57 protein-coding genes (2 of these 57 only partly in view) are annotated in these 57,671 nt (G+C 45.9%); 40 read left to right on the forward strand and 17 right to left on the reverse strand.

Translation table 11 applies throughout. The features are described 5' to 3' along the window. The 6 genes from ACDJ59_RS26790 to ACDJ59_RS26815 all read left to right on the forward strand — a co-directional run. Positions 1–775, forward strand: partial view of an aldo/keto reductase gene (locus ACDJ59_RS26790; RefSeq protein WP_076213731.1) — the 3' portion only. Its footprint begins 143 nt before the window's first position; the window shows 775 of its 918 coding nt (coding positions 144–918); its start codon lies beyond the left edge, outside the window; it ends in the stop codon at positions 773–775. Between the two features lie 272 nt (positions 776–1,047). Beyond that, positions 1,048–2,430, forward strand: a complete 1,383-nt coding sequence (locus ACDJ59_RS26795; protein WP_413406759.1) for a transcriptional regulator — start codon at positions 1,048–1,050, stop codon at positions 2,428–2,430. Between the two features lie 241 nt (positions 2,431–2,671). After that, a complete protein-coding gene (locus ACDJ59_RS26800; RefSeq protein WP_074092797.1) occupies positions 2,672–2,842 on the forward strand; it encodes an aspartyl-phosphate phosphatase Spo0E family protein in 171 nt (56 codons plus the stop codon). A gap of 99 nt (positions 2,843–2,941) precedes the next feature. After that, positions 2,942–3,322, forward strand: a complete 381-nt coding sequence (locus ACDJ59_RS26805; protein ID WP_036611682.1) for a GntR family transcriptional regulator — start codon at positions 2,942–2,944, stop codon at positions 3,320–3,322. After that, entirely contained in the window at positions 3,319–4,194 is an 876-nt protein-coding gene (locus ACDJ59_RS26810) for an ATP-binding cassette domain-containing protein (RefSeq protein ID WP_413406760.1), read from the forward strand. Before ACDJ59_RS26805 ends, ACDJ59_RS26810 begins: the two co-directional genes overlap by 4 nt. After that, a complete protein-coding gene (locus ACDJ59_RS26815; RefSeq protein WP_413406761.1) occupies positions 4,191–4,889 on the forward strand; it encodes a hypothetical protein in 699 nt (232 codons plus the stop codon). The genes ACDJ59_RS26810 and ACDJ59_RS26815 overlap by 4 nt, the downstream gene beginning before the upstream one ends. A 163-nt stretch (positions 4,890–5,052) precedes the next feature. Here ACDJ59_RS26815 and ACDJ59_RS26820 read toward each other — a convergent pair whose 3' ends face one another. From ACDJ59_RS26820 to ACDJ59_RS26830, 3 genes are all read right to left on the reverse strand, one after another. Continuing rightward, the gene (locus ACDJ59_RS26820; protein WP_413406762.1) at positions 5,053–5,571 is read right to left on the reverse strand and encodes a hypothetical protein; all 519 of its coding nucleotides are present in this window, start codon (positions 5,569–5,571) and stop codon (positions 5,053–5,055) included. Positions 5,572–5,621: 50 nt separating this feature from the next. Then, positions 5,622–6,395 (reverse strand): isocitrate lyase/PEP mutase family protein, encoded by a 774-nt coding sequence (locus tag ACDJ59_RS26825; protein WP_413406763.1) that lies wholly within the window; start codon positions 6,393–6,395, stop codon positions 5,622–5,624. Positions 6,396–6,472: 77 nt separating this feature from the next. Further along, positions 6,473–7,525: a bifunctional transcriptional activator/DNA repair enzyme AdaA gene (locus ACDJ59_RS26830; protein ID WP_413406764.1), complete on the reverse strand. Its 1,053-nt coding sequence runs from the start codon at positions 7,523–7,525 to the stop codon at positions 6,473–6,475. 304 nt (positions 7,526–7,829) lie between these two features. Between ACDJ59_RS26830 and ACDJ59_RS26835 the strand changes: the two genes are divergently transcribed. Both ACDJ59_RS26835 and ACDJ59_RS26840 read left to right on the forward strand, forming a co-directional pair. Continuing rightward, positions 7,830–8,207: a LysM peptidoglycan-binding domain-containing protein gene (locus ACDJ59_RS26835; RefSeq protein ID WP_413406765.1), complete on the forward strand. Its 378-nt coding sequence runs from the start codon at positions 7,830–7,832 to the stop codon at positions 8,205–8,207. Between the two features lie 403 nt (positions 8,208–8,610). Beyond that, positions 8,611–9,153, forward strand: a complete 543-nt coding sequence (locus ACDJ59_RS26840) for a hypothetical protein (protein WP_413406766.1) — start codon at positions 8,611–8,613, stop codon at positions 9,151–9,153. 107 nt (positions 9,154–9,260) lie between these two features. On the opposite strand, the gene ACDJ59_RS26845 is transcribed toward ACDJ59_RS26840, so the two are convergent. Continuing rightward, positions 9,261–10,178 (reverse strand): phosphatidate cytidylyltransferase, encoded by a 918-nt coding sequence (locus ACDJ59_RS26845; protein WP_076213755.1) that lies wholly within the window; start codon positions 10,176–10,178, stop codon positions 9,261–9,263. A 96-nt stretch (positions 10,179–10,274) separates the two neighbouring features. Between ACDJ59_RS26845 and ACDJ59_RS26850 the strand changes: the two genes are divergently transcribed. Then, complete coding sequence (locus ACDJ59_RS26850) at positions 10,275–10,829, forward strand: hypothetical protein (RefSeq protein ID WP_413406767.1); 555 nt, start codon at positions 10,275–10,277, stop codon at positions 10,827–10,829. 97 nt (positions 10,830–10,926) lie between these two features. Here the strand turns inward: ACDJ59_RS26850 and ACDJ59_RS26855 are convergent, their stop codons facing one another. After that, positions 10,927–11,394 (reverse strand): VOC family protein, encoded by a 468-nt coding sequence (locus ACDJ59_RS26855; protein ID WP_413406768.1) that lies wholly within the window; start codon positions 11,392–11,394, stop codon positions 10,927–10,929. 160 nt (positions 11,395–11,554) lie between these two features. Here ACDJ59_RS26855 and ACDJ59_RS26860 point away from each other — a divergent pair, with 160 nt between their 5' ends. The 4 genes from ACDJ59_RS26860 (at position 11,555) to ACDJ59_RS26875 (ending at position 20,317) form a co-directional block, all read left to right on the forward strand. Next, entirely contained in the window at positions 11,555–11,989 is a 435-nt protein-coding gene (locus ACDJ59_RS26860) for an Lrp/AsnC family transcriptional regulator (RefSeq protein ID WP_413406769.1), read from the forward strand. Positions 11,990–11,992: 3 nt separating this feature from the next. Next, a complete protein-coding gene (locus ACDJ59_RS26865; protein WP_413406770.1) occupies positions 11,993–13,150 on the forward strand; it encodes a glycerate kinase in 1,158 nt (385 codons plus the stop codon). 502 nt (positions 13,151–13,652) lie between these two features. Further along, a complete protein-coding gene (locus ACDJ59_RS26870) occupies positions 13,653–17,249 on the forward strand; it encodes an S-layer homology domain-containing protein (protein ID WP_413406771.1) in 3,597 nt (1,198 codons plus the stop codon). A gap of 386 nt (positions 17,250–17,635) precedes the next feature. Next, entirely contained in the window at positions 17,636–20,317 is a 2,682-nt protein-coding gene (locus ACDJ59_RS26875) for a DUF4073 domain-containing protein (RefSeq protein WP_413406772.1), read from the forward strand. Positions 20,318–20,606: 289 nt separating this feature from the next. Here the strand turns inward: ACDJ59_RS26875 and ACDJ59_RS26880 are convergent, their stop codons facing one another. Next, complete coding sequence (locus ACDJ59_RS26880; RefSeq protein ID WP_413406773.1) at positions 20,607–21,179, reverse strand: GbsR/MarR family transcriptional regulator; 573 nt, start codon at positions 21,177–21,179, stop codon at positions 20,607–20,609. Positions 21,180–21,377: 198 nt separating this feature from the next. On the opposite strand from ACDJ59_RS26880, the gene ACDJ59_RS26885 reads away from it, so the two are divergent. From ACDJ59_RS26885 to ACDJ59_RS26915, 7 genes are all read left to right on the forward strand, one after another. Continuing rightward, positions 21,378–22,253 carry a carbohydrate ABC transporter permease gene (locus ACDJ59_RS26885; protein ID WP_036671737.1) on the forward strand — a complete coding sequence of 292 codons (876 nt, stop codon included), beginning with the start codon at positions 21,378–21,380 and terminating at the stop codon, positions 22,251–22,253. A gap of 59 nt (positions 22,254–22,312) precedes the next feature. Then, complete coding sequence (locus ACDJ59_RS26890; protein ID WP_235599520.1) at positions 22,313–23,158, forward strand: carbohydrate ABC transporter permease; 846 nt, start codon at positions 22,313–22,315, stop codon at positions 23,156–23,158. 37 nt (positions 23,159–23,195) lie between these two features. Next, positions 23,196–24,569 carry an ABC transporter substrate-binding protein gene (locus ACDJ59_RS26895; RefSeq protein ID WP_413406774.1) on the forward strand — a complete coding sequence of 458 codons (1,374 nt, stop codon included), beginning with the start codon at positions 23,196–23,198 and terminating at the stop codon, positions 24,567–24,569. Positions 24,570–24,665: 96 nt separating this feature from the next. Then, a complete protein-coding gene (locus ACDJ59_RS26900) occupies positions 24,666–25,436 on the forward strand; it encodes an HAD family hydrolase (RefSeq protein ID WP_413406775.1) in 771 nt (256 codons plus the stop codon). Then, on the forward strand, positions 25,433–25,771 hold the full coding sequence (locus ACDJ59_RS26905; protein ID WP_051447260.1) for a DMT family transporter: 339 nt from the start codon (positions 25,433–25,435) through the stop codon (positions 25,769–25,771). Before ACDJ59_RS26900 ends, ACDJ59_RS26905 begins: the two co-directional genes overlap by 4 nt. Beyond that, on the forward strand, positions 25,771–26,865 hold the full coding sequence (locus tag ACDJ59_RS26910; protein WP_413406776.1) for a metallophosphoesterase family protein: 1,095 nt from the start codon (positions 25,771–25,773) through the stop codon (positions 26,863–26,865). Before ACDJ59_RS26905 ends, ACDJ59_RS26910 begins: the two co-directional genes overlap by 1 nt. 280 nt (positions 26,866–27,145) lie before the next feature. Next, entirely contained in the window at positions 27,146–28,603 is a 1,458-nt protein-coding gene (locus tag ACDJ59_RS26915) for a carboxylesterase/lipase family protein (protein WP_413406777.1), read from the forward strand. A gap of 162 nt (positions 28,604–28,765) precedes the next feature. Here the strand turns inward: ACDJ59_RS26915 and ACDJ59_RS26920 are convergent, their stop codons facing one another. Continuing rightward, the gene (locus tag ACDJ59_RS26920) at positions 28,766–29,917 is read right to left on the reverse strand and encodes a VanZ family protein (RefSeq protein ID WP_413406778.1); all 1,152 of its coding nucleotides are present in this window, start codon (positions 29,915–29,917) and stop codon (positions 28,766–28,768) included. 235 nt (positions 29,918–30,152) lie between these two features. Between ACDJ59_RS26920 and ACDJ59_RS26925 the strand changes: the two genes are divergently transcribed. The 5 genes from ACDJ59_RS26925 to ACDJ59_RS26945 all read left to right on the forward strand — a co-directional run bounded on the left by ACDJ59_RS26925 (position 30,153) and on the right by ACDJ59_RS26945 (position 33,201). Next, on the forward strand, positions 30,153–30,494 hold the full coding sequence (locus ACDJ59_RS26925; RefSeq protein WP_413406779.1) for a zinc ribbon domain-containing protein YjdM: 342 nt from the start codon (positions 30,153–30,155) through the stop codon (positions 30,492–30,494). 151 nt (positions 30,495–30,645) lie between these two features. Then, positions 30,646–31,458: a class I SAM-dependent methyltransferase gene (locus ACDJ59_RS26930; protein ID WP_413406780.1), complete on the forward strand. Its 813-nt coding sequence runs from the start codon at positions 30,646–30,648 to the stop codon at positions 31,456–31,458. 110 nt (positions 31,459–31,568) lie between these two features. Then, a complete protein-coding gene (locus ACDJ59_RS26935) occupies positions 31,569–31,826 on the forward strand; it encodes a hypothetical protein (protein WP_047840923.1) in 258 nt (85 codons plus the stop codon). Further along, positions 31,823–31,984 (forward strand): hypothetical protein, encoded by a 162-nt coding sequence (locus tag ACDJ59_RS26940; protein WP_413406781.1) that lies wholly within the window; start codon positions 31,823–31,825, stop codon positions 31,982–31,984. The genes ACDJ59_RS26935 and ACDJ59_RS26940 overlap by 4 nt, the downstream gene beginning before the upstream one ends. Before the next feature lie 155 nt (positions 31,985–32,139). Beyond that, positions 32,140–33,201, forward strand: a complete 1,062-nt coding sequence (locus ACDJ59_RS26945; protein WP_413406782.1) for an LLM class flavin-dependent oxidoreductase — start codon at positions 32,140–32,142, stop codon at positions 33,199–33,201. Positions 33,202–33,336: 135 nt separating this feature from the next. Here the strand turns inward: ACDJ59_RS26945 and ACDJ59_RS26950 are convergent, their stop codons facing one another. Further along, the gene (locus ACDJ59_RS26950) at positions 33,337–33,996 is read right to left on the reverse strand and encodes a TetR/AcrR family transcriptional regulator (RefSeq protein WP_413406783.1); all 660 of its coding nucleotides are present in this window, start codon (positions 33,994–33,996) and stop codon (positions 33,337–33,339) included. 248 nt (positions 33,997–34,244) lie between these two features. Between ACDJ59_RS26950 and ACDJ59_RS26955 the strand changes: the two genes are divergently transcribed. Then, positions 34,245–35,060, forward strand: coding sequence for an SDR family NAD(P)-dependent oxidoreductase (locus tag ACDJ59_RS26955; RefSeq protein WP_413406784.1), 816 nt, complete (start codon positions 34,245–34,247; stop codon positions 35,058–35,060). 22 nt (positions 35,061–35,082) lie between these two features. Here the strand turns inward: ACDJ59_RS26955 and ACDJ59_RS26960 are convergent, their stop codons facing one another. Continuing rightward, positions 35,083–36,390: a VWA domain-containing protein gene (locus ACDJ59_RS26960; protein WP_413406785.1), complete on the reverse strand. Its 1,308-nt coding sequence runs from the start codon at positions 36,388–36,390 to the stop codon at positions 35,083–35,085. A 105-nt stretch (positions 36,391–36,495) separates the two neighbouring features. After that, positions 36,496–36,960: a DUF4385 domain-containing protein gene (locus ACDJ59_RS26965; protein WP_413406786.1), complete on the reverse strand. Its 465-nt coding sequence runs from the start codon at positions 36,958–36,960 to the stop codon at positions 36,496–36,498. 96 nt (positions 36,961–37,056) lie between these two features. Here ACDJ59_RS26965 and ACDJ59_RS26970 point away from each other — a divergent pair, with 96 nt between their 5' ends. The 4 genes from ACDJ59_RS26970 to ACDJ59_RS26985 all read left to right on the forward strand — a co-directional run bounded on the left by ACDJ59_RS26970 (position 37,057) and on the right by ACDJ59_RS26985 (position 40,515). Then, entirely contained in the window at positions 37,057–37,524 is a 468-nt protein-coding gene (locus ACDJ59_RS26970) for a YfbM family protein (RefSeq protein WP_413406787.1), read from the forward strand. 136 nt (positions 37,525–37,660) lie between these two features. Then, positions 37,661–37,789, forward strand: a complete 129-nt coding sequence (locus ACDJ59_RS26975) for a hypothetical protein (RefSeq protein ID WP_017691584.1) — start codon at positions 37,661–37,663, stop codon at positions 37,787–37,789. A gap of 207 nt (positions 37,790–37,996) precedes the next feature. Next, positions 37,997–39,505 (forward strand): copper amine oxidase N-terminal domain-containing protein, encoded by a 1,509-nt coding sequence (locus ACDJ59_RS26980; protein WP_413406788.1) that lies wholly within the window; start codon positions 37,997–37,999, stop codon positions 39,503–39,505. Positions 39,506–39,729: 224 nt separating this feature from the next. Continuing rightward, entirely contained in the window at positions 39,730–40,515 is a 786-nt protein-coding gene (locus ACDJ59_RS26985) for a glucose 1-dehydrogenase (RefSeq protein ID WP_413406789.1), read from the forward strand. A gap of 132 nt (positions 40,516–40,647) precedes the next feature. Here ACDJ59_RS26985 and ACDJ59_RS26990 read toward each other — a convergent pair whose 3' ends face one another. From ACDJ59_RS26990 to ACDJ59_RS27000, 3 genes are read right to left on the reverse strand one after another with little or no spacing between them, the layout of a single operon-like run. Then, on the reverse strand, positions 40,648–41,106 hold the full coding sequence (locus ACDJ59_RS26990) for an N-acetyltransferase family protein (protein WP_413406790.1): 459 nt from the start codon (positions 41,104–41,106) through the stop codon (positions 40,648–40,650). Continuing rightward, positions 41,103–42,023 carry a D-alanine--D-alanine ligase gene (locus ACDJ59_RS26995; RefSeq protein WP_413406791.1) on the reverse strand — a complete coding sequence of 307 codons (921 nt, stop codon included), beginning with the start codon at positions 42,021–42,023 and terminating at the stop codon, positions 41,103–41,105. The genes ACDJ59_RS26990 and ACDJ59_RS26995 overlap by 4 nt, the downstream gene beginning before the upstream one ends. A 12-nt stretch (positions 42,024–42,035) precedes the next feature. After that, entirely contained in the window at positions 42,036–43,487 is a 1,452-nt protein-coding gene (locus ACDJ59_RS27000; RefSeq protein ID WP_413406792.1) for a PLP-dependent aminotransferase family protein, read from the reverse strand. 673 nt (positions 43,488–44,160) lie between these two features. Here ACDJ59_RS27000 and ACDJ59_RS27005 point away from each other — a divergent pair. Together ACDJ59_RS27005 and ACDJ59_RS27010 are read left to right on the forward strand one after the other, a co-directional pair. Beyond that, the gene (locus tag ACDJ59_RS27005; protein WP_036612270.1) at positions 44,161–44,517 is read left to right on the forward strand and encodes a nucleotide excision repair endonuclease; all 357 of its coding nucleotides are present in this window, start codon (positions 44,161–44,163) and stop codon (positions 44,515–44,517) included. Between the two features lie 207 nt (positions 44,518–44,724). Further along, on the forward strand, positions 44,725–45,471 hold the full coding sequence (locus ACDJ59_RS27010) for a Bax inhibitor-1/YccA family protein (RefSeq protein WP_340030225.1): 747 nt from the start codon (positions 44,725–44,727) through the stop codon (positions 45,469–45,471). Positions 45,472–45,643: 172 nt separating this feature from the next. On the opposite strand, the gene ACDJ59_RS27015 is transcribed toward ACDJ59_RS27010, so the two are convergent. Then, complete coding sequence (locus ACDJ59_RS27015) at positions 45,644–46,330, reverse strand: 4'-phosphopantetheinyl transferase family protein (RefSeq protein WP_413406793.1); 687 nt, start codon at positions 46,328–46,330, stop codon at positions 45,644–45,646. A gap of 160 nt (positions 46,331–46,490) precedes the next feature. Next, complete coding sequence (locus ACDJ59_RS27020) at positions 46,491–47,363, reverse strand: arylamine N-acetyltransferase family protein (RefSeq protein ID WP_413406794.1); 873 nt, start codon at positions 47,361–47,363, stop codon at positions 46,491–46,493. Between the two features lie 289 nt (positions 47,364–47,652). Here ACDJ59_RS27020 and greA point away from each other — a divergent pair, with 289 nt between their 5' ends. From greA to rlmN, 3 genes are all read left to right on the forward strand, one after another. Beyond that, on the forward strand, positions 47,653–48,129 hold the full coding sequence (gene greA, locus ACDJ59_RS27025; RefSeq protein ID WP_036612258.1) for a transcription elongation factor GreA: 477 nt from the start codon (positions 47,653–47,655) through the stop codon (positions 48,127–48,129). A gap of 283 nt (positions 48,130–48,412) precedes the next feature. Continuing rightward, positions 48,413–49,768, forward strand: coding sequence for a sodium-dependent transporter (locus ACDJ59_RS27030; RefSeq protein WP_076329216.1), 1,356 nt, complete (start codon positions 48,413–48,415; stop codon positions 49,766–49,768). Positions 49,769–49,947: 179 nt separating this feature from the next. Next, positions 49,948–51,042, forward strand: a complete 1,095-nt coding sequence (gene rlmN, locus ACDJ59_RS27035) for a 23S rRNA (adenine(2503)-C(2))-methyltransferase RlmN (protein ID WP_413406795.1) — start codon at positions 49,948–49,950, stop codon at positions 51,040–51,042. A 169-nt stretch (positions 51,043–51,211) separates the two neighbouring features. Here rlmN and ACDJ59_RS27040 read toward each other — a convergent pair whose 3' ends face one another. Continuing rightward, positions 51,212–51,652: a GNAT family N-acetyltransferase gene (locus tag ACDJ59_RS27040; protein WP_340907480.1), complete on the reverse strand. Its 441-nt coding sequence runs from the start codon at positions 51,650–51,652 to the stop codon at positions 51,212–51,214. Positions 51,653–51,771: 119 nt separating this feature from the next. Here ACDJ59_RS27040 and ACDJ59_RS27045 point away from each other — a divergent pair, with 119 nt between their 5' ends. The 5 genes from ACDJ59_RS27045 (at position 51,772) to ACDJ59_RS27065 (ending at position 56,826) form a co-directional block, all read left to right on the forward strand. Then, on the forward strand, positions 51,772–52,278 hold the full coding sequence (locus ACDJ59_RS27045) for a MarR family winged helix-turn-helix transcriptional regulator (RefSeq protein WP_413406796.1): 507 nt from the start codon (positions 51,772–51,774) through the stop codon (positions 52,276–52,278). Between the two features lie 101 nt (positions 52,279–52,379). Then, complete coding sequence (locus tag ACDJ59_RS27050) at positions 52,380–53,489, forward strand: glycosyl hydrolase family 8 (protein WP_413406797.1); 1,110 nt, start codon at positions 52,380–52,382, stop codon at positions 53,487–53,489. Between the two features lie 128 nt (positions 53,490–53,617). Continuing rightward, positions 53,618–54,493 (forward strand): diguanylate cyclase domain-containing protein, encoded by an 876-nt coding sequence (locus ACDJ59_RS27055; protein ID WP_413406798.1) that lies wholly within the window; start codon positions 53,618–53,620, stop codon positions 54,491–54,493. Between the two features lie 154 nt (positions 54,494–54,647). Next, complete coding sequence (locus tag ACDJ59_RS27060) at positions 54,648–55,943, forward strand: glycosyltransferase family 2 protein (protein WP_413406799.1); 1,296 nt, start codon at positions 54,648–54,650, stop codon at positions 55,941–55,943. Positions 55,944–56,097: 154 nt separating this feature from the next. Continuing rightward, positions 56,098–56,826, forward strand: a complete 729-nt coding sequence (locus tag ACDJ59_RS27065) for a class I SAM-dependent DNA methyltransferase (protein WP_413406800.1) — start codon at positions 56,098–56,100, stop codon at positions 56,824–56,826. Positions 56,827–57,017: 191 nt separating this feature from the next. Here the strand turns inward: ACDJ59_RS27065 and ACDJ59_RS27070 are convergent, their stop codons facing one another. Beyond that, positions 57,018–57,671, reverse strand: the 3' portion of a protein-coding gene (locus ACDJ59_RS27070) for an ABC transporter ATP-binding protein (protein WP_413406801.1). 129 nt of this gene lie beyond the right edge of the window; the window shows 654 of its 783 coding nt (coding positions 130–783); the start codon falls outside the window, past its right edge; the stop codon is at positions 57,018–57,020.

Consider the following 57,671-nt stretch of genomic DNA (forward strand, 5'->3'; position numbering starts at 1 on the left):
TGCCGACATTTATGGTACAGGAACATGTGAGGAGATCTTCGCCGAAGCGGTACAGATGAATCCCCAAGTTCGTGAAAATATGATTCTTCAATCCAAATGCGGTATCCGCAAAGGCATGTTTGATTTCTCCAAAGAGCACATCCTGAATTCGGTCGATGGCATCCTGCAACGTCTGAAAACGGAATATCTTGACGTGCTGCTTCTGCACCGTCCAGATGCATTGGTTGAGCCGGAGGAAGTGGCTGAAGCCTTTGATCAACTGGAGCGCGAAGGTAAAGTGCGTCACTTCGGGGTATCCAACCAGAATCCGAACCAGATCGAATTGTTGAAAAAATACGTGAAACAGCCACTGGTAGCCAACCAGTTGCAGATGAGTATTACCAATACGACGATGATCGACAGTGGCATCAACGTGAACATGGAGAACGACGCTGCGGTTAACCGTGACGGTAGCATTCTTGATTACTGTCGTCTGCATGATATCACCATTCAGCCGTGGTCCCCGTTCCAGTACGGGTTCTTCGAAGGTGTATTCCTGGGTAGCGACAAGTTCCCGGAATTGAATGCAAAGATCGACGAGATTGCTGCGAAGTATGACGTGAGCAATACAACGATTGCAATCGCATGGTTGCTACGTCACCCTGCGCAGATGCAACCTGTGACAGGCACGATGAACATTGAACGTCTGCAAGACTGTGTAAAAGCAGGAGATGTTCATCTCACTCGTCCAGAGTGGTATGAAATTTACCGTGCGGCAGGTAATATACTGCCTTAAATCCAAGTTACAGTGAGCATGATGACTGCTGAGTCAGTTGAGAACACGAGCCCGTAGATGGCTCGTGTTTTTTGTCTATTTTCAGGTTTGATGCCAGACGTGTTTCCGATATAAAATAAGGATAGGATTGTCTGTTTTATAAAAGGATTAAAATGGTTTTAATACAAATTAGTTGAAAATATTATATTGACCGATACTTTCTAATTACATATAATTACTTTTACATACCGATAATCCCGTTTATGTTTTTTATTTTGGAGGGTGGTGTTCGTTTGGAGTCGACAACCACGATACGCGATCACTTGGAAAGTTATCTGAAGCGTGAACAGATGTCCATTAGTCATTTTTCGGAAACGTCAGGGATTAATTCGGGTACGCTCAGCAATATTTTGAATAAAAATCGGCCTATTGCCATGCAGCAGTTGGATCGCATTACTTCCGCCATGAGACTGGAAGAAGGTTACTTCTATGAATTATACATAGATGAGTGTTTTGTACACGCGACCCCGGACTGGCGAAGACTGGGACCCTTCCTTCATCGCTGTGCCGAGTTGGACAAGTTGGACTGTATTGAAGAGGTTATTCGTCTGATGATGGATAATCTATCCTATATTCCTTTGTTATTTGATGTGGCTGAAGAATTCTACCAAGCAGGTAAATTCAAACCGGCCATTTTTCTATATGAAAACATTGCTGAAAGCGAGAAAATGCAACATTCCGAGCGGCTTGCGCTCTGTCAGTATCGACTGTTCCGGTTGGGACTGACCAATGATCAGCACCGGAATCTGATTATTGCATCTCGGTTCGAATATTATGTGGATCGGCTGGATGAACGCTACCAGTTGGATGCGCTTAACGAACTGATTAATGCTTTTGGAGCATTGCATAGATGGGACAAGGTTCAGGAGTTATCTGAAAAATTGAAAGTAAAAGCGTCCATCCATTATGAGATGAATGGCCGAAGGAAACAAGAAGAGACCAAAAGACCAATTGTTTTCTATATTCTATACTCCGATCTAGCTGCAGGAAGTGCCTGTTATCATTTGAAGGACTACAACGGTGCACTAAAATATGTTTCTTTATATTCGGATAATCGCTGGGTGAGGAACCCGGATAAAGATGAAACCGTTGTTATGAATCAGTTTCAGGAATGGGCTGAAGCGAATCGATATATATATCATTTAATGGGCGGTCATTTTGAGGTGTTACCTGATTATCTGGCGTATATCTCGACGAAGGAAAATGAGATATTCCCAGCGCTGTGTGATATTGTAACAGCGGCTAATCGTTATGATAAGGATATTGATCATGTTCTCAAACAGTATGAATCGTACTTCACGTATCAGGAACAGAGTAACCGAATTGGCAAAGTGAGCAGTCAGGTTACGGATGATCGATATTTAAGACTTTTAGCAGATTTGGGTGCATATTATTTAAAGAAGGACGAGTTTCATTTAGGGATAGAATTTGTTCTGGATAGTTTAAAATTTTCTATTGAAATTAGCAGTGGACGAGGTATGCTTAGAGGTGTCGGACTGTTCGAGCAATATCGGGAATTTGCATCTGAGACGGCGAAACAGCAATACAAAATGATAATTAGTGAGGTGCAGAAACTCAATGAAGAGAAAGTTGGCTTTGCTGATAGCTACCTGTAGTATCGTTGTATTCATCGTAGCCCCTGCTACGGAATCTGTCCCAGGCAAGGAAATCCCGAACCCCGAAATTATGAGACCCGCTGATCATGGATTTGGAACTTAATGAAAGTAAAGAACGCTTCTGATTTATTCAGAAGCGTTCTTTTTTTGGTGTATCAAAGTGGAAGAATAAGTATGTCGTATCTCACATGCGCTTATGATTGGCATAATACACTAAAATATGACAAAAAGGAGGGGTACTATGGATCGCCTGGATTTGATATCACGGATCGAAGATGCCAGACAATTGTTATATCGCATGCATATGGAATACGGCAGTCTGCTTCATCCGGAAGTGATCCAGCAATCCGTAGTCCTGGACGGGCTTATTAATCAATACAACAGAGTCAAGGTAGGAAAGGCGATGAATTAAGTTCGCCTATTTACATTTGCGTCTTTGTATACTATAGTTAGTTACATGAGTAACTAACCGACTAACTGACTAATGAATACGTATGAAAGTTGGAAGCACATGAAATCGACTTTGGATGAATCTCAGCCTATTTTTCATCAGATTGCTACGATGATTATGGACGATATTGTGGAAGGCAGATTGAAGGTGGAAGAACAGGTTCCCTCAACCAATGAACTGTCACGCTTCTACAATATCAATCCGGCTACAGCCCGCAAAGGACTGCAGGAGCTCGTGGACAAGGGAATTATATACAAACAGCGAGGTGTTGGAATGTTTGTTGCAAAGGGAGCAAGAGAAGCATTGCTCGTTGAACGGAAGCAAGATTTTTATGAAGAATACATCAAGCCTTTACTTGAAGAAGCCAGACGGATTCACATGAATGAAGACATGATCATTGATCTGATTCGCGGCAAGAAGGATAAGGAGAGTGAGTTATGATTCATATGGAGCAGGTCAACTACAGCTACCAGAAGACGCCCGTTCTGAACCAGGTTACGCTACATGAGAGTGAGCCAATCATTAGTGCAATCTGGGGAAGAAATGGAGCGGGTAAAACAACCATGATGAGTTTACTGGCAGGGCATAACCGCCCGGACAGTGGAACCGTTCAGATCATGGGTCAAGACCCCTATAATAATCTGGCTGCCCAAGGGCATCTGTGTTACATCCAGGAGAATCATCCCCTGGGGAAAAACTGGACGGTTAGTGACATGGTTCAAATGGGGCAATATTTTCATCCGCAGTGGAATCAGGAGTTGGCGGAACGTTTAATCGATGTGTTCGAACTACCGGAGAAGAAAAAGATCATTAAATTTTCGAAAGGCATGAAGACTGCCACCCAGATTATATTAGGTCTTGCCAGTAATGCAAATATAACCATTCTGGATGAACCCACCAATGGGCTTGATGCTGAGAAGCGTAAATTCTTCTATAATGCGCTATTGGAAAGTTATGAAGATAACCCGCGTCTAATCCTGATATCCAGCCATCATATTGAGGAGATTCAGCCTTTATGTGAGTCCCTTATCGTTTTGCAAGCTGGAGAAGTGTTATTGAATCAACCGATGGAAGATATGCGCGAAAAAGGAGTTCTTCTAACAGGGAGAATTGAAGATGTTAATCGGGTGACAGCAGATGTTAAAGTTATAGAGTCTTCCCAAATGGGATCGACTGTGAAAGTGATGATTGATGAGCCCTACTCGAAAATGTGGAAGGATATCGCTCATGCACAGGGGCTTTCCATTGAGAAAGCGACATTACAAGATTATTTGGTTAACAGGACCCGTAATCAAGAGGGGGTTAAACCATGAACGCAGTAAAAGGTACGAATCGACTGATTCGCGATGATATGCGTTTGTATCTGGGCATATTTTCATCCATCGCTCTGATGCTCGCCGTTGTATATCTGGCCATTGGCTTCATTTTTGATGTCTCGTATGCTACGCAACTGTTTGGTCCCATGTACGGAGGGATATGTACGTTTGCAATCGGGGGAATTATTACACTGTTTCCGGTTGCGATTGGTATGGGCAGTACACGAATTCAATTCATGAAATCCTTCTATATGAATTCGGTATGGATGGTTGCAGGTACCATGATCATTCTGCATGTGGCGTATTTCCTCTTACACCTGCTTCAGGAAAAAGGAGTTGTTGACGTAACCCTTTATCAACCGGGCATGTTGTATTCAAGCGAATATCATTTCTTATCCTACCTGTGGATCGATCTGATGTGCGGCTTTCTCGTGCTGGGAATCTCTGTCTTCCCAACGGTTTGTTGGATGCGCTTGGGGATGCGTAACTTCTTCATTATGTTCTTTGGGGTTGGCTTGGTTTTTACGCTGATAATTACATTGGGCGATCTTGGTGAGTTTATGTTGTGGATTGCTAGGATCAATCGCATGACATTGTTCACCGTTCTGGGATGCATTGGTGGTGCGCTACTTCTATCTACGTACCCGATGATGAAGAATGCGCCGCTTACCATGAAATCCAAAAAAGACTGACAGGAAACAGTTATAAAGGAACTGGGCAAGGAATCTAAGCGAAATCATTCCGAAATCAGAAAACACGAGTGCGAACACGCCTCGTGTTTTTTGTATCATATTAAATCACTGGATTTACCTATTCAACAATCTTTATACGTAATTCCAAATGAAGGTGCATCCCTTAAGCCTGAGCCTGCGGTTTGAATCCTTCGTCTTTGAGGTACTCGCCGGCTTCGCTACGCGACTCAAAAGCCATATCCAGATTATCACCGGAATACACATACCACATGTCATCTTCGTATTTTAAAGTCAGCGTATGTCCATCTTCATCGATCCACGTTCCGCCACCCGTGGAGGTTGTAGCCAATGTCGGAGCAGCAGCTTTTACTTGTTCTGGTTCTTTAAATTCAACTGCGTTGGGATTGTGAGACATCGCTTGGATCGTTTCATCTAACAATGTGCGCAGATCTGTTTCGGAGTAATCACGAATATTGACGAATCCTTTAGAATCGGTCTCATAGTTAGGCAGTAGCCCTGCATAAATATAACCGTTTCCGTTAGGGTGAATATGGAGAGCAACAATTTTTTTATCATACGCACTATCCTCGTAGTGGAAATTAACTCGACCGAGAGAAACATCTTTGCGTTGCAGTTGGGGATACGATTGTAGCACTTCTAGCTTTTGTTCCACGTTAAGCATAATTGCCTCCTGTAAATGTTCAATAGAGGTGATTATAACATGCCCTCCTGTTAATTTCCCGATAAAATGTTTCTCCCTAGTTCTTTTAGGTGTTCCATAACTTGCAGATAGGGATATGGCCCGTAGCTTACACGTGCTACACCCAGTGTGGCAAGCTGTTTTGGTGAAGGCTCAGGAGACGTAACCATGACGTTAATTGGCAGCGGTGAACGCTCACACAATTCCTGAATCAGTTGGTGATCCTGCAAACCGGGTACAAACAGACCACTGGCTCCTGCATCTGCATAATGGCTCGAACGTATAAGTGCTTCCTCCAGGAGAGAGTGGTTATGGTGTTCAGGTGCATGTTGCAGAAAAATATCTGTGCGGGCGTTAATGAACAACGGGATGCCTGCCTGCTGCGCAGCTTCCCGGGCGGCGGACAATCTCGGGCATTGCTCCTCCACAGTGTACAATCCCAAGCCAGCGGGAAGTTGATCTTCAATGTTGATCCCTACAGCACCATGATCGATGACTTGCAGGATATTTCGCTTCACTTCTGACACAGACCTCCCATACCCTCCCTCTATATCGATCGTTACAGGCAGATCCACGCTTGCTGTAATCCGTGCGAGATTGGCAAGCACTAGATGGAATGGCATGGCTTCACCATCGCGTTCACCGTGGGCCGCAGCAACGGACCAGCTTCCGGTAGCAATGGCCGTTGCCCCAGCGGATTGAATGGCTTGCGCACTTCCGGCGTCCCACACATTGATCAGAACAAGTGGTTTTCCTTTCACATGGTATTGTTGGAACAACGCTGCTTTTTCTTCTAAGGTACTCATATTATGTTGACTCTCCTTTGTTATATCATGCATTTCTTTGGACATTTGATGCGTACTTCATTACTTCATTCTGTTTTTCAGCTACCCTGTTTTTGTTTCTCGTGAGTCAAAAGCCAGTTTTTGCGAGTTAATCCCCCGCCATATCCACCCAGTTCGCCACTGGCATTAATTACACGGTGACATGGAATCACAATCGCAAGCTGATTGGCCCCATTCGCCTGTGCCACAGCTCGGCAAGCAGTCGGTTTTCCCAGTGCATTTGCAATCTCCTGATATGACCTCGTTTCACCAGCCGGAATGGCTATGAGCTCATCCCATACCTGCTTTTGGAATGGTGTTCCTAAACAGAACAACGGTGTGTCGAATGCTGTCCGAATACCTTGAAAGTACTCGTTTAGTTCACGCTCAATAGACTGGATGGGAGCTGTAGTACCGGGCACAATCGCTGATTTAGTTCGTTTGCGCAGACGCTCAACTTCGCGTTCCAGACCTCTGCGGTCCACAAATTCCAGTAAATATAGCGACTCCTCATCAGCAATAGCCATCATCGGGCCGAGCCGGGTGTCAATCCAGGACGCTTTTAGGATATGTCCTTCATCGACTTGTGTAGGGGCAGCACCCATGATCCGTGAAAAGGCATCGCGGAAGCCGCTGCTTGATTCATACCCAGTAGATAATTGGCTATCAATCACGGTGCGGCCGGAGCGAATATTTTTCAGGGCAAGTCCCATGCGGCGAGCGCGAGCATATTCGACAAAGGTCATGCCGAACCGCTTCTTGAACTGTCGGCGAGCAGTGGATTCGTCGATGGAGAGGGCCTTGAAATCCTGTTCTTTCCAGCGTTTCTCCGGATTTTTCTCCACAGCTTCCACTAATATGCGAACGACATCGGATACTTGGTTAGGGTGAGAGAGCGGACGACAGCGCTGGCAAGGGCGATAAGAGGCCAGAAGTGCCTGCTGAGCCGTCTCATAGAATTCGCAGTTTTCGAATTTTGGCTTTCGCGCAGGGCATGTGGGGCGACAGAACACACCCGTGGTTCGGACTCCAACATAGAATAAACCCTCGTATTCCGAATCTTTGGCCACAAGCGCCTCGTAATATTGTTCCTTCAGATCAGCAGAAATCATGGGGGCACGTCCTTACTCATTAGAATCTTTATCTATACCTATTATAGAAAAACGTTGCAGCAAGCATCGCCGAAAATCAGGCATGAATATTGGATAGATTAAATCGGATATAACATTGAAATTCGGTTGTTCAGAATTTGTTTAGAGTGAACTGGTAGTATAGACCTATCATAGTAGGGTGACTTAGGCAAAGATACCTATATAGTGAAAAAGTGAGTTATTGATCATTCATTGTTATAGGAAAAATACATAGGTAAACATGAAATTAAAGATTAGCGGAATGAAAGTCTGGAGGTCGAATAGAATGAGATATTCTACGTACAAAAGTATTTATGAATTCGTTTATACCAAAACGTCCGAGTCTCGCACCATGTATGTTAAAGGTCAATTCATGCAGCGTGTGAAGACGCCAACCTGGCTAATGAAGATCGTCACTATAACTCTAATTATAATCATAGGGTGTAGTGCTGTATTCACTGCATTTGCCGGAGATGAGCAATTGTTGTCGGGGGACCAGATCGTTGTATCTCAGGGAGATACACTGTGGGGCATTTCATTGGTACATAAACCTCAGCAGATGGACACTCGTGTGTATGTAGAAGCTATCAAGAAAGTGAACAAAATTGAGCATAACGCTATTCAGATTGGACAAGTGTTGGTCTTGCCTGGGTTTGATCGATAAAATAAACGGTGCATGACGTCATGAACAGAGTTCTTTTTTTACTCATCGAGGTACAGTTACATACTGAATTTATTAATCATTTACATATAATGGAGCTTCATGAGGGACGATATGGTGTAGTGATTAATAAGTGGTGTGCTATATAAGTTGAACTAAAGAATATTTACACTGACACTACGATGACAGAATAACCTTCCAATCGCTGTTATCCCCAGATTTTTTGATTCCCTTTTCTTAAAGGGAAAATCCGGGGATAAAGGCGAACGCTTCGCTTTTTCAGGTTTTTTCTGTCCTCTCCGTTATCGTGTAAATGATTAGTTCAACTGATATAGATATATGTGCTGTAGTTAGATGAAGGGAGAAGTAGATGATGAAAATAAATATAAAGAAATCTGTACTTTGCATGTCTATGCTCTGTATTTCGCTATTCGTCAGTGCCTGTGGTGCCAAGAACAATAACGAATCTGTTCAGGAGCACGCCTATCCGCAATCGAAGCAACCTGTAGAGGAAGCAGGAGAAAACTCTGTTCCGAATGCGGATGCGAAGAATAACAATAGCCAAGGCAGTGCCAGTGGTGATGAGGGCAAGCCTACAGCTCAATCGGAATCAACTGAACCGTCTGAGCAGATTGATATCGTCATTGACCAGTCGGAGAAACCGAGCGAGGGTAACAGCTTTGATTTTGGAATTAAACAGGTTCCGAAGGGGTATACACTAACGGAGATGCGGTGGACGTCTAACACGGTGACGATTGTGAATTCACTACAGGAAGCCATTGAACATGGTGGAAATGGTGAAGAGGGGTTTTACTTTAGCGGCAATGGACAATTCTCCGGCTTTATCTATTCGGATGAGATGAAGGGCGAGCGGGGCAAAGCGACATTTGTCTTCACAAATGATGAGGGGAACGAAATCATGTCCGAGAAAGAAATTACGTTGAAGTAGCAGGCACATCATGAAGGCTCCGTCTAGAGCCTGTTGAACAGGAAAAGCAGCCACGTGGGCTGCTTTTTTTGACATCCATAATTATAAGATCGCCGATCTATCTGTTGCTACATAAAGTCAAAGAAATAACGGACTACGTGGAACATAACCGGAGAGGTGTAGGTCAGGCTGTCGACCCGGCTCAGGTAGCTTTTTTTGAGCGAATCGAACTTGTTGTCATCTCCAATTAACAGATCGCGCTTCAGTACAGAAACGGTCAGACTGCCGAAGAATCCAGCCAAACTGATCAACACCCCGATGAACAGCGAGAATTTCCAATCAAATGGCGTCAGGTAGGGATGGATGAAATAAGACGTAGCTGTCGTTACAATAAATGCACACGCGAACCCTTCCCAGGTGACAAAAGGATTGGCGGTAGGCACCACTTTTCGTTTGCCCAGATAGAGAGAGACCAGATAATGCACCACATCATTAAGCTGTGTTAACACGACCAGGAACAACACCAGCTTGGACCCGTACTCTGGTGTGGCAAATGGGAAATAGGCCAGGTGGCTCAGCCCGAATACCATCAGCATCAGTCCCCATTGTGTGGAGCTGACACTGCGCAGGAAACCGACCGTACCTTTGTTAATCAGGCGTGGCAAGGGCAGTACCAGGAACACATATAGTGGAATAAACACGATAAACATGCCATACCATCCAATGTAGATCCAGTAGAACTGAACCGGAATTGCCAGATACGCCCACAGGAACAGTCTGCGGTCGGCTTTGCGTGTACTGCGAATCATGGAGAAGTATTCTTTGAGTGAGAAGAATGCAAGCACCATGAGGGAGATGAGGGACACGATGGGGTTGAAGAGGGTAGCGAGGCAGAAGATCACAAACATACCCCACCAGGTTTTGATTTTTTGGCCGATGCCTGAATAGTCTTTGCTTGGCTGAAGCTTTGCAATAATTTTGTACACGATATGTATCACAAGTAAAGCTGTGAAGATTAACGTTAGTGTAAAGAGTGAACTGCTCACGTACCGATCACCTGCTTATTCAAAGTAAGATTCCATTATAGGGTACCTATGTTATTATGAAGGAATAGTGCCAACTTGATAAGGGGAAATTTTGCTATGACAGATGAACGCTCCATCTATATCCTGCTTACGAATACAGGAACGCTGTTTACCAAGGTTATTCAGAGCTATACCCGAGCGCCATATAATCACGCATCGATCTCATTTGACCGGGAGTTAACCGAGCTGTACAGCTTCGGCCGCAAGCATCCGAGCAATCCGCTGAATGGCGGGTTTGTGAAGGAAAATATTCAGACAGGTACATACAGCAAGTATCCCAATACCACATGTGTCATATACAAGCTTCAGGTGACGGATCGTGAAGTGGAAAAGATGAAACGTGTGCTGCACATCTTCATCCGCAGCCGCCAGAAATATATGTATAATCTGCTCGGCGTGATTGGCATTACACTCAAGGAACCGGTGGAGTTCAGCAACTCCTACTTCTGCTCCCAATTTGTAGCCGAGATTTTGCAGCGTTCAGGCATCAAACTGTGGAACAAGCTGCCTGCGCTGGTGACACCGGATGATTTTCGCCAGAGTGAACGATTGCAACTGGTTTATGAAGGGAAATTAAGCGAGTATACGCTGGGGAATGCAGAGAAGGAATAGGGTAGGTGCGTGTGCTGATGATGATGCATGCCAAGGATATCCAATCATAAAACAGCCTGCTGCCACGAATGACGAGGCAACAGGCTGTTTGTGTACTTCATATGGATGGTGGTGAGGATGAGGATCGGTCAAAATTAACCTCTTCAAGAAACTCGATCACTTCACCATTCGGACTGTGGACGAGCGCATTTCTAACCCGAAGTGCAGGTTCGCCAAGCGATATCCAATCCGGTTCAACATAGGCTTTGGCTCCATGGGCGAGCGCTCGCTCATAGATATCTTCTACATCATGCACGTAAAAGGCGAAATGTAACAGTGCGCCGTGCCGGACCGCTTCAGGCGAGGTGGCAGGTTCACCCTCCGCAGGAATGACCGCTTTCGGGTCAAACACCTCAATGCAGGTGCGTTGATCCGGAGAGATTAACATACATGCCTCGGTAATGTGGAAGGAAGGCAAACTCCAGGAGTGACCGACCTTGAAGCCTAATACTTTTGTATAAAACGCCAGAGTATCTTTGTAATTACGAGCCTGAATGGCTACATGTGCAAGTCCAATAACACTCACATTACATCGCTCCTTCTTCAGATTGTATTCTAAATTATAGGGTTGATATCGCATTGGAACCATACAATATCAAAGGATATAATGAGATGAAATCTAACTATTTTAGCTAATTTATTAGAAAAACCTTATTAAATAAGACGACGACTCGGAGGTCTTACAAATGGAACACATAATAGATGAAATCGATCAGCAGATTATGCGCTTGTTGCAACATCATGCACGTATCCCCGTTGCACAGATAAGCAAAGAAATTAACATGTCCCAGCCTTCGGTTAAGGAAAGAATCCTGAAACTGGAGGAAAGAGGTGTGATAACGGGCTATTCAACCATCTATAATCTGGCCCGGTTAAACCGTGGAACCACGACGTTTATTTTACTCAAAACAGAGTATTGCGACGAATTGGTCCAGTTCTGTGAACAGGCCATCGAAGTCACGGACGTTTATCGGATTAGCGGTGAGTATAACTATCTGATCAAAGTACAGACGGCGTCCATTGAAGAACTTGCCGAATTTCAGGATTCACTGGTGAAGTTGGGACCCTCCAAATCCCATATCAGCATGAAAAATATCATGGAAAACCGTGTTCTTCTTTAAGATATGAGAGAGACTAGAGAGAAGACATTTGTTCTGGCACCGGATTCGTTCAAAGAAAGCATGACAGCGAAAGAAGTATGTATCGCGATGGAAAAAGGGTTGCGTAAAATATACCCGACGGCAGGCTATATTCATGTACCTATGGCAGATGGTGGGGAAGGTACGGTGCAGTCCCTTGTGGACGCTTCCGGCGGTGTCCTTCACCAGCACGAGGTGAGCGGACCATTGGGTCAGACAGTCAATGCACAGTATGGCATTCTGGGTGGGGGAACAACGGCGGCCATCGAGATGGCATCGGCCAGCGGCATCCACTTGGTTACCAAGGAGACCCGGGACCCGCTCCGGACGACAACCTATGGAACAGGCGAGTTGATTCGCGCATGTCTGGACCTTGGCATACACAAGATCATCATTGGCATTGGTGGTAGCGCGACCAACGACGGTGGGGCTGGCATGGCTGAAGCACTTGGTGCGAAGTTTCTGGATGCACAGGGTCAGCCGCTTGCGCGTGGGGGCGGGGCTTTGGATCAACTGGCTCAGATTGATGTATCTGGTCTGGATGAGCGTTTGCAGGAAGTGGAGTTCATTGTGGCCTGTGATGTGACCAATCCCCTATGTGGGGAGCATGGCGCATCGAGGGTGTTTGGACCACAAAAAGGGGCAACTCCAGAGATAGTTGAACAGCTGGACGCGAATCTGTCCCATTATGCAGATGTGGTGAAACAGCAACTTCATAAAGATATCCGAGATGAACAAGGAGCCGGAGCGGCTGGTGGATTGGGCGCGGGACTCTTGATTTTTACACAGGCTGTATTACGTAAAGGGATTGAGATTGTCATTGAATATACTGAGTTGCGTGAAAAGTTGATTGCTGCGGATGTGGTATTTACGGGTGAAGGCGGCATCGACTTCCAAACGAAATTTGGCAAGACCCCCTATGGTGTTGCTCGGGCAGCCAAGGAAGCGGGTAAACCTGTGATTGCCCTTGCAGGCTGTGTGGGCGAAGGGATCGACACCCTCTACGCGGAAGGCATCGATGCCATATTTGGTATTGTGCCTGGGGCAGCAGATCTGGATCGACTATTGCGAGAAGGCCCGGAGAATGTGGAACGTACCGCCGAGAATATTGCAAGAGTACTGAAGTTGGGGTTACTTTCTTAGGTCGATGAACATCGGGATCGCATGAGGGTGGATTGGAATGTGATGTGACAAAGACGGGATATGGATATGCCTGAAATTAGGTGATCTGTTTCTCGTTTTTTTTTTTTTTGCTGTGAAGTTCCATTGTATAGTTGTCGTTAAGGTCACTTCGTTCGCGTTATCTTTACCCTTTATGGCACATGGAGAAATTGCACATACAGTTACGTATCTGATGACCAATACGTTCACGACGGGCAGCACATTGTATGTGGATGGTGGGTACACCTTAATTTAAGAGCCGGAGTTATATAGGTCCAAAAGAATACTTTTTTAAAAATAAAATGATGAATTATGGCGAAAAAAGTTGAGATCTATCCTGTTTTTGTACTACAGGGCGGGTCTTTTTCCTTTTATTTACTCTTTTTGTTTAGATTCTGTTTATCGCAGTGCACTACAATAGGCCTTACGTATCAGATGGATTGAATTTATATGTAAAAAACATGAGATAGGGAGGATCAAGTACATGAATTATAGGAAAATAATTAGTTTGGTGCTCATTATGGTGTTAATAGCTCCGTGGTTGGCACCAGCAGGGAAGGTTAGTGCAGGTGGCTCATATCCTGTACCAGGAAAGGGTGGCTTAATCACAATCAAGCCTACGGGTGATAACAATGTTGAAGTACATTGGGAATATGCTGACTCCTCTACGCCATCATATGAATTAAAATATCAGGTCTACGTCTCTGTTTATCCTAACCTGAAAGACATGGAAGAAATCAGGGACTCACTAGACTATGGGAACGATGATTGGATTAGTGGTGCAGAATCTGAAGACGGTACGTTTTCCAGAGAATTTATGGGTTTAAGCGACAGCGTAACTTACTATTTCAATGTAATTGTTAATGATGGAAAAGGTTTGGAATCTGCGTACCAGATGCAATCTTACGACCCTAGTACACAGTTGAGCGAGTTGGACCAGTTTAACGAAATCAAAAAAAAGATAAATCAGGGCGATACTTCTGACTTTAAACAGGAAGTTATAGACCTTTTTCTTAACGAACAATTCATAGACAAGCCTGATTTTAAATCGTTATCTGAAGACGATCAAATTGATATCACAGTACATTTACTAAATCTTGATCCACCAACTAGCGATGGATATCAGAATAAGGGACAAGTTCAATATCTGGTGCAGTTGGCTCTGCAAGCTCTGGAACTTCCCCGTAAAATTGGAGGATCAGACTCCAGAATAGTCCTTGATGAATTTTATGGAAAGCTAGCAGAGCGGAAACTGCATTTTGATTATCCTAGTGTCGAAGAGGGATACTATGAACGTATTGATCTGTATCTCAACTCTTCAGATATTGAAAAACGTATGACTGCTTATATATATGAGCGTAAAATTATAGGGGCCCCTTCCATTAAGAAGATTCTGGGTTATAGGGATACAGTAGTAAGTGATACTCCTTTTATAAATAAGGTAGTATCGTCAGAAGATATGATGAAAGTATTAGATGAGATGTTTGAAATTCAAGAAGGTATCGAATCGTATAACTCCAAAGAAGAAAACCAAGAAAAACCACTTGGAAGTTTCCCTTTGGATATCAGCAAATGGGAAAACCTCTCATCCGAAGAACGTGAGAAATTGGCTGATCTTATGCTTAGTGAAAGACTTGATGAGGGATATACAAGTTTTGAAGAAATTCAGACTGCATTTAATAAATTTTTCCCGGATGATAACGAAAGCGATCCATTGACTGTCTTAAATACTGCAAAAACTAATGGTAATATAGCGGCTATGCGTTTAGCTATGGAAGATCCAGATCTGGGTATCACTCTTCCTAACGGATACGGTGCTTTGTCTTTGCAAGTTAGAGATTTCATTGCGGGATTCTTGATTGAATATGTAAATAAAGATTACAAAAATAAAGAACAGGTCCAATATATGATGGAACTTGCTGTTCTGGCCCAATCCGTTTGGGAGCAGAGGGAACTCAGTGTTCTTAGGAATAAGCTGGATCTGCTCGCTCAGCAATTAGTAAATGGACCTAATCACTTTAATGACCAACAGACCTATGTGTTACGTAGCATTGGACAACAACATTTGGAACGTAGCAAAGTAGATAAAGGTGTACTGGCATATAATTACTTGCATCTAGTTGCATTCGAAAGGTTGGAAGGAGTGTCTAAAGGGGATATTGTTGATCCTGAGATTGTCCTGAATCTCCTCTCTATGCCTATCGATTCATTTGAGCAAGCTACTTCTATACCACGAATGGATCAATGGCTTGATAAAGCAATGAAAGATCAGATTAAAGGTGAAGCATTCTTCAGCAAATACAAATTTAATCTTAGAGGCGCTCTTGATTTATCCAAAAGGGCAGAACTCAGTCCTGAAGGCCAGAAGGAATTGGCTGAATGGGTCCTAAATGAACAAGACAGCTATGAGGATGTTGGGAATCTGCAATATGTATTTAATCGATTCTTTACGGCTCCTGATGTGAAGGGGAATGACATCAATAACACCCTAACGGGCTTGGAAAGCACGATGGAGATTTCCTTTGACAATAAGTTGCACTGGATTGATGTTGCCTTCATTCAAAAAATGGACCTTAGCGGCAACAAAACGGTATGGGTTCGTTACAAAGCAATCAGTGATGAACTGCCAGGCCGCGCTGTGAAGTTTGTCTTTACACAGAATGGTGATAGCAGCACGGATAATGGAAATACTCCAACACCTAATCCTGGCGGAAACACAGGTGGTGGCGGATCATCTACGACTACGCCAGTAACGTCTACACCTGCACCAACAACGAAACAAGAACAGATCGTAGTCGACGTTAATGGAACAAACGGAACCAACCTGACCAAAACACCAATCACACGTACAACCGAAACCAACGGCACGATCAAAGATCTGGTGAAAATGACCGAAGCGATTGCCAAGGAATCGGTGGAAAAAGCGAAGCAATTGAACATGAACACCGCACGCATTGTCATCCCAGATACCAAAGATTCCGTGTCCGAGACACGTATTGAACTGCCTAAGGCAGCGGTGAAAGAATTGAATGATGGCTCACTCAAGCTGGAGATTTCCACTGAAAATGTAGTGATTTCCGTTCCGACGAATTCCATCGCTGGATTCGATCAAGACTTGTACTTCTGTGTGGTTCCGCTCAAGAAAGAATCCGAACGCAAAGAAGTTGAAGAGCGTGCGAAGAAAGAGCAACTCATTCAACAAATAGCTCCGAACACCAATGTTCGTGTATTGGCTCGTCCGGTAGAGATCGACACGAATATGCAGAGTCGCGAAGTGACACTCAGGTTGCCACTGCGTGACAGTCTGCCAACTGATCCGGCTGCTCGTCAGCAGGCTTTGGACAACTTGGCGATCTATATCGAACACAGTGACGGCACAAAAGAATTGATTCAAGGCAAATTGGTGAAACTCGCGGATAACAGCGAAGGCATCGAATTTACCGTAACAAAATTCAGTATGTTCACCCTCGTTGTTGTGGATGGACTGAAAGCTTCACAAAGTACACATCAACCGTACATCCAAGGTTTCGGTGCTGACTTCCGTCCAGATGCATTCGTAACCCGTGCACAAATGGCAGCCATGCTGGCTCGCAATCTTCCAACTGAAGCGGCAGCAGGTTCCGTGAGTAGCTTGAGCTACAAGGATGTATCTGCGACACACTGGGCAACAAGTGAGATTCAAAAAGCACATTCCGCTGGCATCATGAACGGCATGAGTAACACCCAATTTGCACCGGAAGGCTCGATCACCCGTGCACAGATGGCAACGATTGCGTATCGCTGGACGCAGCAACAAGCGAGTGCAACAACCGTGAATGGTCCAGCAGTTTCCTTCACAGATGTATCCGCAGACCTGTGGGCAGCAGATGCGATTGCATACGTGCAATCGGCTGGCCTGATGGTTGGATACAACGATGGTACATTCAAACCGGATAGTAAGCTGACGCGTGATGAAGCGGTGAAAGTGCTGAATGTATTGTTCAACCGCACACCACTAACTGGCGAAGTTACGCCAACGTTCAGTGATGTACCAGCAACACACTGGGCATATGCTGATATCGAAGCTGCAGCGCAAAAGTAATAACTGTTACAGAACTAAAATTGTAAAGATAATGATTAGAGCGCAAAAGGCCATCCTTCGAGGTGGTCTTTTGCGTTCTAACGAATAGGTTACTTTATATCTATCGGAAAATGCAATTTAATTTACGGCAGAGCAGTAGTTGGAAGTGGACGGCGGATATATTGGGATTTAAGAAATATCTATATAGGTCTTAAATAATATTTTATACGAAAAATAGCGAAAAAAATTGAGTTTTATTCTGTTTAAATTCTTCATTATGGACATTTTTACTTTTATTTGCTCCATTGTTCAGAATCCGTTCAGAGTTGTGTACTACAATAGGCCTATATTTCCAGAGAAAAATATAAACAATCTATTTATGGTCGACACATCTGAGGAGGATAAAAATGAGTAAGATCCGCAAAACGTTTAGTTTATTAGTTGTATCTCTAATGTTAATGCAGGGAGCTGCTGCAACATATGTAAGTGCTGATTCAGACCCTAACTCTGAGACTTCTTCATCAACGACGAGTTCAAGTGAATCGAATTCATCCAACAACACACCGTCGAACTCCAATGAACCAAGTAATAATAGTTCAACAACAACATCGCAAGAAACACCATCGGAGCAGGTGAATGAGCCTATTGTCATCCCGCCGCCAATATTACCTATACCACCGTTCCCAACATTCCCACCCATGCCTCCATTCCCAACGCTTCCACCAATTCCGTCACCAACAATAACGCCGTTGGTGCAGTTGAATCAGGCTGTAGCTGTTAAAGAAGCTGGAACAGTGTTATCTATTTTAAAAGATACAAATCTGCTCAATCAGCCTGGAGCGTTTAGTGAGCTAACAGATCAAGAACAAATGACGATTGCTGCTACTTTAGTGCAGTTGACACCTGATTCGGGATCCTATAATGAAGATCAAGTTCAGTTTCTTGTAGATACGGGTGCCAAGGCACTTCAAGCATATCGGTTAGATTACCGTGATATGGCTTATGAATTACAACAATTCTACAAACAAGTTCTTTTAGAAGGCGCTGGTCTCTTCTCACAAGAAGATTTTGAACACTTCAAGGCAGCAGCCAATTTTTATCTGGAAGCTAATGAAGCTGATCAACGGATTATTGCTTATATTGCGAAGATGACTTCTGTCACTATGAGTAATGATAGTGCTATCAGTTTATTGTTTATGATATCTGCAGAGCTCCCGTCGATTAATCAAGCTGAGTCTGCGAATGACGCATGGCAGAATTTGACGTATTACTACATGATGCAAGTACAGACAGAATTGTATATCAATGGACATCCAGAAGCTATGATTCAAGATTTTCCGCTGCAACTGGACCAATTAAATGAAATATCAGAGGATATGGATCAGCAGCAACAACTCGCAGAGTGGATGCTTAGTGAACGACCTGTTGGAGGATATGAAAAAATTAAAGATATTCAAAGAGCATTTGACTTGTTCTTTGCTCCCCCAGCGCCTAAAGTGACTGCTGATGATACAGCCAATGTGGTTATCGGTGCAGATGAAACGATGGAATACTCCAAAGATAATGGGGAGACTTGGAGTAAATTCACCAATACAGATCGATTTGAGGGCAAACAAATAATTGTGGTTCGTGTAAGAGCCAAAGGCAACACACCGGCATTGAAATGGACAACACTTACGTTTACATCCAATACTCCAACACCTAATCCTGGCGGAAACACTGGTGGCGGCGGATCTACTGCGCCTGTAACAACTTCACCCGTAACGTCTACACCTGCACCAACAACGAAACAAGAGCAGATCGTGGTTGACGTTAATGGAACAAACGGCACCAACTTGACCAAAACACCAATCACCCGTACAACCGAAACCAACGGCACGATCAAAGATCTGGTGAAAATGACCGAAGCCATTGCCAAGGAATCGGTGGAAAAAGCGAAGCAATTGAATATGAACATCGCACGCATTGTTATTCCAGATACCAAAGATTCCGTGTCCGAGACACGTATTGAACTGCCTAAAGCAGCGGTAAAAGAACTGAATGATGGTTCGCTGAAACTTGAAATCTCTACAGAGAATGTAGTGATTTCCGTTCCGACGAATTCCATCGCTGGATTTGATCAAGACTTGTACTTCCGCGTTGTACCTTTGAAAAAGGAATCGGAGCGCAAAGAAGTTGAAGAGCGTGCGAAGAAAGAACAGTTGATTCAACAAGTTGCTCCGAATACGAATGTGCGTGTACTGGCTCGTCCGGTAGAGATCGACACGAATATGCAGAGCCGTGAAGTGACACTCACGTTGCCACTGCGTGACAGTCTGCCATCCGATCCGGCTGCGCGTCAGCAAGCATTGGACTACCTGGCGATCTATATCGAACACAGTGACGGCACAAAAGAATTGATTCAAGGCAAATTGGTGAAACTCGCGGATAACAGCGAAGGCATCGAATTTACCGTAACAAAATTCAGTACGTTCACCCTTGTTGTTGTGGATGGACTGAAAGCTTCGCAAGGTACACATCAACCGTACATCCAAGGATTTGGTGCAGATTTCCGCCCAGATGCATTCGTAACACGTGCACAGATGGCAGCCATGCTGGCTCGCAATCTTCCAACTGAAGCGGCAGCAAGTTCCGCGAATAGCGTGAGTTACAAGGATGTATCTGCGACACACTGGGCAACAAATGAAATTCAAAAAGCGCAATCCGCTGGCATCATGAACGGCATGAGCAAAACTCAATTTGCACCGGAAGGTTCGATTACTCGTGCACAGATGGCTACCATTGCGTATCGCTGGATGCAGCAACAAGCGAGCGCTACGACGAAAGTTACAGAAGTTTCCTTCACAGATGTATCCGCAGACCTGTGGGCAGTAGATGCGATTGCATACGTGCAATCTGCTGGCTTGATGGTTGGTTACAACGATGGTACATTCAAACCGGACAGTAAGCTGACCCGTGCTGAAGCGGTGAAAGTGCTGAATGTATTGTTCAACCGCACACCCCTAACTGGCGCAGTTACGCCAACGTTCAGTGATGTACCAGCTACACACTGGGCATATGCAGATATCGAAGCTGCAGCGCAAAAGTAATATTTTTAAAAGAAAAAAAGGGGTCATTAACGCAGTAACATATGGAAAAGAGAACCCCTAATGACGGATAGGATATGACGATACAATAGATAGAATAAAAAAAGAGCTGTTCCAAAAGCCATACATTGGCTAGGAACAGCTCCTTTTTGCGGTTTAGTGTGAATCAACAATGGTACGTCATATCGTCTAGGTTCGTTAGAATGGGTATGTTTTCTTTATCCGGCATATAAGAACTGTAAGATTCGTTAGCGCTTGATCACCCATTAGTTATTCTGTTTACGCAGTTGTACTACTCTTTATCGGGCGTGTGTGAAGCATTCTCGTAAAACTTACCATCCCGCAACTGATCCACGAATCCTTGTAACCAGACGTAGTATTGCTCCGCATGTTGGAGTTTGTGCAGATCACGCAGTGCATCCTCTCGATCTTTGGACGAGGTATGTTCCGAAAGGATCATGGTCGACAGGTCAGGAATGACCTCACGAATGCCTTCTAACATGACATCTACTTCCCGTTGGAGCTTGGCCCCGAAGAAATTCTGGAACGTACGATAGAAGTCGGTCTCAGCCAGATATTGATCCTGGCGCTCCTTCTTTTCCTCCAGTTTATAGATCATCTGTGATTCTGTAAGCGAACGAACCGCATAGCTCATGTTGCTCTTGCTCATATTCATCGAGTTTTTCATCTCTTCAAGTGTCATCGGTCGATCCTCAAAATACATGATGCCGTATAATTTGCCAAACGTGTGATTAACTCCATATAGATCCATCGTATTGGCGATGGCCTCAATAACTCTCTCCCTCAGCGCATGCCGATCAGGTAACGAAGAATGATTCGGGTTCCCGGCGGTTTCTTTTCCCACAATGTCACCTCTGGTTTATGATAGCGTTCCCACTAGCTGCCTCATATTTTACATGACTTGCTCCAATTTTAACATAAGCCGGAATTAGAATTTTCAATACGAGTGTACAATCAATTTTGTACAGAATAAATATAAAGCTGATTATACTCAAAAATTCCCAATCATTAAAGAAAAATTGGACAGTAAGGAGTGGGGGATTTGCGTTTAAAACTATGGAGGGAGTCTGAGGCGGTACTATTCACGCTGCCAGCTCTAATCCCATTGCTGATCTTCTGGCTGGGACCTCTGGGATATATCGTTTATCTCAGTTTCACCGACTGGGACTTCATGAGCCCGGACAAGCTATTTGTTGGTTTGGACAATTACAGTTATCTGCTGACAAACTCTGAATTCTATCGATCATTGAAAGTCACCTTGTTATTCGGACTGGGGAGTGTAATCCCAACTATTGTGGGCGGATTGGCGCTTGCGATGCTCATGAATAGCAAAATCAAATCATCCGGCATCTTCCGGACATTACTCTTCTCACCTTGGGTCACCCCGACAGTTGCGGTGTCCATTGCGTGGTCCTGGATCTTTGAGCCCGAAGTGGGACTCGCTAATCTGATGCTGGGCTGGGTAGGCGTATCTCCGATCGGCTGGTTGCGTGACGCGGACTGGGCATTGGTTGCTGTTCTGATCGTCACGCTCTGGAAGTCGATTGGGTGGGCAATGGTATTTTATCTCGTTGCGCTACGAAATCTACCTTCCGATCTGCTCGAAGCAGCTTCAATCGATGGGGCAAACGGTTGGGACAAGTTCAGGAGTATCACACTGCCGCTGATCTCACCAACGACATTTTTCCTCTCGATTATTCTAACCATCCAGTCCTTGCAAGCCTATGACCAGATCAATGTCATGACACAGGGCGGACCGGCGGGATCAACGAGAACGTTGCTGTATATGTATTACCAGTCTGCATTTGAGTCCTTTAATGTAGGTGAAGCTTCGTCCATCGCCGTTGTGATCATTTTGATCTGCGTGTTGCTGTCGGGAGTATCCTTCCTGCTTGGCAGACGTCTGGTGCACTACTAATGACAATGACATTGCCCAACAAAAAGTCTAAACGGATGAAGCGTAAGGAGTTGCAGAACGTGTCACAACCGAATTTTAAAATAAGTAAATTGATCCGCTACCTCCTGTTAGCCGTTATCGCGCTGGGTACAGCCTTTCCCTTCTATTGGATGGTCATCAGCGGATTCAAAACCAATGATGAGATCTGGCAGTTTCCGCCGACCTTCTGGCCGGAGACGTTCCTGTGGAGCAACTATGTGGATGCCTGGAATGCGGCACCATTTGCCCGTTACATCCTGAACAGTACCGGGGTAGCCTTAGCCATCTGTCTATTTCAGATCGTCAACTCCAGTATGATGGCGTACGCCCTGACACATATGAAGTTCCGTCTCAAGGGTGTACTGACCTCCCTGATTCTGGTGGGTTATATGATACCGAGTACGGCCGTGTATCTGCCTAGTTACCTGGTACTTAGCGAACTTAACCTGCTGGATTCCTACACAGGCTTGATTGTATCCAACTGTGTCAGCGTGTTCTCGATCTTCCTGATCAGGCAGGCGTTCATGCAGGTATCTCATGAATTGGTGGAAGCCGGACAGCTGGACGGTGCATCCCACTTCCGGATTCTCTGGACGATTATAACGCCGCTTGTTCGCTCAAGCTTCGCCGTGATGGTTCTGATTACGTTCATTGAACAGTACAACAATTATTTCTGGCCTATGCTCATCACCAAAGACCCTGACTTACAGCTGGTATCGGCTGGTCTGCGCAGCTTCTTTGTAGAAGGTGGGGCATATGGACTGGCTTGGCCACAGATTATGGCTGCGAGTGCCTTCACCATCGCACCGCTACTTATTCTCTTCCTGTTCACCCAGAAGACCATTATGCAGAGCGTGAATATCACGGCTGGTGTGAACAAGAACTGATATGCACTACCATTCACCTAAAACGGGAGGAACAACAATGAATTGGAGTCAGGCAAGCATGACATGGAAAAAGAGATTGAGGTTGAACTGGAAGGGTGGCATGTCGCTGGTACTCGCGACCAGCTTTGCGCTACTGACGGCTTGTGGAACACAAGCACCCGCAGAATCAAGCACGACGGCTGCTGCCAGTGGAACCGAAGCTCAGGCGAAAGATCCGGTGGAGATTGAGTTCTGGTATGGTCTGGGTGGTAATCTGGGCGATAACATGAAAAAGACGATTGATGCGTTCAACGCCTCACAGAACGAGGTGGTTGTGAAGGGGATTGTACAAGCAGATTACACGGAAACGGAACAGAAGCTGCAAGCAGCAATTGCTTCCAAGAAGGTTCCAGCCGCTGTACTCAGCTCCAATATAGACTGGGCACGCAAAGGATATTATGCACCCATGGATGAGATGATTGCCGCTGATCCGAATTTTAAGAAAGACGATTTCATTCAGACATTCCTGAACCAGGGACAGGTGGATGGAAAGCAATACTTTTTGCCAATGTACGGTACAACTCAGATCATGTATTACCGTATGGATACGTTCAAGGAGAACGGAATCGACCCAGCAACTCTGACGACATGGGAGAAGCTGGCTGAGGCGGCTGCGAAGATGAGCAAACAAGAAAACGGCAAGACCACCTTCTACGGTTGGGAACCGATGTGGGGTAGAGACAATATGATTGATGCTGTGCTGGGTAAGGGCGGACAGATTCTTAGCGACGATGGCAAAACCGTTGTGATCGACTCTCCGGAATGGATCGAGACATGGGACTTATTCCGTAAATGGATCAACGAAGACAAGATTATGGGCATTCATTATGGAGGTCAGGGCTGGGAGTACTGGTACAAAACGATTGATGATGTGATGAAAAATAAAGCAGCAGGTTACACCGGATCTAGTGGTGACCAAGGTGACTTGGACTTTAGCGTAGTTGCTGCAATGCAACAACCAGGCTGGGAAGGTATTGGTGAAGGAAAACCGGTAGCAAGTGCCATATCGGCAGGTATTCCGTCAGCGGCAAGTCCAGAGCAACAGCAGGCAGCATACAAATGGCTTACGTATTTCTCTGAAACTTCGAACACAGCTTCATGGTCCATGAACACCGGATATATCGCAGTACGTCAATCGGCCCAACAAGATCCAGAGTTCATGAAGTTCAGTGAGGAAAATCCGCAGATCACCGTACCACTGCAACAAGCAGCTCACGCTTCGGCTCCATTCCAGGATCCAACGGGTGGCAAGATCAATGATGCTTTGAAAGATGCAGCTGATCAGGTGCAGATCAATAATATGCCAGCGGAACAAGCGCTGAAGGAAGCGAAAGAGAAAGCGCAGAAGGAACTGGATCGTGTAACGAAATAAGAAACGTATACAGGCAATTGACTCACGCGATAAGGGCGGTACATGCTGTACCGTCCTTTCCGTTCATACAAGATCGCAGACAAGGGAGTTTAACCAATGCAAGATGAGATGTATGTGGACGGATTACCAAATCCGATTGAAGCCGTTTTGTTCGACAAGGACGGGACATTACTTGATTTTACGGGCATGTGGGGGTTCTGGACCGATTGTGTGTTGAACGACTTCAGAAAACAGTTAGCGACTAGAGGACTCCGTATCGACACAGATGAATTCCCACAGATCTGGGGTACATTCCACGATGATCAAGGCCGAATGAATGGGTATGATGTGCGGGGCCCGCTTGCGATGGGCACGATGGATGAAGTGTATGCCGTGTTAACATGGCATGGATATCGTGCGGGTCTCAACTGGGCGGAATCCAAGATTATGGTTCGGGAGTGTTTGGCGCGAGCGGAGGAAGAGATGGAGCAGCATCGTCCGGCACATCCGTTACCGGGTGTTCGAGAATTCCTTGAACAGTGCCGTAGCGAAGGTGTGGTTATGGGTGTAGTGACGGCAGATGATACACCAAGTGCAATTAAACATTTACAGTGGATGGGACTGGATTCCTTTTTTGACGTGGTGATTGGTACAGATCTGGTGGAGCGGGGCAAACCTTTTCCCGATATGCTACTGCTTGCCTGTGAACGGTTGGGTGTATCCGTGCAACATACCGTGGTCATTGGAGATACGGACGGAGACATGGAGATGGCACGAACCGCTGGTGCGGGGTACAGGATTGGGATTGGAGAACCGGGGAAATTCCGCTTGGCGGATAGAACGATTCAATCGTTCCATGAATTGCTGAACGGTGGACTGAATCGATGACAAACAGTCACGCCTACTTGGGCTGGGTACTGTTGGCACTGGCTATCGGGCTGGAGCTGAGCGCTACCATTTTGCTAAAAGTATCGGATGGATTCTCACGGTTATGGCCTTCGGTGTTGATGTTTGTCTGTTATGGCGCAAGTTTTACCTTTCTTAATTTTGCAGTGAAGTATATGCCGCTGGCTGTAGCCTATGCGATCTGGTCTGGCGTGGGCATTACGCTTATTGGCGTCGTGGGGCATTACTATTTCGGTGAACGTCTGCGGCTCACGTCGATGGTATGGATCGGTTTTATTCTGATTGGCATTATTGGACTGAAATGGAGTGATTCCTGATGAGAAATGAACATACACTTGAGCAACCTCTTGCTACCTTCCAAGTCATTACAGATACGCATGTACGGGACGAGGCAGACCACATTCATAACCGACATTTGGAGTTGGCATTAGCCGACATAGCTAAATTCAGTCAGGGGAGCAGTGGGATTATGCATGTGGGCGATGTGACGGATCGAGGTCTGCCGAGCGAATATCGTGAGTTGCAACGCATATGGAAGCAGCATGCGGAGAGTTTGCCAGACATCCGGTACACGGTAGGTAACCATGATATTGGAGCCGTGGTCTGGCAAGATCCGCCGATCGTTTTGCTTGAGATGAAAGAGGATGAAGTAGCCGAGTTGTTGGAGCAGGAAGCAGATATAGAGCTGGTCACAAAACAAACCGCTGCTGAATCAGCTGCACTAATTGAGAAACTATCCGGCAGAACCTATACGTTGTCTGCTGTAACTTCGGAGCAGGAGGGTCAGGATGGGGGACCGATCTCTTCAAGAGTGGACCCCATTACAGTCGCAGGGTTATGGCAGCGTCGATTAAGTGATTTTGAAGGGACAACCGGCATGAGGGGCTCTTACCATGACCATTGGATTGATGGGTATCATTATATATTCCTGGGCACCGAGCAACCTCATCCGAAGGATTGTGATATGTCGGCTGAACAATTGGAGTGGCTGGATGCGAAATTGTCTGAGCATGCAACACTAGATCATCCCATTTTCCTGTTCTTGCACCAGCCGCTTATGGATACGGTAGCAGGATCACTGAAGGAACAGGGGTGGTATGGTGTGAATCAGGATGCGGAACTCAAGGCCGTTCTGGCCAAATATCCGCAAGCGATCCTTTTCTCGGGTCACACTCATTGGCAGTTGGAGGCACAGCATACGATGTACGATGGTGCAGGCCACATGCCAACGATGTTCAATGCGTCGTCAGTAGGTTATTTATGGACGGATCAGGATGAACATCTGGAGGGCAGTGAAGGGCTTCATGTGGAGATTTATAAGGATCGGGTTGTTGTGAAGGGAAGGGACTTTGTCGCGGGTGAATGGATTGAGGGTGTTGAATTTACGGTGCGTTATCCTGTAGAAAGGTAGTTATTTGGATAGTCAACGGTAAAGGGTCATGCTAAGGGTCAATGCCATTAAGACAAGTTAAACTTGATGACATTGCTTAATGGGTGGCCTTTTTGGCGTCCATCTTAAAGGTATGTATCAGATCATCCACCCCATAAAGTTCCACGTGAAACGTAGCAGGGGAGGCTAGAGTTGGGTAAAGTTGTAAATGGGTATGACTACAAACTATACTCAAATAAGTACACATGATATGCACGTACTCGTTAATTTAACCTATTTACGGAGAGGAAGTAGAAGCGGCATGAGAGAACTTCAGGTTCAAACGACATATGGTACCGTTCAAGGCGAACTTTTGCACGATGCAAGTGTATGGAAAGGCATTCCCTATGCGAAACCTCCAGTAGGTGAGCTGCGTTTTAAGGCTCCGGTACAGCCCGAGTCATGGGATGGAATCAGACAGGCCACTCAATTTGGACCTGAGAATATACAACCACGAAATCATCAACCAGAAGGCCAGACAGAAATTCCGAATGAGTCAGAAGATAGTTTATATCTGAACATCTGGGCACCTAAGGAAAAAAGAGCAACACCACTGCCGGTCATGGTATGGATTCACGGTGGTTCCTTCGTGTCAGGTTCGGGTAGCCAGCCGATGTATGATGGTACACAGTTAGCGGTTCGGGGGGACGTCATCGTTGTGACGATCAACTACCGATTAGGACCTTTGGGATTCCTGCATATGGCTCCATTAGGTGATTCATATGTATCCAATGCAGGTCTGCTGGATCAAGTTGCGGCATTACAGTGGGTGAAGGATAATATCTCTGCTTTTGGTGGTAACCCGGATCAAGTTACGGTGTTCGGCGAATCAGCAGGTAGCATGAGTATTGCGGCACTGATGGCGATGCCAGCGGCCAAAGGACTGTTCCAACGTGCCATTATGGAGAGCGGTGCATCCCAGTTCATGCCGGCAGAGCAAGCTTCAGCGTTGCGGGAAGGGATGTTAAAGATTCTTGGGGTGGACCGGGACAATCTGCAGAAGTTAAATACAATTCCTGTAGAGCAGATTATTGCAGCGGGTGAAACGGTCAAACAGCAGAGCGGTGCAGGCATGGCATTGTTGTTCCAACCTGTGTTGGATGGGAATACACTACCACAGATGCCACTTCAGGCAGTGAGTGAAGGCTCAGCGCAGGATATTCCGGTGCTGATTGGTACGACATTACACGAGGGTGCACTGTTCATCCAGCCACATGTGCCTTTTTCAAAAGAAATCGATATGGTTCAGGGCGTAGACTTTATGACGCCAGATCTGGATAACCGGGTAGCCATCGCGGATAGTTATCCAAAAACGGCAGATGGACAAGCCCAAGTGATGACCGATATGTTCTTCTGGCGGTCAGCGCTGCAATATGCTGCGGCACAGCAGAAGTATGCCCCGGTGTGGATGTATCGATTTGATTGGGTCATGCCGGAACATCCCTTGTTAAAAAGAGCGATTCACAGCATCGAAATGTTCTTTGTGTTTAATACACTGCATGTCCTCAAATTCATGAATGCAGAGCCGGATGAAGCTGCGGCGGCACTTGCCCTCAAGGTACAGGATGCCTGGATTCCCTTTGCCAAGAATGGCCAACCTGAAGTTGCAGGTGTGAACTGGCCTGAATATGAGCAGGATCGTGCGACACTAATCTTCAACCATGAGATTGAGGTCGTACATGATCCGGATGCAGCCAAGCGAGAGCTGTTAGGGTTATAATCCAGGCTGATTATTTGAATGGATACTCTGAATAACTGCTATGAGCCCGATCAAAAGAGGACGTTCATCTCATAATGAACGTCCTCTTTTTGTAATCCGGCTGAATAATAAGTAGAACGTAAGCACTGAATAGAGGTACATTGGGCCGTTATACTCCAAACATTATTTACGAGAGGCACGTGTGCGGGACACCTCATCGAAGTAGAAGGAACGTTTTCCACGGGAGAAGAGCACGATCAAGACATGAACTAAGAGCACGGCGTAGACTAACATATAGATACCGAATGTCCCCAAGGAGATCCACATTTGATAAGGCTGAAGCATCACATCCTGATGACCTGAAAAAGCATAATCGTTGACCAGGCGAATGATCGTAACGAGTAGCCATGGAACATAGAGTGCGGCAAATCTTTTGAATAACGATTCACTGGTAGGTGTGCCGGTCTGACGATCCACATAGCGGAATCGCAAGATGGCCGAGCCTGGAGTTACCCCATTTCGCACCCAAGGTATGAAGAACAACACAATGACCATAGCAATGGATGTACTTAGCGCATCACTGATCACATCAGACGCTGTGAAGATCGATATCAGATTCGAAAGGAAGACAACAATGATTCCATCAATAATTAACGCGAGCAATTGAGGCATAGTATACACTCGGTTTTGCTCCACGATCTGTTCACTCTTCGCCTGAATGCTTGCACGTGATGGGAATAAAGCAAGCAGGATGGGCGCTGTGAAGAATCCAATGACCGCTCCCGAAGTATTCAATAACAGATCATCTACATCGAAAAGGCGGTAAGGACAATTATAATACCCGTAGAATCCGGTGATTTGAGTGATCTCGAAGAATAAGGAAAGCCCGAATCCACCAAGCAGGGCGTACTTCCAGAATGATCTCTTTTGAAAAAAATAACGGATATATACACCCAGCGGCATGAGAAGCAGGACGTTAAATAGAACTTGCAGAAAGGCTCTGCCCTGAATCATGCTGAGATAGCTGGAAGGCTGAGACCATACAATGGGTGTTTCCTTCATGATGTCTTTGACAAAGGTGAATGGAACCAGATTGTAGTAGATCGTGTCAGCGGCTTGCTGCGCACAGGTATCTCGCGTAGTCGGAAACGGGAGAATGACGAGGCAATAGGCGGCCAGAATATAAAAGATAAACGAAAAGCTGATACCAAACCGTGACCAGCTGAAGAAACCGTCTTTACGATAACCATAGATCAACCACGGCACCAGCAAGAACATGGCCGCAACAACAAAGATCAAAAAAGCCGTTTGCACAGGGAAAACATATGAGGACATGAGTAGGAACTCCTTTGGTATTAAATATAATAACATTCATAGAGACATTAAAATTCATGTATGTGTAGTGCGTATCTATTAGTTACATCATAAGTAGTTACCCTTAAAGTGAGGGATGCATGAACCTTAAATTTGGTTTAAATCCATCCATGCAGTGAGCAAGCGTATGGAATATACCGTCGAAATCCCGTATACTTGCGGGAATGCCAATCGTAGAATGGAGAGTTTAATACATATGTCTAATTTGCCTAACTGCCCCAAATGTAATTCGGAGTACACGTACGAGGATGGTAACCTGCTGGTTTGCCCGGAGTGTGCGCATGAATGGTCTTTGGAAGCAGACAATGGTAACGCAGAGGATGCAAAAGTAATCCGCGATGCCAACGGAAATGTGCTAAGTGATGGCGATACCGTTACCGTCATTAAAGATCTGAAGGTTAAGGGTAGCTCGCTCGTGGTCAAACAGGGCACGAAGGTGAAGAATATCCGCCTGATTGATGGGGATCATGATATTGATTGCAAGATCGACAGCTTGGGTGCGATGAAGCTGAAGTCTGAGTTTGTGAAAAAGATATAAGATCAGATTGAGAAACGTTCAGTTCCGCATTTAATGGGAATTGAACGTTTTTTTGTTTGACAGGAAATATTTAGTAGATATATACTGGTTGGAATTTAATTTTGAACATGGTTAGGTGGTCTACATATAAGAAAAGGCAGGTGTCAGAGCGATGAAGAGAGATCATATTATTGAATATTATTCCGGGTTTGATGAGTGGGGCAGACTGGAGCGGGAACCAATTGAATTCATCATTAACATGCATTACATCAGGGAACATCTCCCCGCTACTGGTTGTATTCTGGATAATGGCGCAGGACCAGGAAAGTATGCCATTGAGCTTGCGAAGCTGGGGTACAAGGTCACTTTATCGGATCTGACACCTTCCTCCGTAGATACTGCGAGGCAAAAGGCTCAGGAGTTTGGTTTTACACAGCAATTCGATGGGTTCCATGTTCTCGATGCCACTTCACTCTCCGGTATGGCTGACGAGACGTACGATGCGTGCCTCATGCTGGGGCCGTTATATCATTTGCAGGCAGACGAAGAGCGCGCGGCTGCTGTACGGGAGTTATACCGTGTGACCAAGCGAGGTGGCGTGGTGTTTGTAGCGATGCAAAGCCGAATGCGCATGAGTATCAATTCGCTGCAATCCCCGCAGCATTGGAAACCAAATGATAACATGGCAGCAATCCGTTCTTTTGTGGAGAAGGGTATATTCAATCATCAGGATCAAGGACGATTTACGGGAGCATACTATTTTAATATTCAGGACGTTACGCCCTTCATGGAGCAACATGGATTTGAAACCGTTGATTTGATTGGTTCATCCAGCCTTAGAGCGATGCTCACGGACGAGCAGCAGCAATACTGGAAAGAGCGTGGCGAGTACGATGGACTCATGCAATATATGATTGAAGCCGCCAAAGACCCTTCCATATTGGGAATCTCGTCTCATTTGCTGTACATTGGGAGGAAGAAATAATAGATTTGCAGGCGTAGCTCTAAAAAATCTATGTATTTTAGAATGTCAGTCCATGGAATACTGTTTCCACATGATATAATATCTCTATCTAATGGTCTGGAGGTGTCACTATGCAATGGAAGGAAGTTCAGGAGCGATTCCCTAATGAGTGGGTCGTTTTTGAGGCAACCAAGGCGCATTCTAGAGAAGGCCAGCGTTATATTGAAGAGATGGCAGTGATTGATTCATTTGATGATTCTACAAAGGCACTAAAACGTTATGGTGAATTGCATCAGGAAGATCCCAGACGGGAATACTGCTTTTTTCACACTTCACGTCCAGAAGTTGTGGCAAGAGAACGATATGTTGGCATGAGAGGTCCTCGATGAAAATTTCAGATGGAACAACGATTAATGATTTTCAAGTTGAAATAGGAAATATGGATTATGGTTTGGAGATTGACGGAATTCTGGGATTTAATTTTATGAAACAGACCGGTGTTGTAATTAATGCCAACCTGGTGGAACTAAGTATAGATAAGCTGTAATCTATAGAAAATAAACATAAATGTGCCCTCTGGAAACAGGGGGTACTTGTGTTTTTCATCAAAATAGTTCAATATTAAGATACATAACAAAAGGTGATCTACTTACAATAGGTAAGACGAAAAACGGATCGCTTCATAACAGGGAGGAACAGACAATGGAAATCGGAATTAGTACATTTGTGGAGACGAATCCGGATGTAAAAACAGGAGAACTTATCAGTCATGCGCAGCGCATTCGCGATGTTGTTGAAGAGATTGTTTTGGCAGATCAGGTAGGTCTGGATGTATATGGCGTGGGAGAACATCATCGTGCCGACTACGCCGCTTCATCACCAGCTGTCATTCTGGCGGCCGCAGCTTCACAGACCAAGAATATTCGCTTGACGAGTGCAGTAACCGTGCTGTCATCGCATGATCCGGTACGGGTCTATCAGGATTTTGCGACACTGGACGGCATTTCGAATGGGCGTGCAGAGATTATGGCAGGGCGGGGATCTTTTATCGAATCGTTCCCACTGTTCGGCTATGATCTGAACGACTACGATGAGTTATTCGACGAGAAACTCGATTTGCTGCTCAAACTGCGTGATTCGGAAAAAGTAACCTGGGAAGGCAAACACCGCCCTTCCTTTAACAATCTGGGCATCTACCCGCGCCCGGTTCAGGAAAAACTTCCGGTATGGATTGGCAGTGGCGGTAATCAGGAATCCGTAGTTCGTGCAGGATTACTCGGTTTGCCATTGGTGCTTGCCATTATCGGTGGTCGTCCGGTGCAATTCGCACCACTGGTGGAGCTGTACAAGAAAGCAGCTACACATGCGGGACATGATGCTTCCAAGCTGACCGTTGCTTCTCACTCTCACGGCTTCATTGCCGATACAACAGACGAAGCCGTGGAGAAATTCTTCCCGCCAGCGCAAGCGGTCATGAACATACTGGGTCGTGAACGTGGCTGGGGACACTACAGCCGTGCGACATTTGATGCGGCGCGCAGCCTGGAAGGTGCATTGTATGTAGGTGATGTGGATACCGTAGCTCAGAAAATTATTAACCTGCGCAAAGAAGTTGGGATTACACGCTTCATGTTGCACACCCCACTTGGCACCATGCCGCACAACGAGGTCATGAGAGCGATCGAACTGCTTGGTAAAGAAGTCGCTCCAATTGTGCGCAAAGAAATTGCACGTTGGGAAGCTGAGAACGAAGAGGCACGTTAATCGACTGAAACCGTTACGGAACTATAATAGAGCGAACAAAGAAGAAAAGGAGCATGCCCTAGGCGTATTACGCCTAGGGCATGCTCCTTTTTCGTTTATCTTCTAAAAGTATCTAAAACACCACAGATGTAATGCTTATCCATTCGCAGATGTACTCACAAGGGAGTGTATAACCATCGACAACGTATGATCATAGAGGGTTTTGGCAGCTTCTTCGCTCTCAATATGGCCTCCCAAATACAGATGAATAACACCGTGTAAGGGAGCCCAGATCATCCGAACCGCAAGCAGGGGATCTTGCACCTGAAGCATTCCCTGTTCAATCGCTACCTCAACCAAGGCAGACACTTGTTTCAGTGCAGTAGCTGTTCCCTGTAAGGTTTCTCCATCTGGTTTGAATTCGGAGAAAGATCCTCCAAACATCAGCTGATAGAAGCTGGATTGAGAAATGCCGAAGTCCCAGTAGACGTAGGCTAGATCACGGAAATAATGTTCGAACGATGCCTGCCGGGGGATAGTTTCAAATCGCTGGGCCATGAGGGAGCATCCCTCTAAATATAGATGTTTGGCTAACCCTTCTTTTTTGCCGAAGAGGTTATATATGATTTTGGTGGAGCACTCCATGCGTTCAGCTACACGGCGTACTGTGACAGCTTCTGGTCCATGCTCTTGCAGTAAAGCAGCAGCAGCATGCACAATATTTTGCCGCAGGTTATCCGAGTGCTGCAGTCTGGCTTCCTGAAAGGTTGTTACCGTATGTGCAGATTCCGTGGAACCCGAATTAAGATCCTTCATTGATTTCATCCTCGTAACCGTATTGTTGTTGAACAGAACTCCGTTTCCTTTTCTTAAGGTCATTCTACTGTTTTACGCCGGATAACGTCAATTTAATCCGAGTTTAGTAAGTGAGCACCACGCTCCAGATTCAAATTTAATAAATGCATTTGACAGCGTCATGGGTTTTAGTTACGATGATTCTATAAAGAAACAGTGTTTCCTTATGAAAACAAGTGTTCAAATCATATACAGAGGATGGATGAGAGATGATAAAGGAACAGCATCAATGGGTACTTATTACAGGTGCTTCTTCAGGTATTGGGGAAATTTTTGCACTCGAGATGGCTTCCAAGGGTAAAAATATCGTGCTGGTGGCTAGAACAGAGTCCAAACTGAATCAATTGGCAGAACGTATAGAACGTACATATCAAGTAAGGGCTGAGGTAATCGTATCGGATCTTTCCGAAGTAGAGGCACCTCAGAACGTATATGAGGAATGTCAGAATCGGGGAATACACATCGATATGCTGATCAACAATGCGGGATTTGCTACCCATGGATGTTTTGAACAACTGGATGGTTCCCGGCAACAGGAGGAGATTATGTTGAACGTGCTCGCCTTGACGAACATGACGCATCTTTTCTTGCCAGGCATGTTACAGAAGAAAAATGGTGCTGTCATTAATGTATCGTCGACGGCTGCCTTTCAACCTGATCCGTATATGGCTGTGTATGGAGCAACGAAGGCATTTGTACTTTCTTTTACAGAGGCATTATACGAAGAAAACAGGAAGCGTGGCGTTCAGTTTTTGGCACTATGCCCAGGCTCAACCGAGACTTCGTTCTTTGATGTAGTGGGCGCTGATGAAGCCTCGGTGGGTAAACGTGATACACCTGAGCATGTCGTGGCGGTGGCCATGAGAGCACTCGAGTCAGGCAAACCTTATGCTGTGCCGGGGGCCGGTAATTACTGGACAGCGCAGTTCACCCGCCTCGTGCCACGCAAGTTGATGTTGCGAATTGTAGGAAGTATGCTCCGTCCACGTTCCAAGGGTGGTAAAGCAGAAAATATTCAGGTCTGATTAGTGGTATAGGGTGAAAGCTTTAGGCCAAAATGCCTTTGGCCCGTGCTTCTTTTATCCAGCCTGGAAATTCAGTGAGGAGACGATCGTACAATTCTTCATCGCTGATCTTGGAGATGTCGTCTAGAGCAAAAAAATCAGCATTATCGATGAAACGTCCTGTCATGTCATCGAGTTTCTCGAGAATACCGTAATTGGCTTGGCCTAGGCCAACAAATTGCCAGAACAGGTTTTTGGTTGAGCTTTCGGTAATAAGCCGCATGATTTTCCCTTTTTGACTGACTCCACCATCGCTAAAAAAGATAATATACGTTGGCATCTTCACATCGGGTTCCTCGATCGTGTATTTGCGAATGACATCCTGCATCACAGGAGGTTCGTTATTGGTACCGCCTTTGCTTCCCAGCGTATATGTGCGTTCAATATAATTCTCGAAATCCCTGGCGGTGACGCTAGGTGCACGCAAGAAGTCTTTGGCGAAGAACCAGACGTCCAACTCTCCGTTATCATCAAAAGCGGATGCAATCGCCAGGATACGCTCGAAGGCTTCTTGCACGATGCCTTTGCGATACAGATGGTACATGGAGCCTGATGCATCAAATACAACGGCAACACGTGCCTGTATAGGTTCGATCTTTTTCTTTTGCAGAGACAGGGTTACTTTACGCTTGAGGAGATCGATCTTAGTCAGGTTAAGCGGCGGATGAATCGTGTTTGGTGCAGCAACAGGTGCCAAGACTTCTGGAGAGGCCGCTGCTACTTCAGCTTGTGCCGTGAGAAGAACTTGTTCGGCTTCCGAGGTGTCGTTACTCTCAATTTCAACACCGAATGACTCTGCCAGCGGCTGCAATCCACCAAAGAAACCTCGTCCAATCGCACGAACTTTGAACCCGTCACGATACTTATAGATTTCAATGAGAATAAGTGCTGTTTCCGCAGTGACCTGTGTGATCTCATAGGTGATCTGCTGGGAACCAGCTTGTACAATCGCCTGACATGCCTGAACATCGGCAAAAGTACCTCCCGCATCCAGAGTAGCCGTAAACACACATTTTTCCACAGGGGCCTGCCGTAATTGATTTGTATCCAGTACAAACGAGGATTTCAGTTCCTCTGCCTGTTGCAGAAGTACACTTTGATGGGGATCGGCCTTCTGATTATAAAATACAAAATAGTCGTCAGATGGGACCTTTCCCTCTTCGTTCACCATAAAGCAGCTAACATCCAAGGGAGAAGGAGATGATGTACATTGAATGGTTACCTGAAGTTGGGTGGATTCGTTGATACTGATATTCTGGCCTGTGTTTAAGTGGATGAACGAATCTGTCATAATCGGATGCGCCTCTCTTCTCCAATATAAATGGTTGAAAATGTACAGTAACAAGATTGATTCTGAGACAAATGTTTCCATAAGTCAATCTTTTCACCATTGATCCTACGCCTCATCAGACTCGTACTTTTCCCGATGCTCCTTCTTCATCTTCATATAGTCTGGATCCGTCTTTGCAATCTCCCATTGTGCTTTGAATATAGCTGCGGCTTCTGCCTTCACCTTATCATTCTGATAGGGCAGAATCGAGCCATCCTCCTTCGAATATTTGCGTCCTCCTTTGTGATTCGTATACCGTCTGGCCCGTGTATAGCCCATCTGGAGAAATTTACGAGCCATATCCATACCCACGAAATCTCCCTTTTTCTTATACTTCAAAAATAGCTCATAGATCTTCTCCGATGACTCCGTCGCAATCTCGGGTGTCTTGAACCGCCAGTGTGGCAGAATCTCGCCTTTGTACGGCTCTACCATCAGAACACCCTGCTCTCCCCGGCCTACGGTGTACAGCTCAGGATGTTTACGCAGATCAAGCTCTTCATAATTGAGACTGTAATCAAATTTTTTCATGTATACACCCTCCTTGATAGGGATTACCCCGATTCTGAACCAACAAGCACGGTTAATGGGGAACAATAGAAGGAATTACACAGGAGGGGTAGCGGTATGGGAATGTCCGGCAGATATCTTGTGGTAACAAAGGAGCTAGTTGAATCCATCAAGTCAGGCGAGGTTAGTGTGCATGATGTTGCAGTGGATCTGGATATTGATAAAACATGGCAGATGCTGCAGTTCACGCTGAACGGTAACTTGGTAGAAGGGGAGCCGCCCCTGGGATATGTGGTGCCTCTCGCAGGTGAGCAATACGTGGGAAACTATTCGGATATGGATCTGTTTTTGCTTAGTAACGAGCAGGTGCTGGAAGCCTACATGGCATTGGAGCAGCTCACACCGGAGGAATTGAAGCAACGGTATAGTCTGGACCAGATGATCGCTGAAGGCGTCTATCCAGTCATGGAAGATTGGGATGCGGAAGAGACATTTCAGGAGATCGTTCAGACTGTGGATGATATCCAGGCCTTGTTTCAGGCCACGGTTGCAAGTGGGAACGGGATCATCTTTTATGTTTTCTAAGTGAGCATTGAAATTATGATGGAAAATGTATGGCCGACACTGAGGCAGGTTTGAACTACGCCTATTCGGGTTATTGATAGACACAAGGCTCAGGCCTTGCTGACATGACAATCCGGTAGAAGAGAGGGAATGCGATATGACACAGGATCAGAACGAAGAGAATAAAGCGATTCAAGAGGACGAGCCGGATCAATTCGAGACTCCCGCAACTGCGGAAGATGAAGAAACGGATGAGAAACTCGCAGAAGATCAGGAGCAAGAATAACTCCCAGCATTGCACAATGAAGCAGGATGTTTTATCGAAACATACGATATGCTGAAATATAGATAGACCAGAGGTCGGACATGTTCCGGCCTTTTGGTTTATTTTTTGCGTATCCGTTTACAAGAATTACCTATACCTTCATAATGGAAATGAACCATATTTTTCTAAGGAGGAGTTCATATTACGAATCGGAAGTTAGTCCAATGGATGGCAGTGCCACTAGTACTTTTAATGGTTGTTCTTACAGGATGTCAGGCTGTGGGTGGAGTAGACGTTGGCAAAGCAATGGCCAATGGCGCGAGTATCAAGTCCGGTGAATCCAGACAATCCATGAAAATAAACATAGAACCGGCTAAGGAATTTGCTACAGAGAAAGACCTTGAAATGATCGAACTAATTAATTCCATATCCCTGGATATTGATCAAGCCAAAATGAAAGATGCGAAGACAGCATCGATCAAAGGTACACTGAGCATGGAGGGAACGAAGTTACCTTTCCACCTGTCCATGAATGAGTCCCAATTGGTCATTGATCTGGACGGAGCCCAGAAACCGCTGTACATATCTCTGGATACGCTCCAAGATGCACAGGCTCTTCCAATGGTAGATACGAAGGCTTTGGAGAAGCAACTCGAGGAAATTTCCCCGAAACTGTTCTCTTTTGTCCTGAAGCATCTGTCCAATCCGAAGAACATCTCCGTAACACCGGTACAGGAATCCGTGAATGGCGAAGCGCTTAGCCTCTCCAAGCTGCATCTGGAAGTTAGTGGTGAAGAGATACTTGCTATGGTTAAACCATTCCTAACGAGTATCTCGAAGGATGAGCAAGGACTGAAAGAGCTGATTGGCGATCTCTATGATGTGTTCTATCCTGTTCTGGAAGCTGTGAATGAGGTTGAAGGCGGGGGAGATGAAACGCTGAATTCGATCGTTCCTGAATCGAAAGATGAAGCTGTTGCGTCACTATATGCCATCATCAAAGTAGGACTGGACAGTATGCTGGTCAATTATGATCAGGAGCTGAACAACCTGTTGAATGAGACTCCTGAATTCAAAACGGTCTTTGGCACAGAAACCAAACTGAAATTGGACTTTTATCTCGACAGCAAGCTGGATATTCGTAAGCAAAACTTTGAACTGAAAGTAGCGCTGCCTGCTTCTGAGGATCTGCCGGTGAACTCTGTAACGGTAAGTGGAGATAGTGAACAGTGGAATATCGGTGGAACGGTTGCAGTTGATGAAGTGGATGTATCGGGTGGCGTTATGGATCTGATGAAGGATGATATTACGCCTGGACAGATGCTGCGCAATTTTGATTCCAATTCACTGGCATATCAATTGCTGAAAGATGAAGCGGGGATCACGAGTAAAAGTGTAGTGCTCTTCCCGGATGATGAATACGCTGGGGCGATCACCGTTAAGAATACAACATTTGTTCCACTCCGCTACGTGTCTGAGGAATTGGATGCTGAAGTGAAATGGACCAAAGGCTCAAACCAAATCGTTGTCATTGACGACATCACTGGTGATGAGATTGTCCTGACTGTAGGTTCCAAGAAAGCAACGGTTGCTGGTAAAGAAGTGACTATGGTGGAATCCGCTTATGTAGGCAAGGATGGCAAGACGTATGTGCCGCTGCGCTTTATGGCTGAATCCCTTGGAGCTACTGTAGATAAGGAACAAGAAACAGGCTGGATTTACATTGACCGTCCTTAAGTTCTTATGACTTAAAATAATGAAATGCATGGGGAGTGCCTCTAGTAGAGGTGCTCCTCTTTGTCATTTCGTACCAGGTCAGAGGAATGGCAGGGCCAATACGGAAGCATACTAATCCGGTTGAGATGATGGCTGTAACTGTTCCCCGTTAGATTAGAGCAAATGAAGAAATGGGTATTTACGTATGGAAGATGTCAAAAACAGCAAAGGGAGGTCCATGGATTATGACTGAACGATTTGCGGGTAAAGTGGTACTGATTACAGGCGGTGGCTCCGGTCTCGGCCGGTCGGCAGCTATGGAAGTTGCACGTGAAGGGGCTAAGCTTGCCCTGGTAGATGTGAACATGAAGGCGCTGGAAGAGACCAAGCGTGTGATCTCGGAAGAGGTACAGCATGCCGAATTTAAGCTAATTGAAGGTGACGTATCGGACGAAGAAGCTGTGAAGAAGTATGTTAGCGATACGGTCAATGAGTTCGGACGTATCGATGCATTTTTCAACAATGCGGGCATTGAAGGCAAGCAAAACCTGATCGAAAACTACGAGACGGAGATGTTCAATAAAGTTATCGATATCAATCTGAAGGGTGTATTTTTCGGGTTGAAGCACGTTCTGCCTGTGATGAAAAAACAGGGCGAGGGCTACATCGTGAACGCGTCCTCTGTTGGTGGGATTCGCGCCGTGCCAAACCTGGTTGCCTACGGAGCGAGCAAACATGCCGTAGCCGGCATGACCAAAGATGCAGCGATTGAATACGCCGAGCATGGGATCAGCGTTAATGCAATTGCACCTGGAGCCATTCTGACAGATATGGTTATCGGCTCGTTCAAACAGATCAATCCGAATGACTGGGAGTCAGCATCCAAAGAGTTCGTGAAGGACAACCCGGCGAAGCGCTTGGGTGAACCGAAGGAAGTAGGGCGTCTCGTTGCCTTCCTGCTGTCCGGCGAAGCACCGTTTATCAATGGAGCTATTATTCCAATTGATGGTGCACAGTCAGCCAAATATTGATCCCATAATCATCAACAGCACATCGATGCGACATAGATATATACCGAAGAACGCCCTTTTTCGCCAATGTGCGGATTGGGGCGTTCTTTTTTTGGTTTGATATTCAAGGGGGCGTATCCCGTATCCCGCAGGTTAAGTGTGCTGTAGAATCTGCGGCTTTTTGCTAAACCCGGTACTCCCGGCTGTAAAGCCCATCTGACGATAGAATTCATGTGCAGCTTCACGTTCTGGGCGATTGCCACTGTTCAGAGACAAGGAATCCACGTTATGCGTGGCTGCCCATTGCTCAGCTTCAAGAATGAGCTGACGGCCGATGCCTGAGCCCCTGAACTGGTCGTGTACAACCAATGCCAAGATGCGGCAGTGTCTTCCATTTTTTTCATACATATAAGACGTCTGTAATCCGATCAGTCCAACTACGCGGCCTCGTGCTTCAGCAACCAGTGTAGTAAAGTTTGCGTCCGCAGAGATATGGGTATAGCGCTCTTCCATCTCGGCGTACGTGGTGGGATAACCAAGTTGGTCCATCAGAATGACCATATCTTGCAGATCGGTAGGGGAGCTATGTCTAATCGTCACATCCAGGCTCATAATGTTGTATCCTCCTTGGGTCTTTCCTTCAATGAAAGTTCAATAATGGTATCCAGTAGCTCTGCAAAAGAAATGCCTGCAGCGGCTGCACATTTGGGCAGCAGACTGTTACGGGTAAGACCCGGCAGCGTGTTCACTTCAAGCACATAAGGCATGCCTTCCCGAATCATCATATCCACGCGCGCGTAGACGCTACATTTGAGCACCTGATAACAGGCCAAGGCCGCGGCTTCAACGCGATGGTGAAGGTCCAAAGGCAATTGCACAACCTGCTCATCGGCCCCGTGGTCATCATATTTGGAAGAATAATCGAAAAACTCGGCGCTCGAACGAATGGAGATCACCGGCAGCATCTTACCATCCAGAATGGCACAGGTAATCTCCTCACCTTCGATATACTGTTCAATCATGACCGTATCATCCCAGGCGAGGGCAGCCTCTACAGCAGTTGGCAGGGCGGAAGCTTCCTTCACCACTTGGGTACCGATGCTGGAACCGCCTGAATTGGGTTTGACCACCACGGGGTACGTTAATTGTTGAACAGCAATAGAGGACAGTTCCTCCATATGGCTCACTCGCAGCCATTCTCCAGTAAGTACACCTGCATGCTGCATGAGCTGTTTGGACATGTCTTTATCCATACATACACTACTTGCCAGCACACCACAGCCTGTGTAGGGAATACCCAGGGATTCCAATGTGCCTTGAACCGTACCGTCTTCGCCGTATTTGCCATGCAGGGCAAGCAGTGCCACATCGATCCCCACTGACTTGTCGATTAGATCGCGCTTGGTATTCAGCTCAATGGGTACAACCTCGTATTTGTCTCTATTCAGGTTTGCAATCATCTCCTGTCCGGTGAGCAGGGAAATATCCCGCTCTGAAGATGTACCGCCCATAATCACGCCAACTTTCATGTGAAATCCTCCTTATCTCATTTGAGCTGCTGTCTCGCCAATGATGCGAATGCCTTTACGTATATTCTCATCGCTGACTCTGGAGAAACCCAGACGCATCGTGTTTACACCTTGACCGGGTTCCAGATAGAAGGTATCCCCTGGTGTGAACGTTACGCCTTTCACTTTACAGGCCGCCAGCAGTTCACGGGTTCTGTATTCGGACGGGAACTGCACGAACAGATGTAGACCACCCGCACCGGAAATCCGGCACATTGGCAGATGCTGCTTCAGGCAACGCACAACCAATTCATATTTTCGCTTATATTCGGTGCGAGCTCGCTTCAAATATTTCTCGAAATTACCGTTGCTCAGATATTGATACAATAACGATTGGTCCAGCGTCGAGGTATGGATGCTGCGTGCCCGTTTCATACTCTCCAGATAATCAATCAGCGCCGCATCCGCAATAATCCAACCCACCCGCAGACCTGGGAACAGGACTTTGGAGAAGCTGCCCAGATACACCAGTCCATTGCCTTTGCCCATGCTGGCGATCAGGGGAGAGACATGCGAACCGGAATATCGCAATTCTTCGTTAAAACCGTCTTCAATAATCGGTACCTGATACTTGTTCATCAACCGGATGATCTCTACTCGTTTCGCAGGGGACGTCACAATCCCGGTTGGATTGTGATAGGAGGGCACGAGATATGCCAGATCATATGGACTTGCCTCAAGTTCATGTTCCAGTTGCTTCAAGTCCAGGCCATCCGGCTCCATGTTCACACCGGTCAGCTGGAACTGGTGCAACTTTAGATTTTTGATCGCCGTGTGGTGCGTTGGATTCTCACAGAGCGCTTTTCCGCTTTTTTTGCGCAACGCTCCAAGCAACAGATCGAAACCTTCCGTGAATCCATTGGTGATCAGGATGTCCTTGCCACGGAGGTCGACACCTTTGTTCTCCATATAACGTAGTAAATAATTCATCAGCGGTCTGTATCCTTGCGCATATCCGTAATTCAGCAGTACTTCGCCTTCAAGTGACATGCGATCCAGAAAAGCCCGCTTCACGTTGTGCAGATCAAACAGCTTTTCATCCGGCGCTATGCTGGTAAACGATATCTCACCTCGCTCTGCTCCGGAGCCGTGCTTCATCAGATCGTACTGCTCTGCCTTAATTGCATACTCGCTTACCTCTGTCGTCCAGTCCAGTTCCCAGTTCGCTACTGCCTCAGGTGTTTCGATGGAGGCACTGACGTAATTGCCCTTGCCTTTGACTGCATAGATCAGACCTTCATCTTCAAGCTCGGCATAAGCGAGCAGGACCGTGCTGCGACTAACCTTCATGAGTGTACTGAGTTCACGGGTCGAGGGCAGCTTTTGTTTGGCTTGCAGGCCGCCTTTGAGCATTAAACGCTTCATATAATCTTTGACTTGTATATATACAGGGCGGTCCTCCGTCAGTTGCAGATCGGAATACATCCCATCACTCCCTCTACTGGTATCTTGCCATATTATAAACCCCGCAGAAAGAACCACGATACCTCTGTTTCCCTGAGCGTGTGGTTGGTTGTTCGCACAAACGCAAAAAAGCCCTAGCAGTATGCCGGGGCCTGGTGGTGAAACTTGATCCATTTTCTATAGTACTGCTGCTATAATTTCTACAGTTGTATTGCATGACTAGTCTCTCTAGGATCGATAGCTATCTGACCTTCTACGTGTGTCTATTAATTTCAGTACGACTATAATTGCAGGCTTTCTAGGTGATACTTATAATCTACAGTGAATCATGAATCTAGGTCTTTCTAGGTTTGCTTGCTGCAAGGTTCGATTAGATGATGAATCCACAATCTATAAGCTAGGGTTCTTGCTAACTGTACTCTTGTCGTGATCACGTAACAGAATTCAGCATGAAAAAGAGTTTCAATCATAGGGTACAATAGACGGAGGTAGATATAAAGACGTATGTCTCAGTGCCCAATTTCTTCCTCATACCCCTATAGTACCACTTTGAATCAGGGAAGTTAACCTTTTTTTTGAAATATTTGTCGTAATAGCGAAAATTGCGTGAATTGTACTTCATATAGATTGAAATGGTGTCCCTTTATAATATGTGATAGGATGTAAACCTATAGATAATGAGGAAGTGAGCCTATTGATTAATATTACCGTGCCAACACCGGATGTAACCATCACAAAGCAGGCTGATCCACAGCTTAGCCACATTTATGGATTTACTGATTTTCACCTGATTACCCGGGAACTAGGCGGGATTTTCATGTTTTACAATGCCGCTGGAGAGTTGTTATTTGTCGGGAAAGCACGTAAATTAAGACCCCGCATCAAAAAGCATTTTGAAGATACCGTATCACCAATTAAGAATCACCGCGAAGAAGTAACAAAGATTGAAGTATGCCTGGTTGAAGATCCGGTAGATCGTGAAATTTACGAAACGTATATCATCAACACGATGCGTGCGAAATACAATGTAGATAAAGTCTTGTACAAATAAGACGTTTAAAAAGCACATGAACATGCAATGTCTGGGACATATGTCCTAAGTGTTGCACCAGTGGGTAAGGATGTAATCGAAGGATTGCGTCCGATTCCTTCTGGTGCCATCCCGATCTTTTCGAGGGAGTAGCTTGTAGAATTGAACCGTAGTAAGCCCAAGCTTAGTATCACAGATATTCCAAATACATATGAAGAGGTGATTGTGTTGATCGGTCGTAGCGGTAACCCTACACTTAAAGACAGCACGTTTGAAAACAAAGGATATGGAGAAGATCGGTATCAGAATTACATGACGATCAACGGCACGGTGAACAAAGCGTTTATTACGCTTGTGATCCTGCTGGGCAGTGCGTTTGCAACATGGATGATGTTCTTTAACGGTCAACAAGTGATGCCGCTCGCTTATGGCGGATTAATCGTTGGTTTCATTCTGGCACTTGTGATTTCGTTCAAACCAGTAGCGGCACCGTATCTAGTACCTATCTATGCCGTGGCAGAAGGCCTGTTCCTAGGAGCGCTCTCCGCAACCTATGAGTCCCTGTATAACGGAATTACCTTGCAGGCGGCCCTGTTGACCATGGCTGTATTCATCGCTCTGCTGGTGGCATACAAAACCAGATTGATCAAAGCTACGGAGAACTTCAAGCTTGGGGTCGTGGCTGCAACTGGCGGTATCATGATCATGTATCTGCTGAGCTTTGTACTGGGTTTCTTCGGCATTTCGATTCCTTATCTGCATGACAACAGCTTGATTGGCATCGGTATTTCGGTCGTTATCGTCATTGTTGCTGCCCTTAATCTCGTCCTTGATTTCGACTTCATCGAGGGTGGTGCTGAACGTGGTGCGCCCAAGTACATGGAGTGGTACGGCGCATTTGGCTTGATGGTGACGCTGGTATGGCTGTACATTGAGATCATCCGTCTGCTTGGCAAATTGCGGAGCAGGGACTAGTCATTCAGTCAGAGACGTAAACAGAGTGTGAATTTAAAGCCAAAAAAGCCAAAAAGCTAACACGTGATACTCACGTCGTTAGCTTTTTTTATTTAACCTTAGCCAGGGCTTGTTTGATGTTAACCTCTTACAAAACTCAACTGATTCCAATTCGTTGAGGCCCAGCACCACTCTATACTAACTCTGTATACAGATCCTCTAAGGTGATGATCTCGGGCTGGCTCGGCAGCTCTCCCCCAGCCGAACATGCTGCAAGCATATGTCCATCATCCAGTCGCTGACTGAGAAAGAGATATGTCCCGGCCTGTTTGCAATGCCAATCTTCCCGTTCATCAGGAAGGATGGCGAAGGAGTCCAGTGGTATGGACAAGCCCATACCGACTGCCTTGATATAACTTTCCTTCAGCGTCCATAGACGGTAGAAGGTTTCCAGCCGACGATCGTCAGGCTCGGCAGCCAAGAACTGGCTCTCCTTAGGAGAGAAGAAACGCTCTGCAATCTGCATGTCAATTGGAGCTATTTTTTCCACATCCACGCCCAATTCATCTGTACTGCCGGAGATCAGCGCAATCCAATCGCCAGAATGGGAGACGTTGAATTGTACCTCCGAATGGTGACTAAGTGAAGGTTTGCCGTAGGAATTACGGGTAAAAGAAAGCTCAGCAGCTCTCAGTCCAGTTAACTTGCTCAAAGCCACACGAGTCAATATCTCTCCCAGCACGGAGCGATACGCGTCAGCCTGACGCACAAAACGCGAAGCTTGAGCACGTCGCTCCGCAGAAACTTGCGATAGCAATTGGTTCCAGTTCGCCCCGGGCAATACTTCTGGAACTTGGAGTACACGAATAGTTATCATCATTTATCACCTGAATACGTATTCGGCGCGGTTCAACAACTTTCCTTTATATGGAATGGACCCTCAACTCTTTCTCCCAAATCATCACTATACGGATGCCCCTAACAAGCAAGCCGGTTGTCTCGCTTTTCATGTTAAGGCCTCAGGTTCTGCATCTTCATCATCATGCTTCTTGGGCTTGTTTCCATTCCGTATGTGCAGACTGCACTCGCTCCCACATATCTTGGCATTCCAGTTCGCTGTAATTCACCAAGGGTTCATAGAATATTTCAGTTAATACGTTACGCCACTCGGTATAATTCCGGATCTCCTTTTTCCGGATTCCTTCGATATCATGTGTTCGAAGCATACATCCACGTAATTCATGACTGCGATTCTCATTCCGCTGACGAAGCAAAAATACGTTATGCCAAGGTGATTCGACTGCCCGACTGTAGAATTCATGTTTGGGAATGAACTCTTCCAGATCGTGGACTACCTCGGGAGCATAGTCCACACCTTCACTTGGCCCATTCGGCTCGTACTCAAGCCGCCATCCCCCAGCCACAACAGATGATGGCATCAATTGGTACCTGAAAGGAGCTGAACCATAGCTTCCATAACGAAGTGGCAGAGGTTCGAAGGGCATTCCGCCCAGGCCTACGTCCACAAGCCAGCGCTCAACTGTGGGGTCAGCATCCGGCAGAAGCACAGACAGACCGAGATGGAACGAGTTCACACGGGGTTGCTCCCCATGAGGCTGTACTCCACCGCGATGCCAATCAACCGTATAACCCAGCGAGCGGAGAAGAACACTAAATACACCATTTAGATGAAAGCAGTAGCCGCTGCGTCCCTGTAATATAAGCTGAATTGATTCTTGAAGACTGATTTCCGCAGGACGACCCGCAAAAATATCGACCGTTTGCCAGGATAAATATTGTACATGTGCTCGCTGGAGTTCAAATAAGAATTCCAGTGTAGGTTCCTTTATATCATCTATGCCGATCCGTTTCAGATAGGCCTGTATTTCAGCTGTATTCAATAGTTCAATCATTCAGATCACCTCACGTCATATAGTGGACTGCAGGCGATGGTTATAAAACGTCTGCTGCCCTGAGTTCATTGTAAAAGTCAACGGGTGAAAACAACATCATCAATTGAGTAGATTGTATCGGTACAATTATTGAACAAAGCCTTGAAATTTATCTCAAGAGATGGACATGGTTTTGATGTCATTGAAATACAATATATGGATGAGCTATTTCTTTTTCCGGGGTATGCTAACCCTTTGGAGTGGATATAGGTTAGAATATAGATAGATAGCAGGATTAGGAGATGGAAAAATGGCTAATGATGAAGTGATTTTGACACAGGAAGGCTTGGAAAAGCTGGAGGACGAACTGAAGGATTTGAAGACGGTGAAGCGTAAGGAATTGGCAGCTCGTCTGAAACTCGCGATCAGTTACGGTGACCTGAAGGAAAATAGTGAGTATCATTCAGCCAAAGATGATCAGGCCTTTATGGAGACCCGGATTTTGATTCTGGAGAAGATGCTGACAAAAGCAAGAGTCATCTCTTCAGACAATATAGACTCCAACAAAGTGAGCATTGGATCCACGGTGTTGCTTAATGACATTGAGTTCGCCGAGAAGATTGAATATAAAGTGGTTGGCCCTGCCGAGGCCGATGTTGCGGATAATAAAATTTCGTACGAGAGCCCGCTGGGCAAGGAGATAATGGGCAAAGAAGTGGGCAGCGTCATTCATGTCAATGCTCCGATGGGCGTTATCAAGTACGAGTTACTCCAAATTAAAGTGTAATTCAAAAAGAGAGGTGCTCCGCAGTCATCCAAGTGGCTGAGGGGACACCTCTTTTTTATTCTATTGGGCTTTGAACGGTTGGGAATATGGATTTGTTGAAACTTCATACGGTTGGACTAACGGACTTTATCACATACTGTGTTTAAGGAACTTATGAGATGAAGATTTCCGTGTGTTTTATATGTAAAAAAATAACATTTCGACAAATTTCGAATTTCGAATGACCTGACAAGGTGAGTAGTATATAATTACGGGAAAACTTTAAAGTGATGGAGTAGATACGATGAATTTTAGTAAGCCTAATCTAGATCAAGACAACGCTGGCAAAGGAGAACGTTTCTCCCAAGCTGGATTTATCCTGGCGGCCATTGGTAGTTCGGTTGGTCTGGGCAACATGTGGAAATTCCCGTACATTACGGGGGAGAACGGAGGGGCTGCGTTTTTCCTGCTCTTCATCGTCTGTTTGCTGCTCATCGGTCTGCCAGTGCTCCTGGCTGAACTTGCGATTGGTCGCAGTGGTAGAGGTAGTGCAGCGACGGCTTTTATCAAAGCTGGTGGACATAAAGGTTGGCTCGCAGCCGGATTGTTGCAAGTATTGACGCCGTTTATCATCCTGTCCTTTTATGTCATTATTGCAGGCTGGACCCTGCAATATGCAATTACGTCATTCAGTGGCACATTGTTTAACAATCCGGATTATGCCGGACAGTTCGATTCCTTCATAGGTGGCTATATGCCGATTGTATGGCAACTGGTTGCGGTTCTAATTACAGGCTGGATTGTAGCCAAAGGAGTATCCAACGGAATCGAAAAGTTCAACAAGGTACTGATTCCGGCGATGTTGGTGCTGCTTATTATCCTGATGATCCGTGCAGTTACATTGCCGGGTGCAGGAGCTGGGGTATCCTTCTTCCTGAATCCGGACTTCTCACAGCTTACAACTGAATCTGCACTGGTGGCGCTTGGGCATGCCTTCTTCTCCTTGTCACTTGGGATGGGTATTCTTGTAACCTACGGTTCGTATGTGGATAAAAATCAATCGCTCGGTGCGGCAACCGTCGCTGTCGGTGCAGGTGACCTCATCTATGCGTTCATTGCGGGTCTGATCATCTTCCCAACAACATTCTCGTTTGGTATTGCACCGGACCAAGGACCGTCACTGATCTTCGTGGCACTTCCGGCGGCCTTCTCGGCGATGCCACTTGGCTTCTTGTTTGGCGGACTGTTCTTCATCCTGTTGGCTATTGCGGCATTAACGTCAGCAGTATCCTTGCTGGAAGTTCCGGTGAAATATTTCATGGAACGTCTGTCCTGGAGCCGCAGTCGTGCGGTATGGGTTATTTCGCTAGCGGTCTTCATCGTGGGACTTCCTTCGGTATTGTCGCTCGGCTTGCTGCCTGAATGGACGATTGGGTCGAAGAGTGTGTTCGACTGGATGGACTTTGTAGCATCCAACATCCTGCTGCCTGTAGGTGGACTGCTTGTAACGATTTTTGCCGGATACTTCTGGAAAACGGCTGCGGAAGCTTCCGGCCTGCGTTCCGGATGGTTCCGGGTGTGGCTGTTCATGCTGCGTTACGTAGCTCCGATCCTGGTTCTGCTGGTTCTACTGCACACATCCGGTATCATTCACTTCTAATGGTAACAGCCCGATAGGGTGAAATATGGTCTGTTGTGCAGATTTACCATGGATAAAACCTCTTGGAAGAAATGCAAAAGCCCTTGTTTTCCCTCGTCAATTTTGGGACAATACGGAGTAGAGGTTTTTTGGGTAGGACCGATAAGCCATATGCTTTTTTGCGAAAAGAGGATTATACAATGAACAAATCATCCATATATGGATTAACATTAGAGCAATTACGTTCCTGGCTACCGGAGCATGGGCAGAAAAAATCCCGTGCATCCCGGATCTGGGAATGGTTATATCACGAGCGTGTACACGATTTTCCCGCGATGTCCGATGTCCGTCAAGAATGTCTGGATGTTCTTTCCGAGCATTTCACAATGAACTCGCTGAGCGAACATGTGAAGCAGGAATCGGCAGATGGTACTGTGAAATTTTTGCTTCGGATGCAGGACGGCAACCTGATTGAGACGGTATTGATGCGGCAAAAATATGGACTTACCGTCTGTGTGACCACACAAGTGGGCTGTAACATTGGCTGTAGCTTCTGTGCGAGCGGCCTGATCAAGAAGAGCCGAGACCTGACCGCTGGAGAGATTGTGGAACAGATTATGCATGTGCAGCGACATCTGGATGCAGCGGGTCAAGACGAGCGGGTAACCAACGTGGTTGTGATGGGGATTGGGGAACCATTCGACAACTTCCAGCACATGAGTGATTTCATCGAAGTCATCAAGGATCGCAAAGGACTGGCACTTGCCGCCAAACGGATTACTGTGTCCACGAGTGGCCTTCCGGACAAAATCAAGGAATTTGCAGACAGCAGTCTGCAAGTTAACCTGGCGATCTCTCTGCATGCACCTAATAATGAACTGCGTACACACATCATGAAAATCAACCGGGCTTTCCCAATTGAGCAATTGATGGATGCGGTGGATTATTATTTGGCTACAACGAACAAACGCATCATGTTTGAGTACATCCTGTTACGTGATGTTAACGATCAACGTGAGCATGCCGCGGAGCTCGCTGAACTGTTGTCCAGTCGCAGAAGTATGGTCAGTGTAAACCTGATCCCATACAACCCGGTGGATGAACACAGTCAGTATCAACGGAGTACAGAAGAATCGATTCTGGGCTTCTATGATACGCTCAAAAAGAACAACATCAACTCCACTGTACGTATGGAACATGGTACGGATATCGATGCTGCCTGCGGACAGTTGCGCAGTAAACAAATGAAGAACAACGCTGTCGAATCCGAACCAGGCCGTCTGGCACTGGGATAAGATACAACGCGGAGCTGGCAAGTAAGTTAGGATACTTGGTTGTATAATTAGTGCCTGTACTTTGTCCGTGCCACCTACCGTTGTTGAGTTCGCGAATGCGTTGCCTGAATGCAAAACGCCTCTGTATATCACTGAGAAGTGATAACGGAGGCGTTTTTTTGGAATGTCATTATTTCAGTTTTTTGGTCATCAGCAGATGGGGGATGCCATCTTCCATAAATACTTCCGACGCGGGTGCGTATCCGAGACGTTCGTAGAACCCGGAAGCTTGTACCTGTGCGTGCAGTTTGGCTTTCTCAAGACCATCAGCAACAGCCATCTGCTCCAGCTTGTCGATCAGCACACGGCCCAGGCCGTGTTTGCGGTAATCAAGCATGACACAGATCCGTTCCAATTTGGCGACCTGTTCCACAATGCGCAGTCTGGAGGAAGCAGCAGGCACACCGTCTACGTAGAGCAGAATGTGGCGCGCCTCCGCGTCTAATGTATCATAAGCATCGAATTCGTCCGCTGCGGGTACGCCTTGTTCTTCGACGAAAATAGCAGTACGAATGGCGAAGCAAGCATCGAGCAATTCCTGATTAGTAACTTCAACAATCGTTGTATTCATGAATGTTTCTCCTTTGAGTGATCGTAATGTTATCCTGACGTGATAAACTGGTACATAACAGGAATGTGGAACGAATCTCGTTCTTTTCAACTGTAGTTATACCATCAATTATGTTGCGAATGCAACAATTTTATAGGGGCGTGAGTGTGTTGACTGAGAAAAAAGAAGTGCTGCGTGAAATTGGTATGATTGCCCGCTGTCTGGATTCAATCAGTAATGTCGAGTTTCAGCATCTGAACCTGTCCCGTGGACAATATCTATATCTGTATCGAATCTGCGAGAATCCGGGCATTATTCCGAATCAGCTTGCTGAACTGATCAAAGTGGATCGCACGACGGCCGCCAGAGCTATTAGCAAACTCGAATCCGATGGATTCATTATTAAACAGCCAGCAATGGGTAATAAGAAGAATAAGGTGTTGTATCCCACCGAAGCTGGGCTGGAAGCATGGGAATTCATTCGTAAAGAGGGCGTACATTCGGATCAGGTGACGCTGGATGGTCTGACGGAGGAGGAGATCGAGACCGCGGTCATGCTTCTCCGTCGAATGCGCCATAATATCGAGGTGGACTGGAAATTTGTCAAAAAGGGTGGACGACGATCCTACATGGATATCTCGGAATGAACAGAGGAACGATTCTTAACCCCTCCATCCCAGACTCTAGCCGAACCTATCTAAAGGATAAGAGCCATTATGCCAGAGAAACATCAGTGCAGGAGGGAGCCATGAAACGGGTAAACCGGAAAAGGCTAACGTGGTGGATCATATTGTCAGTCAGTATCACGGCAGCGTTAACTATTTTTGTGAAGGAGCGGTTCGTGATGAATGAATCATCCCCTACGGTATCCTTTGTTCAAGATCATATGATTAATCCTAATGGTACAATTGCGACCTATTTGCAAGATGCTACCTCAGAGAGAGCGGACATCGTAGCAGGCAGAGAGGCTTTATCTGAGTCACTTGGTCTTTGGATGCAATATGCTGTAGCCAAGAATGATCAGGCGTTATTCGAGGAAAGCTATGAACTGCTGACCACCTATTTCCTCATGCCGCAAAAATATATTGCCTGGAAGCTGGATGCCAAAGGTGATTCTCAAGTGACTACCAACGCGCTTGGCGATGATTTTAGAATTGTGGGTGCTTTATTAAAGGCAGCAGATCAATGGAAACAAGGAAGAGAAGCCAAACTGGAAACAGCTTCGGAAATATCCCGTACACTTTCGCAATCGGTTCAGAATAAAGGATATTATGTTGATTTTCACGATTTTGCGAGTGGTCACTCCACAGATACATTAAGCCTGGTTTATGTTGATCTCCCGTCTCTTCAATTGATGGAAAAACATCAGATGGTGGAACCGGGAACCTATGCCAAGTACGAATCCATGCTGAAAAGTATGCCGGATGATGGGTTGTTTTACCCGAAAACATTCAATGTGGCGACGAAAACGTATACATATGATGATACGGTGAATCTGATCGATCAGCTAATCGTAGCGAACCATCTAACTGCGACCAGCCGGAAACCGGAAAAGCTCATTGCTTTTTTGAAAAAAGAGTTCAACACCCGGCATCAGCTGCCCGGACAGTATAAGCGAGAATCACGCACACCTGCCGTTTCTTATGAATCTTCCTCGGTATATGGCCTCGCCATCTTACTTGCTGTTCGTTCAGGTGATCCAAAATGGGCCAAACAGTTGTATAACCATATGACTACGTTGCGTGGTCAGGACTCTCGTTATCCAGGTGGATATGTATTTGACGGTAACACACATCTGTTTGATAATCTTTTTCCTTTATTGGGAGAAGTTAATTTACAGAAAAACATTAAAAAGTAAGTATTTTGTAATTTAATGAATTCTGCAATGTGTTAGCATAGATTTGTCTAATCATGTCATAAATTGTTGCGATATAAAAGAAGTGAGGTTGAACAAGAGTTCTATAAATTCAACGGAGAGAAGGAACTATGAGGAATAAAGCACCTACCCGCCGTATTGCATGGGGATATGCCCTTTTAATTGGACTAGCTCTCATGCAGCAACTGATGATTTATCTTAAAGTGTACATGGATCAGAGCTACACTACAGGGGATATGTTTTTTAGTATCGTGTCGCTAGGTGCCTTGGTCTTTGGTCTTTTTCTGCCTGTTGGTGTATCCGTCGTGACGGGGTTTGTATATCTGGTCTCTTATTTTGTGTGGCTTGTTACTTATGCTGATGCTAATGTGCTTGTGTTCTCCTGGTGGTTGCTCATCCCTGCCAACGTTGCCGTGGCTGCGTTCATCAAGGCAAGTCTGCTGCGCAGTGCGCGTGTAGTGGAACGTCTCCAGGATATGCAGGACCGTAACCCGGAAATCGATCTGGATACCACGCTGGGTAATAAGGGAGCTCTGGCAGATACGTTAATCAAACATAGTAACCTTGCTCGTCGGTACTCCGAAAAGTATGGATTCAGCATTGCCATGTTCAAGATTGAATTCTTGCCACTTGTGATGGAATCTCTCGGTTCTGTCCGGTATGCACAATTCCTGCTTGAAATCTCGGGTACTATTCAGAAGCAGATTCGGTATGAGGACTATAAATTTTTCGTGGATCGTGGGCGATTTGTCATCATATGTCCAATGGTGAATGTGGAATATCTTCCACTTCTTACACAGCGGATCAAAAAAGCCATCATGGATATTCATATTATTGATAAAAAGGGAAATGAGCTGCAAACGGTGATACGCTCTGGTGCTCTGGTATTCCAAAAGGAGCAATTCAGCAAGTACGAGGACATTGACGCGGTTATTGCCGCCCTTGAACGAAACACAGAGACCGATCTCATCGGTGAGTATATATAACGGAAGGAGAGAGGCGCTGTGGACTATATGTCCTGGTTCATCCCGATCTGTATCGCCGTCAGTTCTTTATTTGCGGTATTCACGATTTGGTTAACAACTGCAACCCTTCGCTTTCGGTCGAAAGTTATTCGCAAGTATGATCGGAGGAAAGTAAGTGGCTGATTTTATTTTAATATTATCCATATTCAGTATCTGGATTGCCGTATTCGAGTCGATTGTTATTATGGCAGGTGCGATTCGTTTTATTAATAAACAGGACAAAAAAGGGATTCAGATCCCTGAAAATATGGATCATTATCCAACAGTCACGGTCATGGTACCTGCGCATAACGAGGGTCTGGTCATTGTTGCGACGGTAGAGCATATTCTGCGCCTGAATTATCCGGAGGATAAAGTTCAGGTCATCGTGATCGCGGATAACTGTACAGATGATACGGCAGAGAAGCTGAGATCATTCCTCAGTCAGACCAGTTATATGCATCGCAATGTGAAGGTAATGGAGCGAAAAGGAACAGGTGGCAAGTCCGGGGCACTAAATGACGGAATGGAAATTGCCACGGGCGATTGGATCTGTATCTTCGATGCAGATGCCGCACCTGAACGGAATTCATTAATGTTTTTGACCCAAAAATCGCTTGAGAACCCTGAACAATATGGCGTGGTTTTTGGCAGAAACAAAGCACGCAACAGAGGACAGAATTTCCTCTCCAAATGCATCAATCTGGAGATTATCACTTCGCAACGTGTGTATCACACGGGTCTGTGGGAATTGTTTCAGCTTGGTTCCATCCCGGGAACGAATTACATTATCAAAACCGAGTTGATCCGGGAGATTGGCGGCTGGGATGTGACAGCTATTACAGAAGATACTGCGCTATCATTTGAGATTTTGAATCGCGGACAGTTTGTGGCGCTTGCGCCGCAAGCGGAAGCCTATCAGCAGGAGCCGGAACAGCTTAGTGTATACATGAAGCAGCGCGAACGCTGGGCCAAGGGGAACTACCAGGTGGTACTGGATAATATCCATAACCTGTTTAACCGTTCCAGTTGGCGTAATAAGTTGCTGGTCATCTATTATGCCGTCAGTTATTTCTGGTTTATGCTTGCGATCATTGTATCGGATATTATTTTTCTCGTGAATCTGGTCTATCAGGTCATTGCGATATTTAAACCAGAGGTAAGCTCACCGTTCCAGTTTGCCGGCGATGCGTATGTGTTCCTGGTCATTGGCTGGGCACTCATGTACTTTATTTATGTGTTACAGATCAATCTGGCACTTGCCGCAGATATTGGACAGAGCAATACTCGTAATTTTATCTATGCCTGCGTATCCTATTTCACGTATGCACAGTTGTTCATCCTGATCTCGATCAAGGCTTTCTACTCCTTGATCATGGACAAGATTCGGAAACGCGAAAGCAAATGGTACAAAACAGAACGTTTTGGCTAAGCGGCGTAAATGTTATAAGTGTAAGGCAGAAAGGTTGTTTGCTAGAGAACTCCAGACAACAGCCTTTTTTGTTATAGCCAGACCCATCCATATTCTGTATACTCTTACAGGCTGTAAATAGGAAGTATGCTTATCCAAAATGGAGGGTCACGGAATGCAGGACAGAGGATCGGATTTTTACGATGATCAGGCGAACTTTGAGAAGTATATGGAACGTCGCAAGTGGCAGGAGAACGCCAATGATACATTGGAGAAGCCGGTGATGCTGGAGTTGATTGGAGATGTTACCGGCAAGAACATACTGGACCTTGGTTGTGGGGATGCAAGGTTCGCCGCAGAATTGATGAGTCGGGAGCGCGAAGGTGCGACGTATACGGGAATTGAAGGTTCTGTGAATATGATTCAGGCAGCTAACGAATCGGTAAAAGGATTAAATGCCCGGATTGAGCAAGCGTTCATGGAAGACTGGACCTACCCGGCCGGAGCGTACGATCTGGTTATATCAAGACTGGCTGTTCACTATATTGAAGATGTGGAGAGCCTGTTCCGCAACATATACAATACTTTGAAAGAGAACGGGACATTTGTATTCTCGGTAGAACATCCTGTGATCACGTCCACACTGCAACCCTCCGGCACTCGGACGGATTGGGTGGTTGATCAGTATTTTGTAGAAGGATATCGGGAGCAGCAGTGGCTGGGTGGTTCTGTGAAAAAGATGCATCGTTCCATTGAATCATACTTTATGGCATTGCAGCGTGCAGGGTTCCGTGTAGAGCATTTACGCGAGTCGGCACCACAACGTGCCTATTTTGTAAACGAGGAAACTTATCTGCGCAGGCAGCGCATTCCGTTGTTTCTGTTCCTGGCTGCACGGAAATAGATCGTGGAGAAGAATATAGATAGATACAGCTAAGTTATACTCATAAATTAGAAAGTTCTACACAGAAAACGGTGGATAACACTAGATATAGGAGTAAAAAGCCCGAAATCTATCCACATGTGGATAAGATATCGGGCTTTTTACTGTTAAGTTTCTTCACCTATGTTACGTTTGCTGTGTATAACCCGCAATTATGAATCCGCCGCAGCTCTGACATAGACGCGATCCCCGTGCCGATCCACTTCCACAGGTGCCTCGAAGAAGTCGCTAAGCACTTCTGTGTTCATCAGCTCGCTAGTTAATCCGCTATGGACTATTTCACCCCGGCGAAGCAGGAGGCTGTGAGTAAAGACAGGCAATATTTCTTCGGTATGATGGGTGACATAGATGAGTGACGGGCTATCGGGACGCTGTGATAATTCACGGATGCTATCCAGCAGTCGCTCTCTTGAGAACAGATCCAGTCCATTGCAAGGCTCGTCCAGAATGAGTACGCGTGGATTGGCCATCAGTGCTCGGGCAATGAGAAGTTTCTGTTTCTCGCCTTGAGAGCAGGTGCGATATTCGCGATTCCACAGGTGCTGACAGCCCAGCGTTTGCATCAATTCCTGTGCCTGATCCAGATCATCATCCGATAACTTGTCATACAGGCCAATGGTGGCATGTTTGCCGCTGATCACGACATACTGCGTGCGGTCTGTGCCATGCAATTTCTCTTGCAGAGATGAACTGACCCAGCCGATGGATTTGCGAAGCTGTCTCAGATCCACATCCCCATATTCATGGCCTAACACGAATATCTTGCCTTCGGTCGGCCAGAGATACCCGGTGATCATGTTCAGGAG

Source organism: Paenibacillus amylolyticus (genome assembly GCF_047302515.1).
GTDB lineage: Bacteria > Bacillota > Bacilli > Paenibacillales > Paenibacillaceae > Paenibacillus > Paenibacillus amylolyticus_G.

Coding starts and splice junctions, on each gene's coding strand:
- ACDJ59_RS26800 (WP_074092797.1), top strand. CDS start 2,672: ATGGATCGCCTGGATTTGATATCACGGATCGAAGATGCCAGACAATTG.
- ACDJ59_RS26805 (WP_036611682.1), top strand. CDS start 2,942: ATGAAATCGACTTTGGATGAATCTCAGCCTATTTTTCATCAGATTGCT.
- ACDJ59_RS26810 (WP_413406760.1), top strand. CDS start 3,319: ATGATTCATATGGAGCAGGTCAACTACAGCTACCAGAAGACGCCCGTT.
- ACDJ59_RS26815 (WP_413406761.1), top strand. CDS start 4,191: ATGAACGCAGTAAAAGGTACGAATCGACTGATTCGCGATGATATGCGT.
- ACDJ59_RS26820 (WP_413406762.1), bottom strand. CDS start 5,571: ATGCTTAACGTGGAACAAAAGCTAGAAGTGCTACAATCGTATCCCCAA.
- ACDJ59_RS26825 (WP_413406763.1), bottom strand. CDS start 6,395: ATGAGTACCTTAGAAGAAAAAGCAGCGTTGTTCCAACAATACCATGTG.
- ACDJ59_RS26830 (WP_413406764.1), bottom strand. CDS start 7,525: ATGATTTCTGCTGATCTGAAGGAACAATATTACGAGGCGCTTGTGGCC.
- ACDJ59_RS26835 (WP_413406765.1), top strand. CDS start 7,830: ATGAGATATTCTACGTACAAAAGTATTTATGAATTCGTTTATACCAAA.
- ACDJ59_RS26840 (WP_413406766.1), top strand. CDS start 8,611: ATGTCTATGCTCTGTATTTCGCTATTCGTCAGTGCCTGTGGTGCCAAG.
- ACDJ59_RS26850 (WP_413406767.1), top strand. CDS start 10,275: ATGACAGATGAACGCTCCATCTATATCCTGCTTACGAATACAGGAACG.
- ACDJ59_RS26860 (WP_413406769.1), top strand. CDS start 11,555: ATGGAACACATAATAGATGAAATCGATCAGCAGATTATGCGCTTGTTG.
- ACDJ59_RS26865 (WP_413406770.1), top strand. CDS start 11,993: ATGAGAGAGACTAGAGAGAAGACATTTGTTCTGGCACCGGATTCGTTC.
- ACDJ59_RS26870 (WP_413406771.1), top strand. CDS start 13,653: ATGAATTATAGGAAAATAATTAGTTTGGTGCTCATTATGGTGTTAATA.
- ACDJ59_RS26875 (WP_413406772.1), top strand. CDS start 17,636: ATGAGTAAGATCCGCAAAACGTTTAGTTTATTAGTTGTATCTCTAATG.
- ACDJ59_RS26895 (WP_413406774.1), top strand. CDS start 23,196: ATGAATTGGAGTCAGGCAAGCATGACATGGAAAAAGAGATTGAGGTTG.
- ACDJ59_RS26900 (WP_413406775.1), top strand. CDS start 24,666: ATGCAAGATGAGATGTATGTGGACGGATTACCAAATCCGATTGAAGCC.
- ACDJ59_RS26905 (WP_051447260.1), top strand. CDS start 25,433: ATGACAAACAGTCACGCCTACTTGGGCTGGGTACTGTTGGCACTGGCT.
- ACDJ59_RS26910 (WP_413406776.1), top strand. CDS start 25,771: ATGAGAAATGAACATACACTTGAGCAACCTCTTGCTACCTTCCAAGTC.
- ACDJ59_RS26915 (WP_413406777.1), top strand. CDS start 27,146: ATGAGAGAACTTCAGGTTCAAACGACATATGGTACCGTTCAAGGCGAA.
- ACDJ59_RS26920 (WP_413406778.1), bottom strand. CDS start 29,917: ATGTCCTCATATGTTTTCCCTGTGCAAACGGCTTTTTTGATCTTTGTT.
- ACDJ59_RS26925 (WP_413406779.1), top strand. CDS start 30,153: ATGTCTAATTTGCCTAACTGCCCCAAATGTAATTCGGAGTACACGTAC.
- ACDJ59_RS26930 (WP_413406780.1), top strand. CDS start 30,646: ATGAAGAGAGATCATATTATTGAATATTATTCCGGGTTTGATGAGTGG.
- ACDJ59_RS26935 (WP_047840923.1), top strand. CDS start 31,569: ATGCAATGGAAGGAAGTTCAGGAGCGATTCCCTAATGAGTGGGTCGTT.
- ACDJ59_RS26940 (WP_413406781.1), top strand. CDS start 31,823: ATGAAAATTTCAGATGGAACAACGATTAATGATTTTCAAGTTGAAATA.
- ACDJ59_RS26945 (WP_413406782.1), top strand. CDS start 32,140: ATGGAAATCGGAATTAGTACATTTGTGGAGACGAATCCGGATGTAAAA.
- ACDJ59_RS26950 (WP_413406783.1), bottom strand. CDS start 33,996: ATGAAGGATCTTAATTCGGGTTCCACGGAATCTGCACATACGGTAACA.
- ACDJ59_RS26955 (WP_413406784.1), top strand. CDS start 34,245: ATGATAAAGGAACAGCATCAATGGGTACTTATTACAGGTGCTTCTTCA.
- ACDJ59_RS26960 (WP_413406785.1), bottom strand. CDS start 36,390: ATGACAGATTCGTTCATCCACTTAAACACAGGCCAGAATATCAGTATC.
- ACDJ59_RS26965 (WP_413406786.1), bottom strand. CDS start 36,960: ATGAAAAAATTTGATTACAGTCTCAATTATGAAGAGCTTGATCTGCGT.
- ACDJ59_RS26970 (WP_413406787.1), top strand. CDS start 37,057: ATGGGAATGTCCGGCAGATATCTTGTGGTAACAAAGGAGCTAGTTGAA.
- ACDJ59_RS26975 (WP_017691584.1), top strand. CDS start 37,661: ATGACACAGGATCAGAACGAAGAGAATAAAGCGATTCAAGAGGACGAG.
- ACDJ59_RS26980 (WP_413406788.1), top strand. CDS start 37,997: ATGGCAGTGCCACTAGTACTTTTAATGGTTGTTCTTACAGGATGTCAG.
- ACDJ59_RS26985 (WP_413406789.1), top strand. CDS start 39,730: ATGACTGAACGATTTGCGGGTAAAGTGGTACTGATTACAGGCGGTGGC.
- ACDJ59_RS26990 (WP_413406790.1), bottom strand. CDS start 41,106: ATGAGCCTGGATGTGACGATTAGACATAGCTCCCCTACCGATCTGCAA.
- ACDJ59_RS26995 (WP_413406791.1), bottom strand. CDS start 42,023: ATGAAAGTTGGCGTGATTATGGGCGGTACATCTTCAGAGCGGGATATT.
- ACDJ59_RS27000 (WP_413406792.1), bottom strand. CDS start 43,487: ATGTATTCCGATCTGCAACTGACGGAGGACCGCCCTGTATATATACAA.
- ACDJ59_RS27015 (WP_413406793.1), bottom strand. CDS start 46,330: ATGATGATAACTATTCGTGTACTCCAAGTTCCAGAAGTATTGCCCGGG.
- ACDJ59_RS27020 (WP_413406794.1), bottom strand. CDS start 47,363: ATGATTGAACTATTGAATACAGCTGAAATACAGGCCTATCTGAAACGG.
- greA (WP_036612258.1), top strand. CDS start 47,653: ATGGCTAATGATGAAGTGATTTTGACACAGGAAGGCTTGGAAAAGCTG.
- ACDJ59_RS27030 (WP_076329216.1), top strand. CDS start 48,413: ATGAATTTTAGTAAGCCTAATCTAGATCAAGACAACGCTGGCAAAGGA.
- rlmN (WP_413406795.1), top strand. CDS start 49,948: ATGAACAAATCATCCATATATGGATTAACATTAGAGCAATTACGTTCC.
- ACDJ59_RS27040 (WP_340907480.1), bottom strand. CDS start 51,652: ATGAATACAACGATTGTTGAAGTTACTAATCAGGAATTGCTCGATGCT.
- ACDJ59_RS27045 (WP_413406796.1), top strand. CDS start 51,772: ATGCAACAATTTTATAGGGGCGTGAGTGTGTTGACTGAGAAAAAAGAA.
- ACDJ59_RS27050 (WP_413406797.1), top strand. CDS start 52,380: ATGAAACGGGTAAACCGGAAAAGGCTAACGTGGTGGATCATATTGTCA.
- ACDJ59_RS27055 (WP_413406798.1), top strand. CDS start 53,618: ATGAGGAATAAAGCACCTACCCGCCGTATTGCATGGGGATATGCCCTT.
- ACDJ59_RS27065 (WP_413406800.1), top strand. CDS start 56,098: ATGCAGGACAGAGGATCGGATTTTTACGATGATCAGGCGAACTTTGAG.